The sequence below is a fragment of the Paenibacillus sp. SJS-P3 genome, assembly GCF_056711585.1.
Window position 1 is genome coordinate 685,001 of record NZ_CM160043.1, and the last position, 57,671, is coordinate 742,671.

A 57,671-nucleotide genomic window follows, 5' to 3' on the forward strand; every position below is an offset into this window, starting at 1 on the left:
GTTGATCCGGGGATTTCCGAATGGGGAAACCCAGCTGGAGTAATGTCCAGTTACTGCAGAGTGAATACATAGCTCTGCGTGAGGCATACCAGGGGAACTGAAACATCTAAGTACCCTGAGGAAGAGAAAACAATAGTGATTCCGTCAGTAGCGGCGAGCGAACGCGGATTAGCCCAAACCAGGAGGCTTGCCTCCTGGGGTTGTGGGACGTCTCACATGGAGTTACAAAGGAATGGGTTAGGCGAAGAGGTCTGGAAAGGCCCGCTACAAGAGGTAAAAGCCCTGTACCCAAAAGTTCATTCCCTCCGAGACGGATCCCGAGTACCGCGAGACACGTGAAACCTCGTGGGAATCCGGCAGGACCATCTGCCAAGGCTAAATACTCTCTGGCGACCGATAGTGAAGCAGTACCGTGAGGGAAAGGTGAAAAGCACCGCGGGAGCGGAGTGAAATAGAACCTGAAACCGTGCGCTTACAAGAAGTCAGAGCCCTCTATATGGGTGATGGCGTGCCTTTTGTAGAATGAACCGGCGAGTTACGTTCACGTGCAAGGTTAAGTCGGGAAGACGGAGCCGCAGCGAAAGCGAGTCTGAATAGGGCGCCATAGTACGTGGGTGTAGACCCGAAACCGTGTGATCTACCCCTGTCCAGGGTGAAGGTGCGGTAACACGCACTGGAGGCCCGAACCCACGAATGTTGAAAAATTCGGGGATGAGGTGGGGGTAGCGGAGAAATTCCAATCGAACTCGGAAATAGCTGGTTCTCCCCGAAATAGCTTTAGGGCTAGCCTCGGTGTTGAGCATGCTGGAGGTAGAGCACTGATTGGGTGCGGGGCCCGCCAAGGGTTACCAAGTCCAGTCAAACTCCGAATGCCAGTCATGTATAACCGGGAGTCAGACGGTGAGTGCTAAGATCCATCGTCAAGAGGGAAACAGCCCAGATCATCAGCTAAGGTCCCCAAGTGTGTGTTAAGTGGGAAAGGATGTGGAGTTGCCCAGACAACCAGGATGTTGGCTTAGAAGCAGCCACCATTTAAAGAGTGCGTAATAGCTCACTGGTCGAGTGACTCTGCGCCGAAAATGTAACGGGGCTAAACACACCACCGAAGCTATGGCATGTACCTTTTGGTACTTGGGTAGGGGAGCGTTGTGTATAGGTTGAAGTCAGACCGTAAGGACTGGTGGACAGTACACAAGTGAGAATGCCGGTATGAGTAACGAAAAGATCAGTGAGAATCTGATCCGCCGTAAGCCTAAGGGTTCCTGAGGAAGGTTCGTCCGCTCAGGGTAAGTCGGGACCTAAGGCGAGGCCGAAAGGCGTAGTCGAAGGACAACAGGTTGATATTCCTGTACCACCGCAAGCCGTTACGAGCAATGGAGTGACGCAGAAGGGTAGTGACGCGGACCGATGGATGTGTCCGTCCAAGCAGTGAGGCTGGTTTGTTGGCAAATCCGCAAACCGTAAGGCTGGGCTGTGATGGGGAGGGAAACTTTAGTACCGAAGGTCATGATCTCCAGCTGCCAAGAAAAGCTTCTAGCCAGGCGAAGGTGCCCGTACCGCAAACCGACACAGGTAGGCGAGCAGAGCATGCTAAGGCGCGCGGAGTAACTCTCGTTAAGGAACTCGGCAACATGACCCCGTAACTTCGGGAGAAGGGGTGCCTCGGTAGGGTGAATAGCCCGAGGGGGCCGCAGTGAAAAGGCCCAAGCGACTGTTTAGCAAAAACACAGGTCTGTGCGAAGCCGTAAGGCGAAGTATACGGGCTGACGCCTGCCCGGTGCTGGAAGGTTAAGGGGAGCGGTTAGGGGCAACCCGAAGCTGTGAACCGAAGCCCCAGTAAACGGCGGCCGTAACTATAACGGTCCTAAGGTAGCGAAATTCCTTGTCAGGTAAATTCTGACCCGCACGAATGGCGTAACGACTTGGGCGCTGTCTCAACGAGAGATCCGGTGAAATTTTAATACCTGTGAAGATGCAGGTTACCCGCGACAAGACGGAAAGACCCCATGGAGCTTTACTGCAGCTTGATATTGGACTTTGGTACGATCTGTACAGGATAGGTGGGAGCCTTAGAAGCCGGAGCGCCAGCTTCGGTGGAGGCACCGTTGGGATACCACCCTGATCGTATCGGAGTTCTAACCTGGTACCGTGAAGCCGGTACAGGGACCGTGTCAGGCGGGCAGTTTGACTGGGGCGGTCGCCTCCTAAAATGTAACGGAGGCGCCCAAAGGTTCCCTCAGAATGGTTGGAAATCATTCGCAGCGTGCAAAGGCATAAGGGAGCTTGACTGCGAGACCTACAAGTCGAGCAGGGACGAAAGTCGGGCTTAGTGATCCGGTGGTACCGAATGGAAGGGCCATCGCTCAACGGATAAAAGCTACCCTGGGGATAACAGGCTTATCTCCCCCAAGAGTCCACATCGACGGGGAGGTTTGGCACCTCGATGTCGGCTCATCGCATCCTGGGGCTGAAGTAGGTCCCAAGGGTTGGGCTGTTCGCCCATTAAAGCGGTACGCGAGCTGGGTTCAGAACGTCGTGAGACAGTTCGGTCCCTATCTGTCGTGGGCGCAGGAAATTTGAGAGGAGCTGTCCTTAGTACGAGAGGACCGGGATGGACGTACCGCTGGTGTACCAGTTGTTCCGCCAGGAGCACCGCTGGGTAGCTACGTACGGACGGGATAAGCGCTGAAAGCATCTAAGCGCGAAGCCCCCCTCAAGATGAGATTTCCCAGTATGTAAGACCCCTGGTAGACGACCAGGTTGATAGGTTCGGGGTGGAAGCGCAGCAATGCGTGCAGCTGACGAATACTAATCGGTCGAGGGCTTATCCTATGGATCAAGCATCACGGGAGATCGTCGCAAGACGATGACCGTGAGCGAGACATGGCGAGAATGAATCCGAATACGATTCGCTAGCCATGTAAGAAAAAGCAAATGGACTCAGCATCCATGATATTCGTTCGATCCAGTTTTCAAGGCGCAAGCTTTGAATGCAAACCGCATATTCCCTGATAGCTCAGTTGGTAGAGCACTCGACTGTTAATCGAGTTGTCACAGGTTCGAGTCCTGTTCGGGGAGCCATTTGCTCTCATAGCTCAGTAGGTAGAGTGCATCCATGGTAAGGATGAGGTCACCGGTTCGATCCCGGTTGAGAGCTCCACAATCGTGGCCCGTTGGTCAAGGGGTTAAGACACCTCCCTTTCACGGAGGTAACAGGGGTTCGAATCCCCTACGGGTCACCATTTTTTTGTTTTTACATAGTAAATGGTTCATTGGGCAAATTATTGAGGAAGCTTAGCTCAGCTGGGAGAGCATCTGCCTTACAAGCAGAGGGTCGGGGGTTCGATCCCCTCAGCTTCCACCATATGCCTGTTGGGGATTAGCCAAGCGGTAAGGCAACGGACTTTGACTCCGTCATTCTCAGGTTCGATCCCTGAATCCCCAGCCATTTGCGAGCCATTAGCTCAGTTGGTAGAGCACCTGACTTTTAATCAGGGTGTCGAAGGTTCGAGTCCTTCATGGCTCACTTTTTTTTATTTTGCGCGTATGGCGGAATTGGCAGACGCACCAGACTTAGGATCTGGCGCCTTCGGCGTGGGGGTTCAAGTCCCTCTACGCGCATCCACAAAACCTTGAGAAATCAAGGTTTTTTTGTTTTTCCCGAATATAACTCTGAACCGTCCCGGGCGGCTGAAATCGATAATTCTTTTGACAATTCAATTGAGAACCGTTATCATATATTGTATAATGATAATCGTTATCAAATAATCGGGTCGCAGCGATCCGTCCAAGCAGAGAGGAGCTTGCAGCCATGGTTCGATTGACGACCAGCCAGCTGGATATAGCCTATGAAAAGAGACAGATCGTCCGTGATCTCAACCTGAGCATACCTCAGGGGAAAATCACGGCCCTGGTAGGGTCCAACGGCTCCGGCAAGTCGACGATTCTGAAGACGATGGCTCGCCTGATGTCTCCTCAAAACGGACAGGTGCTGCTTGACGGAAAGTCCATTCATAAGCAGGCCACCAAGGAAGTCGCCAAGGAATTGGCGATTCTGCCTCAGAACCCGACGGCTCCCGACGGGCTGACGGTGCAGGAGCTTGTCTCCTACGGCCGCTTCCCTTATCAGAAGGGATTTGCCTCCATGCGCAAGGAAGACCGCGAGATCGTGGACTGGGCGCTTCAGGCGACGAGCATGACGGAGTTCGCGGATCGTCCTGTGGACCAGCTGTCGGGCGGACAGCGGCAGCGGGGATGGATTGCCATGGCGCTGGCGCAGGAGACGGACATTCTCTTCCTCGACGAGCCGACGACATTCCTTGATATGGCTCATCAGCTCGACGTTCTGCAGCTTCTTGAAGAGCTGAACGAGAAGGCGAAGCGGACGATTGTCATGGTCGTCCACGACTTGAACCATGCCTCGCGTTTCGCCCATCATATGATCGCGATCAAATCAGGCCGAGTTCTGGCTGAGGGCGCGCCGGCTGAAGTCATGACGCCTGCCGTGATGAGGGATGTATTCGGCATAGAAGCGGATATCGTATCGGATCCGCGTACAGGAGTGCCTCTGTGCCTACCCTATGCTTTGGCGCCAAAAGAAGAGCGCAGGGAATCGGCAGCAGCCTTGGTATCGTAGCCGCAGCAGATGCTGCAGGCGGCTGTTTCGAGCCGCTAGAACACCTAGGAAACGGAGTTTTAGGAATCGAGGGATAAGCCATGAACGCAGATATCAAGCAGAAGCTCTCAGACAAGCATGGACTGCTGTGGGAGCTTCCCGATGGAATTCATATGACGGCTACCGCAGAGGAGCTGGCGCGGCCAGACACGGCTTCCCGGTTCCTGGAGCTGTATGCGGGCCTGCTTCCGTCCACATCGATCCAGCCTTCGGCTACATACTTCTGTTCCTGGGCGAGAAGCCTCACAGGCGCGGTGCACTGGCTTCTGGCCAGCCGCAGCGGCTGCCTGTCGGTGGATCCGCAGGATTGGACCGTCGTGCTGTCCAAACCGGGAGCATACGCTTCCATCGGCTTCATGCCTTCTTCCGCCACGCTTGTCACCGTGGAAGGCGACGGCTCGGCTATAGACCCGGAGACCGTCATGGACCGTTTATACGGAGAGCTGATCGCACCGATTTTCCGAACCTTCGCTGATGTGTCCGGCGTTCGCCAGAACGACCTGTGGCGGCTCATGGCGACGAATTTGAACTATACCAAGGCGACATTGCTTGCAGACTCGCCCGAAGAAAATGAATTCATGTCCTTGGAATCGGACTTCCGTTACGTGCTGGCTGAAATGTCCGGCGAGAAGGTAGGCTTGGCCCGCAATCCGCTGGCCATTCCGATGAGATTCGTGGACAATCCGTATAAGCCCGGAGAGCAGAGCATGATGCGGGCTTCATGCTGCCTGGCGTACATGACGGACTTCGCCAAATACTGCTATACTTGTCCAAGGCTCAAAGCTTCCGAACGAGGCAAAATGTTACAGGAAATCCGGGAGATGCAGAAGGTTTAAAAGAGCGTAAAACAATTTCAAAAAAACACTTGCATTCCTTTGGGCAAGCTGATATATTATTACTTGTCGCGCTGAACAAAAGCGATGACAACAAGCGGAAGTGGCTCAGCGGTAGAGCATCGCCTTGCCAAGGCGAGGGTCGCGGGTTCGATTCCCGTCTTCCGCTCCATAGTGTGTGCCCGTAGCTCAGCTGGATAGAGCATTTGACTACGAATCAAAAGGTCGGGAGTTCGAATCTCTCCGGGCACGCCATTTAAATATCGGGATGTAGCTCAGCTTGGTAGAGCACCTGGTTTGGGACCAGGGGGTCGCATGTTCAAATCGTGTCATCCCGACCATTTAGTTTGCGGGTGTAGTTCAATGGTAGAACTTCAGCCTTCCAAGCTGATAGCGTGGGTTCGATTCCCATCACCCGCTCCATACTATACATAATCTATCGGATCCTTGCCCTCGGGCAGGGATTTTTTGTTTTGATTGTTGGTTTTGGGATGGATTGCGCCCCCCTTGGGAAACCTGAATCGGAATGACAATTGGGTTGCCTAGCCCAAGCAAGGGGGTTGCAAGATGCCTACGAAGAAATTTATCGGTGCGGCGAAGAAGCCGCGCTGGATGCTGCTCGGCATAGCAGCGGTTATCGGTACCGGGTACGCGGCGCCTTATGGGGAAAAGGGCAGAGACTATTTCGAGTCCACGGGCCAGGCGTTATGGGAAGTGAAATCGGATCAAAAAGTAATCGCGATGACTTTCGACGACGGACCTGACCCGGTAAAGACCGCACTCATCCTCGACGTACTGAAGGAATACGAAGCGAAGGCTACTTTTTTCGTCATCGGCAAAAATGCGGAGAAGTATCCGGATGTCGTAAGGAGGGAGGCGGAGGAAGGCCATGAAGTGGCTAACCACACCTATACCCATCTGATGAAGCAGCCGCCTCAAGTGGATAAGCTGATCCGCGAAGTGGAGCGCAGCCAGGCGGTGCTGACCGGCATTACCGGCATCAAGCCGGTGCTGTTCCGGCCGCCGGGAGGCATCTACAACGAACCGATGCTGCAAGCGATGAAAAAAGAAGGGATGATGACGATCCTCTGGTCATGGCATCAGGATACGCGCGATTGGGCTCGGCCGGGCACAAGCGCCATCGTGAATAAAGTCATGCGGAACGTGCGAAGCGGCGATATCATTCTTTTCCATGACCGGGTGGAGCACAGCATGCAGACAATCGAAGCGCTCAAACAGATTCTCCCCAGCCTGAAGAAGCAGGGTTACCGGTTCGTTACCGTCAGCGAGCTGATCCGGTACGACAGCCGGCCGATATGGAACAAAGCCGAAAAGCCTTGAGTCACTCAAGGCTTTTTTCTTTGATTCCGCCGCTGGATGCCGCTGCTTCACCGCTGTGACTCGCCAAAAAATACTGGCTTCGACAGTCTTCTATCCCAAAAGGTTTTGTAGTATGATGATTAAAGTGATTTTAGGCACCAGTTAGCGGGTAAGACGGGCCAGAGGGCCGGCCGTACATGACGTTTGAGCAGCAAGGGTTTGAGGTAATGGCATGAACCTGCCGTACGCCTCGATACGACGCCTTGTTATTCAGCGTACCGGTAACCGGAGCGGGGCTAGCAGGAGAGCAGCCGCGCTTACCGTGTTTGCAAAATCAGCCATTTCATGCACTCTACGCTAACGATGCGGTTCCGCCCGCCTTGGGCAAGGAACCTGGAGGAGGAACAGAATGTCGGAACAGGCTGTAACCGCCCAAACGGCGAATCGCCCGCAATCCAATAACCTGCTGCGCCGCGACGTCCGTTTCTTGGGAAATATTCTAGGGGATGTACTCGTTCACCAGGGCGGCGAGGAGCTGCTGGAAGTCGTGGAGAGAATCCGCGAGATGAGCAAGGCGCTGCGCGCCGAATTCGTCACGGAGCTGTATGATGAGTTCAAACAGACGATTACGACGCTGGACCCTGATATCCGCCATCAGGTTGTCCGCGCGTTCGCGATCTATTTCCAGCTGGTCAATATCGCGGAACAGAACCATCGGATCCGGCGCAAGCGGGACTATGAGCGCTCAGCCGGAGAATCGGTCCAGCCGGGCTCGATCGAAGCGGCTGTCCAAGGTCTGCAGGAGCGCCATATCTCCATCGACGACGTGAAATCCATGCTGAACGACATCTCCCTCGAGCTCGTCATGACGGCGCATCCGACGGAGGCGACCCGCCGCGTCGTGCAGGACATCCACAAGCGGATCGCTGTCGGCATGATGGAGCTGGACAATCCGAACCTGGCCTACCGGGAGCGGGAGAAGCTTCGCGAAGGGCTGCTCAATGAAGTGCTGATCCTTTGGCAAACCGATGAGCTGCGCGACCGCAAGCCGACGGTCATCGACGAGGTGCGCAACGGCCTTTACTATTTCGATGAAACGCTGTTCGAGGTTCTTCCCAACGTCTACGAGGAACTGGAGCGCTGCCTTCACAAGTATTATCCGGAAGAGCATTGGCATGTGCCGACTTACCTGAAATTCGGCTCCTGGATCGGCGGCGACCGGGACGGCAACCCTTCCGTCAAGGCCAAGGTGACCTGGGAGACGCTGACGCTGCACAAGCAGCTCGCGCTCCGCAAGTACGAGACCGTCCTGAAGCAATGGATGGAGATTCTCAGCTTCAGCACGAACATCGTGGAGGTGCCGGCGGAGCTGATGGATTCCATCGCGAAGGATCAGCAGAGCGTGGAGCTGCGCGGCGCCGACAGATGGCGCAACACCAAGGAGCCGTACAAGATCAAGCTCAGCTACATGCTCGAGAAGCTTGTCAATACAGGGGACGATTCCCTTCGCGGCTCGTCCAAGCGCTACGGCAGTCCGGATGAATTCAAGGAGGATCTGCTGCTCATCGACCGCAGCCTGCGTTCGCATTATGCGGATTATACGGCCGATACGCATGTCCGCAAGCTCATCCGCCAGGTGGAGCTGTTCGGCTTCCATATGGCCGCTCTGGACATCCGCCAGCACAGCCAGGAGCATGAGAACGCCATGGCGGAGGTTCTTGCGAAGATGCATATCGTCGAGGATTATGCGGCGCTGGGCGAAGAAGAGAAGATCGGGCTGCTCGCCAAGCTGCTGGAAGATCCTCGTCCGCTTACGTCGGGCCATCTGGAATATTCCGAAGGAACCCGCGAATGCCTCGACGTCTATCAGACCGTCTACCGCGCCCAGCAGGAGTTTGGGACAGATTGCATCTCCAGCTATCTGATCAGCATGACCCGAGGCGCCAGCGACATGCTTGAGGTCATGGTATTCGCCAAGGAAGTCGGCCTCTTCCGCAAGGAAGCGGACGGCTCGGTGCGATGCACGCTCCAGTCGGTGCCGCTCTTCGAGACGATCGACGATCTGCATGCCGCGCCTGACATCATGAAGAGGCTGTTCGAGCTGCCGCTCTACCGCAAAGCCGTCGAGGCAAGAGGCAACCAGCATGAGATCATGCTGGGCTACTCCGACAGCAACAAGGACGGCGGTGTCGTAACGGCCAACTGGGAGCTGCGCATGGCCCTCAACGACATCACGGAGACGGGCTCGCAATACGGCGTCAAGCTCAAGTTCTTCCACGGCCGGGGCGGCGCGCTGGGCCGGGGCGGCATGCCGCTCGGCCGCAGCATTCTCGCTCAGCCTCCGCATACGATCGGAGGCGGAATCAAGATCACGGAGCAGGGCGAGGTGCTCTCGTCGCGCTACTCCATGCAAGGGATCGCGTACCGCAGTCTGGAGCAGGCGACTTGGGCGCTGCTGACCGCGGCGCGGCTGGCGATGCATCCGGAGCAGATGGCTCCTGAAAATCCGGAATGGGATGAAATCGCCAAGGAGATCTCCGAGACGGCGCAGCGGAAATACCAGGATCTCATTTTCCGGGATCCGGACTTCATGGAGTTCTTCAAGGGAACGACTCCGCTGTCCGAAGTGGGCGAGCTCAACATCGGGTCGCGTCCGTCCAAGCGCAAGAACAGCGATCGCTTCGAGGATCTGCGCGCGATTCCTTGGGTATTCGCCTGGACGCAGAGCCGTTACCTGCTTCCGGCCTGGTACGCCGCCGGAACCGCGTTCCGGAGTTATGCCGGAGCGGATGAGAAGCGGCTCCAGACTCTTCAGGAGATGTACAAGGACTTCCCGTTCTTCCGCTCGCTTGTCGACAACCTGCAAATGGCTATGGCCAAAGCCGATCTGATCATCGCAAGAGAATATGCCGGCATGATTCAGAACGAACAGGTCCGTGACCGGATCTTCCGCCTCGTGGAGGAGGAATATGATCTGACGTTGAAGTTCATCCTCGACATTACGGGACAAAAAGACTTGCTGGACAACGTTCCGGTCATTCAGGAATCGATCCGCTTGCGCAATCCTTACGTCGATCCGCTCAGCTACCTTCAAGTCGAGCTGCTGACGGAGCTGCGCCGGGAAGAGGGCGACAACGCCCATCTACTGCGCGAAGTGCTGCTCACGATCAACGGAATTGCCGCAGGCCTCCGCAATACAGGCTGACAACCTGAACGGCAAGCAACTCGCATCTACACAAGGGTGACTTGTTCATCTGAAGGAAAGGCAGCAAGCGGCCGCACTGCTCAAGCTATGAGCATTGCGGCCTTCTTGCTGCCTTTCCCGGCTTGAAAGGGGCGTCTAGAGGCTATGGGGAGACTGGCAAGAGGGAGCTATTGGACATCCGTGCTGCTCGTGCTGCTCGGGGCATCCAGCTACGGATTGATGTCGCCGCTCATCAAGCATGTGTATGGATTCGGGTACACGTTCAGCCAGGTCGTCGTCCATCAGCTGGCTGCCGGGGCTGCGATGCTGTGGATCGCGGCTGGAGCTGCAAGGGGGCGCCGCGGCGCTTCCTTGCGCCCCCGCCTGTCATTGGGACAATGGACCGGGCTTGCGCTCATCGGCACGGCGGGACTGGCGATGACGACGGTGCTGTACAATCAAGCCCTGCAAGGGCTGAAAGCCTCCTTTGCCATCGTCTTGCTTTTTCAGTTCACCTGGATTACGATTGCGCTAGACAGTATCTGGAACCGCCGTCTTCCGGGATGGGGAAGGCTGGGATGCGTGGCGGTCATTGCTGCCGGCACGGCGCTCGCGCTTGGAATCGGCGGAGCTTCATGGCCGCACGCCGCAGTCATGCCGCTGTTATGCGGACTGGGCGCAGCGTTCACCTACAGCCTGTATTTGGCGGGAACCGGACGTTTCCGGAGAGATCTCAATCCCGCCGCGGCTTCAGCTATTATGGTCACATTCGGATTTATACTGGTCCTGGCGCTGTTCGGCAGAGGCGCATGGGCGGGAGCGGCCGAACCCCGGCTCATCTTGTGGGCGGTCGTGCTTGCGCTGCTCGGGCAAGTCATCCCCACTCTGCTGTTCACGATCGGGATTCCGCGCATAGGGAGCAGCCTCGCCGCGCTGCTGGGGGCCATGGAGCTGCCCGTAGCGGCAGCGGCAGCCTGGCTGATCGGAGGAGAGACGATCAGCGCTCTCCAGCTGGGAGGCATCGCGGCGATTCTGGCCGGCATCGTGCTGGCTCAGAAGGTTCCCGCCAAGGAAAGTCCGGCAAGTCTGGAGGAATGAATGCAGTGAAATCCATCGAAGCCAACCTGATCCGGCTCGCGCTCAAGGGAGACCAGCGAGCGTTCGCGGATCTGGTTGGCATGTATCAGGACAAGTTATACCATTTGGCTTACCGGATGCTGTACAACCGCCAGGAAGCGGAGGATGCCGTTCAGGAGACGTTCCTGAGGGTGTTCCGCAATATGGAGCGGTATGACGAGTCGATGAAGTTCTCGACCTGGATCTACCGGATTACGACCAATCTGGCCATCGACCGGCTGCGCCGCCGCAAGCCGGGCTTCTCGCTGGACGCGGAGGTGCCGGAGCATGACGGGCTGGACGGCTATTCCATGTTCGCCAGCGAGGATGCATCCCCCGAGGACGAGGTGCTGCTGTCGGAGACCCAGCGGATCATCCGCACGGCGATCGATACGCTGCCTCCAAAGTACAAATCCGTCATGGTGCTGCGTTACTTGGAGGACTTGTCGCTGCAGGAAATCAGCGATGTGCTCGATATGCCGGTCACGACGATCAAGACCCGCGTCCATAGGGGAAGGGAATTCCTCCGCAAGAAGCTTGAGCACAAATTATAAGCCGCAGGGCTCAGCATAACAGGCTCAAAAAAACGAAACACAACGTGATCTCGCAACGTAAGCTATGAAGTAGAGCGCCGATCAGCGCGTTTTTCAAAAGTCATCGGGAAACGATCCGTTCCCTGAAGAAAGGACTGGCTGCCATGAAATGCAATGTCGCCATCGTTTGGATGCATGACTATATAGACGGCGAGCTGCCCCGCGAGGACGCCGTCGTTCTGAAGGAGCATCTGCTTTCCTGTCCGGGATGCCGGGCACGCTTCGAACAGCTCGAGAAGACCGAGGCGCTTCTCTCCTCCGCCATGACGGAACCGAGGGAGCCGATGCTTGCGCCTGCGGCTTCGGCGGCGCTGGCCGAAAGAATTTTAAAACAAATTCCCCCTCCGGCTCGTCATAGAGATTGGACGGGATGGATTCGCAGACATCCTGCCTTGACGGCAGCGGCTGTATTCGTGCTGGTCATGCTGGCCAGCTTCGCGCCCGCCGTCAACAACGGTTCCGAGCTAATCGTGCGCGGCGACGATCTGAGACAGGTCGTCATCGACGGCCATACGGTCATCGTTCCCGAAGGCGCCCATCTGAAGGGCAGCCTGACGGTCGAGAACGGCATCGCCGACGTACGGGGAGACGTGCAGGGCAGCGTCACGGTTGTGGACGGCTCTCTGCTGACGGCCTCCACGGCTCACATCGCCGGTCAAACACGCAAGATCGACCAGCTGCTGGACCGGCTTTGGTACAAGGTGACCCAGACTTTCGGAAGCACTCCGTGAAGGCTACAGGCCACGCTCCCTGCGCAAGGGAGCTTTTTTTTTTGCTTGACAAGGATTTGTGGTAAGCTAACTAGAAAAGAATAGGGTTAGCACAACACTCAGGGTCAGCTTGCGGACAACAGAAAAAAAGACATCCGGCAGGCAGCGGGCGGGGGTATCGAACATGGGATTTTTCACGGAAATGACTTGGCAGGGCTGGATCCGCAACGTGATCGACATCGGCATCGTCAGTTATATCATATACAAGCTAATTCTGCTGGTACGGGGCACTCGGGCCGTGCAGCTGATCAAAGGGATCTTCATGCTTGTGGGGACTTGGGCCATCAGCACCTGGCTGGATCTGTACACCTTGAAGTGGCTCATGAACCAAATGTTCACCTTCGGGGTCGTGACGGTGCTCGTCATCTTCCAGCCGGAGCTGCGCCGGGCGCTGGAGCAGCTCGGGAGGGGCAAGCTGTTCGCACGGACTTCGTCGGCGGATCGGGATCAGCTCAACGAGCGGATTACCGAGCTGATCAAGGCGATACAGTTCATGTCCAAGCGTCGGATCGGAGCGCTCATCGTATTCGAGCGCATGACCGGCCTTACGGAGCTGATCGAATCCGGCATCAAGATGGAATCGCGCATCAGCTCGGAGCTGCTCATCAATATCTTCACTCCGAACACGCCGCTCCATGACGGAGCGGTCATCATCCGGGGGCCGCAAATCACGGCGGCAGCCTGCTATTTGCCTCTCTCCGAGAATCCCTTCATCAGCAAGGAGCTCGGAACCCGCCACCGCGCCGCGATCGGCGTCAGCGAAGTGACCGATGCGATATGCGTCGTCGTCTCCGAAGAGACGGGACAGGTTACTCTTGCCGTTGGCGGCATCATCGTGCGGGACATCAAGGAAGAGTCTCTCATCTCCAAGCTGTTCGAGGAGTTGACGCTGCAAAGCTCCATGAAAGCGAAGCAGAGGTCCAGATTCAGCCTGCGCAAAAAGAAAGAAGGCGATGCCAATGGATAAATGGCTCAGCCATCCAACGGCCATCAAGATCCTTTCGGTCGTCATCGGCATCCTGCTCTGGGCAGTGGTGCATTTCGATCCGGAATCGACGCCCAATACAGTCGCCTCGACAACCGAGACCCAAAGCGTCGATGTCGTGAAAATCCAGACGACCGGACTGGATGAATCGGCTTATTCACTCAAGCTGCTGGAGCCGAGCGTAGCCAAGATGATGGTCAAGGGCAGCCGGTCCGCGCTTGCCTTTACGACGAATGACGATTACTCCATCAGCGTCAACCTGGAAGGCAAGGGACCGGGCACATATACCATTCCGCTGACAGTAGGCAAGCTGCCGAGGGGAATCGAACTCGTGACGCTGTCGCCGAGCCAGGTGGAGGTCGTCATCGACCGCCTGGAAAAGGGGACGTTCGAGGCTGGCGTCGTCACGCAAGGCAAGCCAGCGGAAGGGTACGAGCTTGGAACGCCTGTCATCAAGCCGGGAAGCACGGTGGAGGTCACGCTGCCGGCTCAGGATCTTGCCCGCGTCGGCTCCGTCAAGGTTTTCGTCAATGTAGATGGAGAAGATGCGCCCGTGCATGAGAAGAAAGCCAAAATCTCCGTGTTCGACAAATCGGGCAACGAAATCAAAGGAGCGGCGCTGAACCCCGGCACTCTGGATGTAGAGGTTCCGCTGACGATGCCAAGCAAGGAAGTCCCTCTGCAGATCGGTTATAAGAGCAGCCTGCCCGGCGGCCTTACGCTGGAGGGAATCCAGTCCAAGTCGAGCATGGTCAAGCTGTACGGCCCGAGAGGGCTTCTCGAGGAAGTCAACCAGCTGGCGGCTGATGTGGACCTCAGCCAGATCCGCAGCTCTGGCGATGTCGAGCTGGAGCTGCTGCCGCCCGAAGGACTGAAGGCGGTCGAGCCGTCCAAAGTCACCGTAACCGTTACGTTGTCTTCTTCGGGGACGAAGACGCTCCAGGTACCCGTCACATTCGAGAATACGCCGAGGGGACTGGATGCAGCGCTGGAGGCGCCCCGGGATGGAACCGTGGATATCCAGGTAAGCGGCTCTCCGGAGGAACTGGACAGGCTGACCGCTGCGGATATCCGCGCTGTCGCCAGCCTGGCGAATCTCGCGGAAGGCGCCCATGAGGTGCGCCTTGCGTTGACGCTGCCGAACGGTGTCCAAGCTGTCGGCGAGCCGCCGCTTGTGACCGTCAAGCTTGTTGCCAGCGAGCCTGCCTCGGGATTGCCCGAGAGTAGTCCGTCTCCTTCGCCCAGCCCTTCGCCAAGCCCTTCGCCCGGCAATGATGGCGGCAAGGGGAACGATCCGGCAGGAGACGGTGCTGCCGGGGAGGGCAATGCATCCGACGGCGGAGTGAGCAATTCCCCGTGAAGTGCTAGTGATGCTTGCTTGCTCGCTGCTAAGCGGCAGACGCGGGTGAAGCGACCAACGCAAGCGAGTAACGCACAGCTTGGAATATAATGCAACAAATGAATAGCAACAAGTGTATAGCAACAAAGTACAGCAACAAATGTACAGCAACAAATCTATAGCAACTGCGTAAAGCAACAAATCTATAGCAACTGCGTAAAGCAACAAATCTATAGCAACAAATCTATAGCAACAAATCTATAGCAACAAATCTATAGCAACAAATCTATAGCAACAAATCTATAGCAACTACTTAAAGCAACAAATCATCAGCTAACCTTTAGAAGCTGCGTGCCAGAAGCTGACCGACCGCAACCAACATGCAGCAGCAAATGTGCCGTAACTAACGTACCAGCAGCAAATGTGCCGTAACTAACATACATACCCGCTTGCATGAGCAATGCTGGCATAGCGCCAGCGGCCGGAGCGGGGAAGCAGCCTTGATCCAAGCCTTCTTGGGTTTCCGGGTTTTTCCAGACATGCAATTCGGAACCCGACTGGGCTCGGTCTGCGTATGATGAATTCCGGGGCTATTTTCCATGGCATAAGGTTGCGATAGTTTTAATGGGATAAACCCTTTATAATGAATACCATTCTTCTCCTCAATCATTTCTATCATACAAGCTTGCTAAAAGGGAGCTTACAAAAAAGGGGCTTTTCATTCACTATGGGCAAATATTTCGGAACCGACGGGGTTCGCGGGGTAGCGAACAGCGAACTCACGCCGGAGCTTGCATATAAAATCGGCCGCTGCGGCGGCTACGTACTAACAGCTGGAGCACATAAGCCGACCGTCGTCATCGGCCTCGACACCCGCATTTCCGGCCCGATGCTGGAGTCGGCGCTCATCGCCGGCCTTCTCTCCATCGGAGCAAGCGTTGTAAGACTTGGCGTCGTATCGACTCCGGCTGTCGCATACCTCACCCGGATGCTGAAGGCCGATGCCGGCGTCATGATCTCGGCTTCCCATAACCCGGTGCAGGACAATGGCATCAAGTTTTTCGGCGGCGACGGCTTCAAGCTGTCGGACGAGACCGAAAACGAGATCGAGCGCCTGATGGATGCCGAGACGGACGAGCTGCCTCGTCCTACCGGCGGAGACATCGGCACGGCGAGTTATGACGGGAACGCGAAGCGTCTGTACATCGACTTCCTCAAGACGACCGTCTCTTCCCGCTTCGAGGGGCTCAAAATTGTCCTCGACTGCGCCAACGGAGCGGCTTACGAGCTTGCTCCGGCGGTGTTCCGCGAGCTTGGCGCCGAGGTCATCACGGTCGGAGCGGAGCCGGACGGCCGCAACATCAATGAAGGCGTAGGCTCCACCCATCCGGAATACCTGCGCGAGGAAGTGCTGCGTCACGGAGCGGATCTCGGCCTAAGCTTCGACGGCGACGCCGACCGCTTGATCGCCATCGACGAGAACGGCGAGGAAGTCGACGGCGACTTCATCCTCTGCATACTGGGGGATGCCATGAAGCGCGAAGGCAAGCTCATGAACGACACGGTCGTGACGACGGTCATGAGCAACATCGGCTTCTTCAAGGCGGCGGAATCCCTCGGCCTGAATACATCCAAGACAGCTGTAGGCGATCGCTACGTCATGGAAGAGATGCGCCGCGGGGGCTTCAATCTGGGCGGCGAGCAGTCCGGCCATGTCATTTTCCTGGACTACAATACGACCGGAGACGGCATCCTGACCGCTCTGCAGCTGACAGATGCGCTCGTGAAGTCGGGCGGCAAGCTGAGCGGACTGCGCAGCCTGATGCGCAAATACCCGCAGGTGCTCATCAACGTGCGGGTGGCCGACAAGTCGATGTACAACGACAATCAGGCGATTCTGGCTGCCGTAGCGCAGGTGGAAGGCGAGATGGGCGACAACGGGCGTGTACTCGTGCGTCCTTCGGGGACGGAGTCTCTGATCCGCGTCATGGCGGAAGGCCCGGACAAGGATCAGGTTGCGGCTTACGTCGACCAGATCGTTGCCGTTGTAAAAGCCGAGCTCGGCTAAGAACGGCCGCCTTTTCAAAAAATAGCAGATGACGGTTAACCCGGGTGCTTCCCGGGTTAATGTCTTCTATCTGCAAGGTTTGTCCGCCATTCAGTTGCAATTCAAGCCTGCATTGAATATGATATAGGGTATTGGTTTTGATTCCGGAAGGAAAGCGAGGATCGAGGTTGGATCAGGCAATATAAGCGCCAGAGCTTGCAAAAAAGGAAGCCGATTTTCGGCAGGACTCCCGGCCACGGAGCGGGAGCATAGGATAGCCCGGTCAATTCGGGCACGATCCACAGTCGTTGACGCCGGATAGAAGATCTAGGCGAGAAAGCGGCGGGACCGGGCGGCTTCGCGAGGAGCGGCGATCTTTGGATTCCTGAGGCATTCCCGAAGCAAGCTGACGAGGTGAAGGTGTTCGAAACATTCGGCGGGGACCTTCCGGTGGGCATGACATCGACAGCCGTTATCGCAAAAGGACGCGGGCAACCGGTCTTACAAACGAACGGCACCATGCAGGAATGGAACGTAGAGGGCATTGCCGGCAGCTTAGCCGGTTTGCTTTTGGACCTTATAGATTTTTTAGAAGCAACATACTATTACAGGACGGGTCTGCCGCTCTGAAGGTTTGCGATGCCCGTCAATAACATGCGCCGAGCGCATGATGGATCGGGCTGCTGCGGATACTAGGCCAAGGATGGCTACATCCAGGGTTCTGTTCTCTGCTGCTTAAGGTCATCGGCGTCTTATGGGACTGCCTCGCCACCACTGATTCGACAAAAACGGAATCGGCGCAGGGGAAGCCTGCGTCCATATGGCATCCAACCGGGCGGCCGGCGCCGCATACGGAGGTTTATTTCACTATGTGTGGAATCGTTGGTTATATCGGCAATCGTGACTCGAAGGAAGTTCTGATCGAAGGACTCAAGAAATTGGAATACCGCGGGTATGACTCCGCAGGCATCGCCGTATTCACGGACAGTGGTCTGGAAATCCGCAAATCCAAGGGACGCTTGGCGAACCTGGAGGAAAAGCTCGTCAGCGAGCCGATTCAAGGCTCCGTCGGCATCGGACATACGCGCTGGGCGACGCACGGAAAGCCATCCGATGTGAACTCCCATCCGCATACCGACAACTCGTCGAAGTTCTCGGTCGTGCATAACGGCATTGTCGAAAACTATATGGATCTCAAGGAAGAGCTTGGAGCGAAAGGTCATACCTTCGTGTCGGAAACCGACACCGAGGTCATCTCCCATCTGATCGCAGACGAGTACGACGGCGATATCGTCACAGCGGTGCAACGTGCCGTGAAACGCATGAGAGGCGCTTACGCCCTCGGCGTTCTGACCGAATACGAGCCGGAGAAGCTGGTTGCAGTGCGTTTCGCGAGCCCGCTCGTCATCGGCATCGGCGAGAACGAGAACTTTATCGGCTCCGATATTCCGGCCATTCTGGAATATACGCGCAACGTGTACATTCTGAATGATGGCGAAATGGCTGTTCTGACGCGCTCCGGTGTCGAACTGATGACGACTTCGGGCGACATTATTTCCAAGGAAATATTCCATGTCGACTGGGATCTTGTCACCGCGGAAAAAGCCGGTTTCGACCACTTCATGCTCAAGGAAATCCATGAGCAGCCGAAGGCTTACCGCGACACGATGATGAGCCGCATCAGCGAAGACGGCAAGTCGGTCGATCTCAAGAAGGAGATCAGCATGACGACGGAGCAGATCCGCGGCATCTCCCGCGTGCATATCGTCGCTTGCGGAACGGCTTACCACGCCGGTCTCGTCGGCAAAACCGTCATCGAGAGCCTGGCCCGCATTCCGGTGGAAACCGATGTCGCTTCCGAATACCGCTATCGTTCGCCGATCATCACGCCTGACACGCTCGTCATCGTCGTGAGCCAATCCGGGGAGACGGCCGATACGCTGGCCGCTCTTCGCGAAGCAAAGCGCAACGGTGCGCGCGTGCTTACGATCACGAACGTAGTCGGCAGCTCGATCGCCCGCGATGCGGATGATGTCATCACGACCTGGGCGGGACCGGAGATCGCGGTCGCTTCGACCAAAGCGTACTCCTCGCAGCTGATCGCCTTCTACCTGCTTGGCCTGTACCTGGGGCAAGAGCGCGGCACCGTCGAGGCGGAGCAAGCAGCGGAGATCATCGCCGCCATGCAGAAGTTGCCGGAGCAAGTCGAGCAAATTCTGGAGCAAGCGGACATCTTCAAGAATGTCGCCGAATCCGTGTCGAAACATGCTAACCTGTTCTTCATCGGACGCGGCCTCGACTTCGCCGTAGCCCAAGAGGGATCGCTGAAGCTGAAAGAAATCAGCTACATCCACTCCGAGGCTTATCCGGCAGGCGAGCTGAAGCACGGCACGCTGGCGCTGATCGAGGAAGGCATTCCGGTCATCGCTCTGGTGACGCAGGAAGAGCTTTATGAGAAGACGCTGAGCAACATCAAGGAAGTCAAAGCTCGCGGCGCGCATGTTCTCGGCGTAGCTAATGCAGGTTACGAGGAAGAAGTGATGAAGTCGGTCGACGAGGTGTTCTCGATCCCTCGCACGCTTCCGCTGCTGACGCCTGCGCTGTCGGTCGTTCCTCTCCAGCTGCTGAGCTACCATGCTTCCCTGGCCCTGGGCAACGACGTGGATAAGCCAAGGAATTTGGCGAAGAGCGTGACGGTGGAGTAGGAGTATTTCCCAAATTGTTCAATTGTCTGATGATAAAAAAGTATGGAACTAGTAAAAAAACTATGGAACCAGTAAAAAAACTGTGGAACCACTAATGGAAGATCTACAAAAATTACTTCTAAGGTTGTCCTTCATAAATATATGAGGGCAACCTTTTTTTTGAGGAGTGAAGAGATGGCATCTATTGGAGATAAGATTAAAAACATAAGAAAAGCACGAGAGTTGAGTCAGGTTGAATTTTCGGCAATCATAGGTATATCTCAGGGACGTTTAAGTGAAATAGAAAAGAACATTACTAAGCCCTCAGCGGAAACATTAATACAACTTAGAAAGAAGTTTAACAATGTTATTAGTTGGTTGTTGGATTCATTGACTTATGACTACAAGACAATAATTCGTTAATGCCAGTGCCGGGGAATCAAAACTCCGATATTACAAATCAAAGAATTCATCTGATTGTGACATTTCAATGCGTTCAGAGTCTATTTCACAGTCGTTTATCAAGTAACCTAACATTTCTTGCTTTTCACTTTCCCTGTAATAGTATACTTTCCACGTGGCTTTTCGCATTGTTACCGCATCGATATTTTTGAAATAAGGAATGTCAACACCAGCTATAGAGTGCCCGATAACAAAAATTTCATCGACTTCTTTTCCTTCCAAGCGACGCAGCTTAGGCATATATAAATTAATATTTTTGAAAGTATGGTTGTAATAATCGTGTACGGCTCTGTAAATACTAATTTCTTTTTCAGCAAAGAGTCCTTCTGCCTCCTGACGCTTTTCTTGGACCTTTTGAATTCTCTCTTCATTGCCGTGGCCCAATATAGGTTCATCATCGTGTTGTCGTAAAGACCCATGTATATGTAATATTTTATATGCGCTCACTTTATAGACCGTTTCCAGTACAGCCGTATAATTGAACGTGATATAAAATGCGTCATTTTCTTTTTTTATTAAGGTAGTCTTAGGTTGCACACCTTTGATTTTAATGGTTCGTACCCACTGACGTAGATACTTTGCTAACTTTTGAATGTATTTATATTCGTCTGTAAAATACTGATACAATGTATCTTCTATGCCGACGTCACCACTTTCCAACCCCATGTCAATACTAATGGCGTTTTCAATTATGATTTCTTCATCAATGTTCGCGAGGTTCTTTTCTAACTGATTCCACAGCAATTCACGCTTTTCCGCTTTATCCATTCCTGGATAAATGGAATAATGCTGCTCAAAAGAATGCAGAAATTCAGGATACATATTTTCTAAGAATGTTCTGAAATCCCAATATTGCGTCGCTAATCCATGCTTAATATCAAACCCATTTCCCACTATAAACAGCTTCATTTTTTTCACCCTCATTTTAGTCTACAATTTTATTTTAAGTCTAGTTTATTTGTAAAGCCAGATAAATCGTAACGTATAGGAAAGTCCTTATATTCTCGACCGGGCTTATTTTTAATTATCTCTCAGCTTGTTCATTCGGGACCTAGTTGTTCATAATTTGTTCGGGCTTTACTGGAAATTAATACCAGAAATTGAGGAGCAATACAAGTGGTAACCAATTGGAGACATTGAAATTTTGACTCTAGAAGAACCAAGCAATCTATGTGCTTGGTTCTTTTTACAAGACTTAACAATAGAATAATGGGATGATAAAATAGGTATAAAGTATTAGGGTTGATAGTAAAGCAAACGAAATGAACTCGGAGGGGATTTGAGTGAGCCAAGTGACTCTATCATTTACAATCCAGGGCGATAGTGATGGGTTTGTGACTTTTGAATGCCCGTTCTGCAGTTCGGAATTTAAGGTGAGAGCGGATGAATTACAACACGACGATAAGCCAGTTATGGAATTATTTTGCCCATATTGCGGGCTAACGAGTGACAAAGATAGCTTTTACACCAGAGAGACTGTTGAGAAAATTGAAGCATTAGCCATGAATTATGCTATTGAACAATTAAATAATGCTTTTGGTAAAATGGCTCGTAAGATTAATAGCACAAACAAAGGGATCATTAAAATGGATTTTAAGCCGCTTAAGACGGTTGACGTTAAAGAACTGAAAGATCGTGACACAACGGAAGAGGTTTTTGCCTGCAGCTGTTGCGAGCAACATGTGAAAGTTCTTTATTGTGCCGGTGTTTCGAAAGTCTACTGTCCTTATTGTGGGGTGGATATATAGTGAATACAACGGAGTACAAAGAGTACAAAGACTACAGGCTCTTGAGCTTAGAGTTTAGAAGAGTTTCAAGCAACATGCTGATGTGTGATGCGGATACTTCAACGGTTCAATTAAAACGCTTCAAAAACTATATCGATTCAACTCCGGTTATAAGCAGCATTATTCAGGATCGAATAAGAGGAGTGGAGTTCGACTATAAGCAGTGTTTTCTAATAGAAGGTTCCGGATGGAACTATATAGAACCTCCTGTTGATGAGGCTAGTCATTTGAAAGCCCAATATGATTATATGTCGTATTTGTGCTCAGAAAATAAGGATGTTAAAGGGGTTGCGCACAGCTTTATTCACAGCAAAGGAAGCTGGGATGACATAGTCAGGGGTTTTTTGGATAATGCGTTCAAGTCTTTGGTTGATTTTGTAGTTGATGCATTGGCTAAGAAAATGATGCTTCTGGAGGGGGATAAGGTTATGGGCAATATATATCAAAACATTGGCAATAACTACGGGAACGTAAATACAGCTGGAAGAGATATAACTTATACTGGAAATTTAACTAATAACGACGTAATGGAGATTAAGGCTCTGATTGAAAAGTTGTTGCCTAGTATTCAGGCAAGTGAGCTGCCAGTAGATGAAAAAGAAAGTTTGACTGACGATTTAGAGACTATTCAAGAGCAGGTGGAATCACCCAACCCCAAATTGCCCAGAATAAGAAAGGCAATGGAGAACATAAAAAGCTATATCGCTTCAGCTGCAAAGGGAGTTGCTGCAACAACTACACTACTTGGCGATTGGCAACAACTTGTTCAAAAAGTTGGGGAGATCGTTGGGAAATAAGGACTCATGTACATGCGAAAACTCTGTATTACCAAGTTCCTTCATGAATTACATAGACTTTGTCCAAATTTCGTACATGCATTGCCCCCGGTAGTATTAACGAACAAATATGGGGGTGAAAGAACTTGACTCTACTAGATGATACCGAGAAAGTGGCGTTTCAGATAAGTTCCTTGGATCGTCATATTAAAAATCTTCCTACTGAAAATGCCTTTGCTAATTATCTTGAATTAATCCGAATTTTCTTAAGCACAAACGATTCAATCAATCAAAAGGGGAAATTTCCCATAGTGAATTATTCATAGATAATCTTACCTGTCAACTATGTAACCAAATCACTGCAAAAAGGGCAGTAGGTACATTTATTCCACCTTTTTATTAAATCATGAGGGGTGCGCTAAGTGAGACTAGATGAACGCGCATTAAGGGAGTTAGTTCCGTTACATTAATGATGTAAACTAACAAAAGGGATGGCAATTGGTGGAGAGATTACACGTACGATAAGGGTAGAGATAAACGGAACCAAGAATTTGGAGTTGCTAATCAATGAAATTGTTCATAGCCGAACAAATTTGGAATTGGAAATGGATTTGGCATCACATTTAATTACGCCTATCAACAAGATAATTCAATACAACGGGTATGAATTGAATAAGAATGAACTGGGCGAATATATCATTACCGGAGAAGGACTTATTTGACTTCGAATCCAACTTTGAAACGTATCGCAAAGACCCGATTGGCAAAGGAAATAGGAATATGTTTCATGAAAAGTTTTGCGTCATTGACCTGAAGAAGGTTATCGCTGGCTCATACAGTTGAACAAACAGCGCAAGGTACAATCGCGAAAGTATCAATATCATTGAGCATCCTGCTACCGCAGAGTAATACGCTGGGCGATTTATCCAGCATAAATAAAAGACCCGCGATTGCCCGCGGGTCTTCTTGTGTTCCTTGTCGCGACCGAGAGTTAATTCAGTGATCATTGAAGTAACGGGAGTCCAATGAAACAGCAGTAGTCTAGGACTTTATTTTCTCTTCCATGACTACTGCTGTTTTGATGGCTTGAATAAGTCTAATAGTGTTACCTCTAAGAGATAAAGTCAAATTGCCTATGGGAACTTTACCTTTAGAATTGACATTTACCATAGCTTTTTGTATATTATGCTCATGAAATTGTGAATGTAATTCACAATTAAGTGAACAAAGTTCAATGGGAGGGCGTTGCCGTGATTATTGAAAAGGATTTGTTAGCATTAAGCGATGTAGCAAAATTGTGTGGGACTAGCAACAGCAACGTTTCAAATTGGAGAACTCGTGATTCGAATTTCCCTGATCCTTTTACCGAAACGTCTGCTGGCCCGATATGGAAAGCGGAGGATATCGTTACATATCTTCAGAAGAAATTCGATGATGGATATGACGTGATTTCAACAGGTAACATGTCCTCAAAGCGGATGGCAATAATAGGACGAGCACGCGGTGGAAAGTCGTTCTTTAATTCAAGATTTGTTTCTGATAGAACAGGCTTTGTTAATCTGTTTTGTGGAAATAGTGATGATAAAACTGCCTGCCCGATTTATATAAAAATCTCCGAGTATATTACATTGGAGTACTATGTATTCCATACAGATTTCAATAGTATTTATCAGGCAGATGATGACGATGACGAGCTTAAGAAATTAAAGGAGAGAGTATCGTCACTCGTTGATCAACCATATTGGCAGGATAATATCGAAAAGATGATTGAAATTGAGGGTGTCATTAGGGAAATTAGAACAGTAGAAGATCGATATCCGAATCGAAAAAACAGTAACACATATATTGACACTTTTCAGAGACCGAGTGCTTTTTGTAAAGAAATTCTTAGAGAGTGTGGTCTTGGGAGCGTTGAGATTGTGGATACACCAGGCGTTTCTGGTAATGTAGAGGCATCCAAAATTGCTAAATCTGATATTTATTTGTTTTTAGTAAAACCAGATAATGGTGTTGAATCACAGACGATACGGAGAATTGTGACAAAAATTAAAGCAGACGTTGCAACCAGCAAGGCTGTCTTTTTGTATAAGAAAGAAGGAGTCTTTTTTACAAAGAAGAAATATGAGGACGCACGATTAGCAATTCGTAAAGATATGGCTGCGTACAGCGAGTTGTTTAAAGATCTTAAAGGAAACATTATTTCTACAGAATTAGATGTTTTGGATCCACCAAGTCACTGTATCCTTTTTCCAACAATGGATCCCGACGAAATTATTCTTCCGGAAGAACTGTTTCTTGAAGATATAAAAGGAAAATTGCTGGAAGCATTCAAACCGGAGGATGAAAGCAGCAAAGATGAGGAGTTCAAAAAAATAGTCTCAGAACTGGGGGACCGGGCTGAAGAATTTGTGTTGAAAATCATGAGGAATATTCCTGTGCACGCACTTGGTGCAGGTGAAAAGGAATATTCTGTCGAGCAGGTAATTGCGGAACAGCATGATAGAGTTATGACAAAAGACAATTACAGACTCCACAACGATCTGGATTATGCATATTCTAGAGAAAGTAGTATATTGGATAATTACTTTTCATCTTTTACGGCTGCGGAATATCCAGAAGAATGGAAGCAGATCATCATCAAGTATGTGTATAAAAAACTGACAGCTAGCGTTAGAACAGATCGTGGGTTAGGTGTTGGAACGCATCATTGGGAGGAAAGACCTGCTAGAACGATGTTGATTGAAGAGTCAATTTTAGCTGACAGAATTCTTGCTAACATCCTAGTTAAAGACGAGAGGTACAGAAATAGACCATATAGAAAAGCATTGGAAGATAGTAATATCACCAGTGCAACATGGAATTATGTAGGCTGTATTAATGATGATGATGCAGTCACTAAGCTTAAAATCGTCAAAGAGTGCCTATTTAATATCAGTGTGTCATCTCGTCAGGAAATGGTATTGTGTAGATATGTGGGTGGACTTCGTAAAATCGCAGAGTACAAGATCCTTGAAACCATGGGATATAAAAAGGATAAGTGCATGGAAGAGCTAAAGACAATACCTTTCTAAATTGCATCCTTTAAATGGGCTAAACCTCACAATCAGTAACTTGACAATCAGCCTTGAGCAACTATCCCTTTCCAACAATAAGTCTGTTAAATTTATTAAGTGGGATTTCTATGCCCGTTTGAAAGTAGTCTAAAACTTATTTCTAAAAAGCTAACGATTTTCTAACTCAAAAACCCCGTCAAATCAACAACCCCAGTCTAATACTTTTGTTTTCTTCGAACACTGGTAAATGAAAATAAAGACTGAAATTGAAATGTTAGACTGAGGGAATAAGGATAAGACTCTCGCGGCGGGGGCAATATCTCTGCTACTCTATACAAAGCAACAGGCCCGACAGCAAAACGCTGTCGGGCCTTTCATTTTAAGTCACAAAATTAGTATTCAGCATTAATAATTTTCTCTCGGATCAGATCCGTTACAAGTCGATCAGGGGAACGCTTTCCCCGTCCAACCTTCATGCGATTGCACAGCACGGCCACGGCAAGGCGATTCGATGGATCGGCATAACCAATCATGCCTCCCAATCCGGCATAGCCGAAAGGGGTCTGTCAAGAATTTTGTGTAAACTCTCCAACAGTAAAACCTTAGCGTAAATGCTGACCGATGCGATCTGGGAAGAAGACGGAGAGCTGGAAGAGGATTTGTCCCCAGTTCTGAATACGCCCCGTCCACTTACGGAAAACGTCCATCGTCGCCAGATAGAGCATTTTGAGAAGGGCTTCATCGGTCGGGAAAATGCTCTTGCCCTTGGTGACTTTCCGAAGCTGCCGGTGGTAGCTCTCGATCATATTCGTTGTGTAGATGAGCTTGCGGATCTCCGGCGGATACTTGAAGAACGTGGCAATTTCAGCCCAGTTATTCCGCCACGAACGGATGATGAGCGGATACTTGGCACCCCACGCTTCCTCGAATCGGTCAAGCTCAAGCAGCGCCAACTCTTCTGTCACGGCCTTGTAGATCGGCTTTAAATCAGCAGTAACTTTCTTGAGATCCTTGTAGGATACATAGCGGGTTGAGTTTCGGATCTGGTGGATGATGCACTTTTGGATCTCGGTATTCGGGTAGCAGGCAGAAATGGCCTGCGAGAAGCCGGTGAGGTTATCCACGCAGGTGATAAGGATGTCGTGCACGCCGCGGTTCTTTAGTTCGTTTAGGACGCTGAGCCAGAACTTGGCCGACTCGTTCTCGCCGATCCACATGCCCAGCACATCCTTGCTGCCGTCCAGGTCGATGCCAATGGCCATGTACGCAGCCTTATTCACAATGGCGCCGGTGGATAGCAGTTGAAACGACCCTTTGGAGCAAGATTGCATGACGAATAAGGTATCTGAGGGACGGATCTTCGTCCCGCTGAATCAGCGCTGCCTGAAAATGAATTAAGAACCAGTTCTCCGTGCCAATAGGCTGCCATTTGGAATCCAGCGCCGATATCGTCTTCCGTGAGTTCATCCAACAGCTGTTGGACAAGAATCTGTAGATCCATGAGACCTTGACGTTTGAATGGATTAGGCAATGCACTCAACTCCCTTATTTTCAATTGAACAATAAGGTGCCAAAGCCCATCCTGTGAACGTCCCGCTGGCGAATAGAGTTACTTATCGTCCGTCCATACAAAGGTTCGCCCTAAGAATAGGCTTTGCATGAGCTGCGGCAATATGATTTGCCATTAAAACCGACCACCTTTCACTGGAAATTTTAGCGGAGAATAATTGATGCCTCAACATCAAAAAGACTTATAGTTAACCTTTTGTATCCCCGAGAACTGCGCAAATAAACGGATTGTCCGCGAACATAATGAGGACATATTCATGTTAAGTCCGTAGGATAAAAAAGAGTATCCGAGCCGTCGGATGCCACTTAATCTTTGCCTGAAGAGGTCTCGATGAGCCAATCATCGAGACCTCTTTTTCGTACGCCAACGGCGGGAAATCGCCAGAGCTTCAACGATAAAAAGTAAAAATATTTTCAAATCGGTCATTTTCCAATCTTATTGTCATCGGCGATCTTCGGTACGATGGAAGCAATCAAGTTCACGGGATCGGGGTGCAAGCGATGGACAATACGATCATAAAAACGGCCAAGGCCAAGCGGACGCCGCGCGTCCGTTCGGCCGCGCAGCGGAGGGAGACGCTCTCGGGCTACATCTTCATCGGACCGATGTTTCTGGGATTGTTGATTCTGACGATCATACCGACCCTTCTTACTTTTATTCTCGGCTTTTCGGATTGGAGCTTTATTTCCGGCGTCGACAAGCTCAGATTCACGGGCTTTACAAACTTCTCCAGGCTGTTCGACGACGACGTCTTCCTCACTTCGCTGAAGAACAACCTCTACCTGCTGCTCGTCGTCCCTATCCAGCTGATCATCTCCCTGGCCCTCGCGGTCATCATCGACAGGCTGGTCTATCTGAAGGGCCTCTTCAAAATCGTTTTTTTCATGCCGTATATCTCCAGCATCGTGGCCGTCTCGATCTGCTTCCAGCTGCTCTTCCAGCCTTCCTACGGCCCGATCAATCAATTTCTACGTTCCCTCGGCGTGCGCAACCCGCCCACCTGGCTCGCGGATATCCACTATGCGCTGCCTTCCGTCATGATCATCATGGTCTGGGTTGGAATCGGCTTCTGCCTGATCGTCTATATGGCGGCTCTGCAATCCATCCCCAAGGATTTGTACGAATCGGCAGACATCGACGGCGCCGGCGCATGGACCCGGTTCACCCGGATCACCTTCCCGATGGTGTCTCCGACGACGTTCTTTTTGCTCGTCACCGGCTTCATCAGCTCCTTCAAGGCGTTCGACATCATCAAGGTCCTGACCGAAGGGAAGCCGGCTTATTCCACCTCCGTCGTGACCTACTATCTCTATACGACAGCGTTCGAAAATCTCAAGACCGGTTATGCCTCCTCCATGGCGCTGATCTTGTTCGGCTTTGTCCTCTTGATTACGCTTTTCCAGCTGTACGGGCAAAAGAAATGGGTCAACTACTGATCGGGGTGAACTATGGATAAACAGAATAGAGGCGTCCGGATGGCCGCCACGATCGTGATGCTCTTCGCAGGCGCCGCCTTCATCACACCGTTCCTGTGGATGATCTCGGCTTCGTTCAAGCCCGAGATCGATGTGTTCAATTATCCGGTCGAATGGATTCCGAAGCATTGGAACATCTATGGCAATTACCGCGAGGTGTGGTTCGGAGAGCATCCCTTCGGCACCTATTATTGGAATACAATCAAGGTAAGCACGCTTACGACGGTCGTTTCCGTCCTGGTGTCGAGCATGGCCGCCTATGGATTCGCGCATGTGGATTTCAAGGGCAGGAACGTCATGTTCCTCGTCGTGCTCATGACGTTCATGGTGCCGAGCTATTCCATCATCGTGCCGCAGTTCCTCCTATTCAGATGGCTGCATCTGTTCGACAGCCACCTTGGCCTGATCCTGATCGGCTCCTTCAGCGCCTTGGGCACCTTCATGCTCCGCCAGTTCTTTCTCGGCATCCACAAGGATTACCTGGAGGCGGCCAAGCTGGACGGCGCCGGGCATGCCCGCATCTTCCTGCAGATCACGCTGCCGCTGGTGAAGCCCGCGCTGGCCACATACGGCATCCTGCGGTTCATCTGGACCTGGAACGACTATGCCAATCCGCTCATCTTCCTGCGCAGCGACCGTCTCTCGACGATCCAGCTCGGCATCCAGAAATTCGCTTCGGAGAGCGGAGTCTACTATTCTCTCATCATGGCAGGGACCGTATCGGCCATCCTGCCGCTCATCGTCATCTTCGTCATCGGGCAAAAGCAGGTCATCGAAGGCATCGCGATGGGCGGCGTAAAAGGGTAAAAATAATTCCGGATCAGTCAAAATAGAAGCTCTGATCACGCTCTGGACTATGGTAAGTTTTGATTGTCAAAAACGAGACGCACTTAAACCGGGAGGTTGGAAAATGAAAAAGAAATGGTTGTCGGCCGCTGCGGCCGCGCTGCTGGCGACAGGCCTGCTGTCCGGCTGCGGCAACGGATCCACGAACGACGCAGCCTCGCCCAAGGAGACTGGCGGCGCGAGTCCGAGCGCCAGCGCTCCTGCCGCCAAGGAGCCCGTCTCCATCAAGTTCCTCGGGTGGGAGAAGGCATCCGTCTATCAGCCCGCCATCGACGCCTTCCAGCAAGTCAATCCCGATATCAAAGTCGAATATGTTCCGCTCGTCGAGAACGATTCGAACGAAACGATCAAGAAGATCGATCTGATGTACGCTTCGGACGACGATTTCGACGTCTTCACGCTCAACTCCGCTCCAGCCTTCGCGCAGCGCGGCGCGAGCGGCATGCTTGAGCCGATGGACGGCTATCTGGCCAAGGAAGGCGTCAAGTATGAGGACGAGTACAAGGCGGAGCAGCAAAAGCTGGACGGCAAGCGTTATTCCCTTCCGGGAAAGTTCGGGCCGTGGATGATCCTTCTGAACAAGGAGCTGTTGGACGCGGCGAACCTCGAGGTGCCGAAGAGCTGGACCTGGGATGAATTCCGGGACTACGCCAAGAAGCTGACCAAGGGCGAAGGCGCGAACAAGACCTACGGCGCGCATTTCCATGAATGGAAGGACTATTTCCTGCTGAAGCTCTATAGCGCTTCAGGGGACCAAGGCATCATGAAGGACGACGGCCAGACGCTCAATGCCGACAACCCGCTGATGAAGCAGTCGCTCGAGCTGCGCTACGAGATGGAGAAGACGGATAAATCAGCGACACCTTATCAGGATGTCATCACGCAGAAGATTCCTTACCGCAATCAGTTTTTCCAGCAAAAAGCCGCCATGCTCCCGACCGGACCGTGGATGGTAGCCGAAGCCGGCGGCACCGACAAGATTCCGGCGACCTTCGTATCGGCATTCGCGCCTTGGCCGACCAACGCGGCCGGAGAAGACGTCTACTCGTTCGGCGGAGCCGATCCGCTCGTCATCTCCTCCCATTCCAAGCACAAGGAAGAATCCTACCGGTTCCTGCGCTACCTGTCGACCGAAGGAATGGCGCTGACCAACCAGTTCTCGGCTTGGAAGAAAGCCGACATCAATCAGGAGGTCGACCGGATCGTGAGCGCCACGCAGTCGCCGGACAAGATCGACAAGGCATCGCTGATCAACGTCCTGAGCGTGACGAAGCTGCCGATCCCGCCGATTACGGTGTCCTACGCAGGCGATCTGGAGAAGGCTTACATCGCGGAAGCGGACACGTACATGCTGAGCAACAATGACATCGACAAGACGATGGATTCCATCAAGGCGAACCTGCAAAAAATTATAGATGCAAACAAGTAGCTCCAAAATTATAATGGGGGGGAGGATGCTCTTGCGGCATCCCCTTTTCCATCTTATAAACATCCTGCCTGAATGGGCGGGACTATGAACCTTATTTCGGAACGCGGACGGGAGGCAGGGCGCCATGCGCATGCCGTTGATAAGCTGGAGGCAGAAGCTGATCGTAATGTCCCTGCTCTGTCTTGTCGTGCCATCCGTCATCACCCTCATCCTGCTTGGGCTGTATGCGAAAAACGAGCTGAAGGCCAAGGCGGTCGAGAAGGCGGAGCAGTCGCTGGAAGTGGCCGAGCTGTATACGTCCAATATCATGCAGGATATGGTAAACGCTTTCAATTCGATCCAATACGACAGCGAGACGATTACGGATATACGCATCGCCTGGAACAAATACAAGCAGGACGGGACGGGCAAGGTCGATTTCTTCTCGTTCCGGCATCTCTCGGAGAAGCTGGACCGGATCACCTTTTTCGGCGGAGAGACCTATGTGACCATTCTGCTGCCCAATGGCCTGTACTTCACGAATTATTCGACCTACGACAACAGCCTGAGCTTCATGTACAAGGAGAAGTGGCTGGAGGAGATGGCCGCCGAGCCGGGCAACACGACCGCCTGGCTGGGCACGCAGCACAACTACATCCGATCGGAAGCCGACAAATATCCAAATGTGGTCACGATCATCCGCAAGTTCCAGCTGTACAACAACGGCGTGAGCGCCTATATCATCCTGAGCAAGCCCGAAGGCCAGTTCCGGCAAATATTCGCTCGATACGAAGGCGACCCGGTGCTGATGCTGCTGGATAAAAACGGGACGATCGTCTCCCATACCGACCCTTCGCAAATCGGGTCCAAGGCTCCAGTGCCAGCCCCGCCGCAGGGACATAACGGCCGCTCCGAATGGAACGGAGCCGACTATTTGACGGTAAGCCACACGCTGCCCTTCGCCGGGTGGAGCCTGCTCAGCCTCACTCCGTACGAAAAAGTCACAAGCGGAATCGGCAGCATGTTCAACCGGACGTTCGTGCTGCAGCTTTCATTCTTCCTGCTGTTCGCCCTTTTGCTGCTCTATTTTCTCAACCAATGGACGAAGCCCGTCATCCGGCTCGCGCGGACGGCCTCCAAGGTCGAGAAAGGATTTCTGGACGAGCGCTCGGGCGTCAGAGGGCGGCATGAGGTCGGATTCCTGGGGCTTGCCTTCGACCGTATGCTGGATCGCATCTCGGACATGATCGTGCAGATCGAGGAGGAGCAGACCCGCAAGCGGATGGCCGAGCTCGAGCTTCTGCAGGCGCAGATCAATCCCCATTTTCTGTTCAATACGCTCAACTCCATCCGCATGCAGGTCATTCTGAAGGGCGAAGAGGAAATCGGAGGCATTATCGGCTCGCTGTCCACGCTGCTGCGCATGACGATCAACCGCAACAACGAGTATATTCCGCTGCACGAAGAGGTCGCTACCGTCGGGCATTACATGCAGCTGATGAACTTCCGGCATCATGAGCATGCGGAGCTCAACGTCAATCTGGCCTCGGACACGCTGCTGGCGTCGATTCCACGGTTCACGCTGCAGCCGCTTGTGGAGAACGCTTACATCCATGGCCTGCGCCAAAAGAGCGGAGAAATCGCCATTACTTCCTGGAAGCGGCAGGGGACGCTCTTCATTCAAATCCACGACGACGGCATCGGCATGGCCGAAGAGGTGCTGGAGCGGTTCCGCAGCGGCGCCCCGATGTCCGGCATCGGCCTCAGGAACGTGAAGGAGCGGCTGCAGATCATGTATGGAATCCGGTTTGAGATGGAAATGATGAGCGAGCCTGGTGCGGGCTTGAGGATCATCCTGAAAATTCCGCTGCAAAGCAGGGAGGAGCTCATCCATGCATAAAGCCATTCTGGTGGATGACGATGTGGCGGTGCTGGCCTTTCTCAAGCAGCTCGTGCCTTGGGAAGATTTCGGCTTCGAGCTGGCGGGGACATATACGAACGCGCTGGATGCTCTTGAAGCGTGCCGAGGGGGATACCCTGACCTGATCATGACCGATATCGGCATGCCGGAGCTGGACGGGCTCAGCTTTATTCGGAGGGCGCAGTCCGAGGGGGCCAAGAGCCGGTTCGTCATCCTGTCCTGCCACGATGAGTTCCATTATGCCCAGCAGGCCGTTCAGCTTGGCGTTCAGGATTACATGCTCAAGGAGTCGCTGACCCGTCAGGGCATCGCGGAAATGATCCGCAAGGTTCAGGTCAAGATCGAAGAGGATCAGAGCCTGAAAATCAAGGTGGACCGGCTCAGCATCCAGGCAAGCAAGAGCAAGGCGGCAGCCAAGGAGCAGTGGCTGAGAGAGGTTCTCTCATCGGCATATGCCGATCCTTCGACTTTGCTGGAACAGCTGCGGGAGCATGGACTGCCCGCCCGCCTGGGACATTTCCTTCCGCTGATGTTCCGATCCCACCGGCATCAGGAGGCGATCGACCGCTACCGGCAGGAGGATGCCGTCAGGTTCATCGTGGAGAACGCAGCCGAGGAGCTGCTGCGGGACGAGCCGGACATGCTGTTCATGGGGCATGCGGGAAGCTCATTTTTCCTGATCTACGGATACAGGAGAGACTTGGCGCGCAATCCCTACGAGCATGCCGCCTCCGCTGCGGGGAAGCTGCAGCGGGCGTTCGCCGGCGTGCTGAAGCTTAAGTATTCCGTTGCGATCGGAGAGGAAGCCTCGACGGGAGCAAGCCTCAGGCGGCAGCTGATCGAGCTGCAGGAAGCCGGAGAGCGGCTCTTCTATTCCGAAGGGCCGGTCGCGGTCAAGAAGGCTGAGCTGCAGCGGGAATGGAATCGGGAGGATCCCTTCGCCCATCATTTCCACTACGCGGAGCGCTTCGGCCGCCTGCTGCTGGAGACGGGCGACGACGTCGGCCCGGCCGTGGAGGCGTTCATCGGCTTGATGGCGGAACGCCGGTTCCAGCCTGCGGCTGTCAAGCAGCTGGTCTGGAAGCTTGCCCTCGACCTGCTGCTCAAGCTGCGGCTCGGCATGGCGTACGACAAGGAGAGGGTGCAGCAGGAGATTGGCCGCATGATGCATGTCAGCGAGCTCAGGGACTGGCTGGCCAAGTTTTTGGCGGAAGCCGTCTCCCAGGCCGGACGAATCGCGAGCAGCAGCAAAAAGACCGAGATCGTGGATGCTCAGAACTACATCCGGATGCACCTGAACCGGAAAATCTCGCTCGAAGAGGCGGCGGAATACCTGCATCTGAATCCAAGTTATTTCAGCCGCCTCTTCAAGAAAGAGACCGGAGAAAACTTCATCGAGTTCGTGAACCGGATGAAGATGGAGCGGGCGATGGCCCTCATCAGCGATTCCGGAAAGTCGGTCGAAGAGGCGGCATTTTCGCTCGGATACGACAATAAAAGCTACTTCATCAAGCTTTTCAAGCAGCATCACGGAATCGCGCCCAGCCGAATCGTCTGATGGTCATTTTGCCTATGGCGAAGCTGCCGGCCGATGCCGGAGTCGAGAAGGTCATAAGGTCATAAGGTCATAAGGAGCTGCTTTCTCTTTCCTCAGGGGTCTGCATCCGATTGTTCCTTACGATGCACTGCACGACACCGTGCATGCGCCAATCCAGCAAAGAACCGTACGGATACAAGGCCGGCTGGTTCAATGTCGCCAAAAAAGATGATGGCCGCTCGTAGCTGATTGTAGCACCGGCGGGACTGCCGTCATCATAAAGACAAACCCGGAACGGCACGAACAAGCTGGATCTGATATCGATCGTGAGGATCGGTTCGGCGACGACTCCATTCCCGACGAGATATAAAACACATTTTTTGATGCCGTCATGAAGCGAGACCAGCCGGCCTTGATCGATTTTGCAGAAGATCATCAGCCCGTGAGGGCCAGCCATTTGGGCGAATGCCTGCTGGACCTTTTCCCAGGAAGCCTGCTCGTTGACGAGCGAGGTTTTAGCGTTGCTGTCCCAATGCCCCATTTCTCGCTCGAACGCAGCCACAAGGGCCTCATAGCTGAGCCCCGATGGGATATCTTCGCGGACGGTCGTCAACCATGAAGCCGTTCTGTTAGGAATAAAAGGGCCGTTTGCCATTGCAGCGGAAGCCTCCCCTTGCGATTCTTTTTTCTCCTCATCCTATTCCTTAGAACGAAAGGTTAGAGCCTCCATCCACGGAGCTGGCTTGCCAGGCTTCGAGCTCAAGCCTGCTGCATGCGGCGGCTGGACGTCTGGGAGACGGGGAGGCCGCATAACAAAAACCCAGGAGCGAAAGGCCCTGGGTTATCATCTGATTCGAAATTTCAATCTCTAGGATAGTCCACGGACATGATGTCCATGAACGGAATTTTGACAACATCCTGTGCCTGCTGGACATGAACCTTGCCCGTGCGAGAATCCATGACCACGATCTGCCCTCTCACGAACTCCTCCCGACCCCAGACCGTCAGAACGATTTCCGAATTTTCCTGATACGCTTCGGTTATTTGGTTCCCTATTTCCTCCAGGACGAACTCATCTCTCGTGGGACGCTTAGGGACTTTTGCCTTTGCCATTGTTCAACCTCCTGTTGCCAATTGCCGTTCAAATCCCATGCGGCCAGCCTGCTTATAAGCCTCATAACCTCATGGACGGGTTCGAGGGACGGCGTATCCAAACCATTCGTTTTAAAGTGCAAACTCCATATGTCGTTCCTATGAATGATAGATGCGCCATATCTATGGACATGGATACCTTCACTATTTTCCCAATAAACAAGGCCGCCGATGTCGTTTTTTTCTATCGGGGGTTAGTATAGCATACTTCAATTCAACCTGAATGGTCATCATAAATTCATTCGAAATGGCCGCCAAATTGCAACCTTCATGACGCTCCGACTCGTTTCCTTGAGTAGAAAGGGGAGGCGGCCGTGAACATGTATATCCGGATGCACAGACGGGAGGAAGCGCGATGAAACGTACTTGCCTGCTGCTGGCGCTTTTATTTACTCTGTGCGGATGTGAGAGCAGCGACGAAAAAAACACTCCTGCTGCCGTGGAAGATATCAACGCGAAGGGTGACATAAGCACAGCAGCCTTGCCCGTCACGAAGGGCTCGACAGATACCCCCGGCTTTTCCGTCGAGAATGAAAACGATGTGGCTGATTCGGATTTTGAACCGGCTTTTGAAATGTGCGCGAAAGCTTTGTCCGACTATTACAAGGCGATCTGGAACGGCTCGGAGATCGATTTGGATGCTTATATCGATAACAGAAACCTTAACCAGTACATGCAAAAGAAGATCGCAGCCCAATATGAATTGTTCCTCAAGAACAACCTTGTGGATAATCGCGTGACAGATGTAGATATTGGCGCTGGTAAAGCAGAGTACGCTGGAGGAAATAAGAGCTACGTCTATTTGAAATTGGATGCGCGCGTTGAAAAGGATGTAGGCAGCTATGCTGAACCTACCGAGTTTCTTGTCCATCGTTCAAATGGAAAGGCAGTCATTGTGGATTGGTATGCGAGCGGTAAGGATAGCTTCGATTCCATCGTACGCGGGCATAGTCAGACGATCGACAATCCTGATATCTGGAATGACAGCGACTGGGTAGAGAAATTAGCTCTTCGAACGGATTGAGCCGCACATGCAAGCGACACGGAGACTCTTATCCGACGCGGTCGACCTGTTGAGGCCGAACCGGCACTTATCCACAGCTGGAGCCGAGTTATTATCCACAGTCTGTGGGTAATGACTCGGGCAGCAACCTATTTTCCAGGGTTCCGTCTGTAAGACTGTCTTATCCTAATTGACTGATAAAGGATGGATTGAAAAATGAAGATCATAATTCCCGGCCTCTTTCTTGCAGCAGCCGTGCTCGTCTCGTCGCCTGCCGCCCATGCGGCAAGCAGCCCAATCAAAGTTGATGGCGTAGCTGTCGCTTCGGATGTGAAGCCTGAAATGAAGAACAACCGCACCATGGTGCCTTTGCGTGTAATCAGCGAAAATTTGGGAGCTGCGGTCGATTGGTCCAATTCGGAAGTGACGCTGACGAAGAACGAGATGAAAGTGGTTCTAAAAGCCAACAGCGCGACTGCGGTAAAAAATGGCGAAAAGGTTCAGCTGGACGCCAAGCCGTACGTCAAAAACAATCGGGTTCTCGTTCCGCTTCGCTTTATAGCCGAAACCTTTGGCTGCACGGTCGGTTACAGCCATTCCACGGCAACGGTCGATTCTCCGCCGTTGGTCATTAATGATATCAAAGTAAAGACCCTTCAGACCGAATACCATATGACCATGGGCGGCGTCGTCGAGCAGATCAATGGGAATTCCTATATCGATTCCATCTACAAGCTCATTGATAGCAGCAAAGGCCAGAAGGTCGATGCGCCTGCCAGCTTCGCGTGGAGGGTCAACATCGATGTGCCTGGGTCCTATTATAAAAATAAACAATATGACTTCATGGACAGCAAAGGAAGCAGCGTGAAGCGTTATGATGTTTATTCTTTGGTCGAGGCTTTCCCGGCTGAGGATCTGAAAGGATTTGCAAAGGTGTTGGTTCATGACGCCAAGGGCAATCAATGGTATTCGTTCAGCGAGACAGCCAGAGATTCCCTGGCGAAGCTGACGGAATCAGCCTCCTCGAACGGTTATTCGAAGGTAATCAGCAACACGGTTGTTTAAGGCGCGGTCGCTGACAGTCCTTTTCACCTGACCAGGCAGGCGCCTGACAGGCTTTGCTCATCGGGGAGCCTGTCCTCCAGCTTGAACATGTATTCCCAAGCCGCATCTCTCCAAAAGTGGAGGGAGCGGCTTTGTTGGTTAGGACTAATGGCAATTGAAATGGCAGAAGGAGAAATGGTCAAATTGCTTTACGAGGAAGCCTTCTCTCGAAGCTTTATAGGCATCAGATGCGGATAGGTTCCCCTCAATCTTCCCGATCGGTCAATAGTGAAAGAATTCGTGCATTTCCCGGCTTCACCCCCTTATCCTCATCCTCTATACTAGGCTCATCAACAAGCGAGAGGTGAATTCATGGGCATGCCATCATCCATCCAACCTGCTGACAAAGCCGGAGTCCGTTCAAATGTGAAAGCGATTTCTACTAGAGCCGGACGGCGATGGAACGCGCCGGTCGTCGGTTATCTGTTCATCGCGCCGTGGCTTCTCGGCTTCCTGATCCTGCAGCTGTGGCCGATCATCCAATCCTTCTATCTGTCCATGACCGAGTTCTCCCTGCTGGAGCCGGCCCGCTGGATCGGTCTCGACAATTACCGGCATATTTCCCATGACCGATTGTTCTTCAATTCCCTGCGGGTCACCTTCGTGTACGTCGCTGCTTCAGTGCCGCTCAAGCTGATCGCCGCGCTGCTGGTGGCCATGCTGCTGAACCGGCAGATCCGGGGAATTTCGATCTACCGCACGATCATCTATCTGCCCTCTCTAATTGGAGGAAGCCTGGCCGTAGCCGTGCTGTGGCGCAATATATTCGGTCTCAACGGATTCGTCAACCAGCTGGCCATCCTCGTGGGCATCGCCCCCAAGAACTGGATCGGCACGCCGTCCACGGCCCTGGGCACGCTGGTGCTCTTGACCGCCTGGCAGTTCGGCTCCTCCATGATCATCTTCCTCGCCGGGCTCAAGCAGATTCCTCCCGAGCTGTACGAGGCGGCGTCGGTGGACGGAGCCTCGAGGCTGCGCAAGTTCTTCCGCATCACGCTGCCCATGCTGTCGCCCGTCATTCTGTTCAATCTCGTCATGGGCATCATCAATGCCTTCCAGATGTTCACCTCCGCCTACATCGTGACGAACGGAGGGCCCGTCAATTCGACGGAGATGTTCGCGCTGTTCCTGTACAACAAGGCGTTCGGATCGCTGCAGATGGGTTATGCCTCGGCGCTGGCGTGGATCCTGCTCGTCATCATCGGCTTCGTCACGGCGCTCAACTTCATCGTGTCGAAGTATTGGGTCTTCTATGAAACGGAAACGGAGGGACGAAAATGACCGGCGCGCTCCGAAAAAGCAATCTGCTCGTCCATCTGGTTATGATTGCGTCTTGTCTAATCATGTTCTATCCCCTGCTCTGGTGGATCGGGGCTTCCTTCAAATCGACGGCGGAGCTGGGACAGCCCGGCCTGTTCCCGAAGCAGTGGCTGTGGCAGAACTACACCGAAGGCTGGGTGGCCCTGCCGAAATATACGTTCACGAGGTTCTTTGAGAACAGTCTCATGCTGAACGCCTCGACTACGCTCCTGCATGTGGTCTCGGCCAGCCTGGTCGCCTTCGGCTTCGCGAGGCTCACCTTTCCGCTCAAGGGCATGTGGTTCTCGATCCTGCTCCTGACCCTGATGCTGCCCGGCCAAGTCACGCTGATCCCGCAGTATACGATGTTCCACTCCTTCAACTGGGTCAATACCTATCTGCCGCTGATCGTGCCGTCCGCGATGGGAGGAGCCTTCTTCATCTTCCTCATCGTGCAGTTCATCCGGGGCATTCCGCGCGAGCTCGACGAATCGGCGAAGATCGACGGCTGCTCCTGGTTCGGCATCTATGCGCGGATCATCATGCCCTTGACCGTTCCGGCGCTGATCACGGTGACGATTTTCTCGTTCATCTGGGGATGGGACGATTACTTCGGCCCGCTGATCTATCTCAACAGCGTCGACAAATACACGGTGCCGCTCGCCCTGCGCATGTTCATCGACACGCAGTCAGCCGTCGCCTGGGGCCAACTGCTGGCAATGTCGCTCTTGTCCGTGCTCCCGCCGGTGCTGATCTTCTTCCTGGCGCAAAAGCATTTCGTCGAGGGCATCGCCACCTCGGGCCTGAAGGGGTGATCGTCAGGACTCTGGCGCAGCCGGGCGGGCAGGGATACAATGGGGGCCCAAGGGAGCCGCAGCCGGCAGGGCGGCTTTCCCGCCAGTAGACGAGAAAAGGGCTGATCCTCATGAACCCGTTCCGCAAGCATCGCGTTGATTATGTGTTTTTTCTAAGCTTTGCCGCCTTCATCGGCATGCTGGTCACGGTCATCATGACTGTCAGCTACCAGCTGTCGGCCCGCGAGCAGGCGAGCAGCGCTTCGGTCTATCAGCAGGCTGTGCTCCAGCAGCTGAACAAGCAGCTGACGGATCAGATGGATGCGGTCGAGCAGACCGCTCTGCTCATTTCAATCCATTCCCAGATGGCGGGCTACCTGACGAGCAAGGGGGATTATTTCACCCTCAAGAAGGCAAGGGACGAGCTGAACAAGGATTACCTGGCGCCGATGCTGAACAGCTCGCGCTCCATGTTCTCGTTCCAGGTCTACATGAATGCCCCTCTGCAGGTCGATCCCAACGCTTCGATTCAGTACTTGCCACTGGCTAGTGCAAGAGCGGAGAACTGGTATAGCGCGGTCGAAAAGGCAGATTCCGTCTGGATCGGTCAGCGTGGCATCGGCTCCCCCCAGGGGAGGCAGCAGGTGGTCAGCTTCATCCGCAGGATCAATACTCCGGACGGCGTCAATCTGGGCATCTTCATCATCAATGTGCGCGTTCGATTCCTCCAGTCGATCCTGACAGAGGACAATTCCTCGGCCAGCCGGCTGCTGCTCGACTCCGGAGGCCGCATGATCATGCATACGCAGAGCGCTCCGCCGCCAGGCGAGATTCAGGCGGTGCTGGCACAGGTGCGGGGGGATGCGGGCCATGCGCGCCAGCAGCTGGCCGCTGCCGGTTCGCTGCCGGAGAAGGATATGCTGACCGTCTGGTCCCGTACGACGCCCAACAGCTGGATGCTGGTGGAGCTGACGCCCTGGAAGACCATCACGGGAGGGAGCGTGCGCCTCGCCTGGACGTTGGCGGGAGTAGGCGCCGCCGCGATTTTGCTGGCGCTGTTTTTCACTCTCTACTTGTCCCGCAGCTTCACCCGTCCGATCCGGCAGCTCGTACAGCTGATGCAGTCGTTCTCGCCGGGCCGGCGCTCCCAGGCTCTGCCGACCGAATACCGCAATGAATTCGGCAGCCTGTTCGGCGGCTACCGCAAGCTGACGGAGAGAATCGAGGGGCTGTACCAGTCGCTTGATCAGCAGCATCAAGCCCAGCGCCGGGCAGAGATCCGGGCGCTTCAGGCGGCGATCAATCCCCATTTTCTCTACAACACGCTGGATCAGCTCAACTGGATGGCGATTGAGGCGGGCCAGGAGAAAATCAGCCACGTCGTGGAGCTGATGGGGCGGATGTTCCGCATTGGCCTATCCGGCGGCGAGACGATGATTCCGCTGCAGGAGGAGCTGCAGCTCGTGGAGAGCTATCTGGGGATCCAGCAGGTGAAGTGGCGGGACGGGCTGGAGTACCGGATCGAGATCGCCAGCGAGCTGCGGGAGCTGCTCGTACCCAAGATGACGCTGCAGCCCTTTGTGGAAAATGCGATCGTGCACGGGTTCCATGGCCGCCGCAGGGGGCTCGTCACGATTACGGGCGAGCTGCGGGACAAAGGAATGCTGCTCACGGTCCGGGATGACGGCATCGGGCTGAGGGAGGACTGGAATACCCGCAAGCGGACAAGGACCGGCGGATACGGAGTCCGCAACGTGACGGAAAGAATCGAGGTGCTGTTCGGCCGGCCTTATGGGATCAAGCTCCGCGCCCTTCCGGAAGGGAAGGGGACGGAGGTGGACATTTATCTGCCGAATAGGGAGGATCACGGAGTCGAAAGGGGCGACCAGCATGTGGACGATCGCGATCGTGGATGACGACCGGCAGGTGCTGGACGGCATGTCCCGTCTCATCCCTTGGGAGCAGCTTGATGCCAGGCTGGTCGGGGAGGCGTCGGACGGCGAGGAAGGTCTGCGCCTGATCGGGGAGAGGAACCCGGACATCGTCATCACGGACATCTACATGCCGGTGATGAACGGGCTCGACATGATCGAGGAGCTGCGCAGGCAGGCATACGGAGGCAAGATCATCATTTTGAGCGGGTATTCCGATTTTGATTATGCGCGCAAGGCGCTGAGGCTCTCGGTGGACGATTATTTGCCCAAGCCGGCCTCTCTCCATACGATCCGCGAGGTGCTGGAGCGGGTGGCGGGGGAGCTGTCCAGGCAAAAGGCGGTGGAAAGCGAGGAGCGGAGAATCCGTGAAAAGCTGCTTCAGTTCGAGCCATATTGGGAACGGGAGTGGGCAAAGTCGGTGCTGACGGGCGGAGAGCCGTCGCCGGCGGGAGCGGCCGCCGGGTTGCCGGAGAAGCTTGGCTGGAGGAACGCGCAGGTCATCACGCTGGCTCTGGAGCTGCGGAGGCAGGGAAGGATGGAGGGCATGTCCGTCCGCGACTGGAGCTTGTTCCGCTTCGCCATCGGCAACATGGTGGAGGAGCTGGCCGGGCATGCCGGCATGCGAAGCTTCTTTTTGGAGCTGCACAGCCATCATATGGCGATTCTGCTCAGCAAGCCGCTGACCTGGCCGGAGCCGGTCTTCCGGCAGGAGGCGCTGGAGCTGGCGGGACGCATCATCGCTGCCGCCGACAGCTGCCTCCAGGTCAAGCTCCGGATCGGATCCGGCTCGCGTAAGGCCGATTGGAGACATGCGGCGCATTCCACGGAGGAAGCGTTCCAGGCGCTGGCCTCCCGGCGGGAGCCCCACCCGGTCCATCCATGCGTCTATGTGCATGCGGAGGGCGGCCGCCCTCCCGGCAGCGGTCGGGAGCATCGGCCCGTCTGGTTCTTCCAGGAGATGGCGGATGCCATCCGCAGCTTCGACGAGCAGCGGGCGCTGCTGGCGCTGGAGCAGTTTTGCCGCGAAGGGGGAGGAGCGGCAAGCCTCGATGGGACGGAGCTGGAGGCAATCGGGGCGCAGCTGTTCGCGATCCTGTCCTTCACGCTGTACGAATCCGGAATACGGCTGGACGACACGCTTGCGCCGTCGGAGCTTGCCCGCGAGCTCGCCCTTGTAGAAGGCGTGCCTCAGTGGAGGGAGTGGGCCGCGGAGAAGATTCGCTTCGTCTGCTCGCGGTTTGCACCTAACGAGAACCTGAAGCATAAGGAAACGGTCGACTTCATCATCCAGTACATCCACGAGCATTATGCCGAAAATATCCATCTGCAGGATCTGGCCGATCGAGTCTATATCTCGAAAAATTACCTCAGCACGCTCTTCCGCCAGGCGACGGGAGAGACGTTCGGCGACTACCTGACGCGGGTGCGCATGGAGCGGGCCAAAAGCATGGTGCTGGAGAAGCGGCTGCTCGTTGCGGAGATAGCCGAGAAGGTCGGCTACCGCAACGTGCCGTATTTCACCACGTTGTTCAAGCGTCACACAGGCAAAAGCCCGACGGAATTCTACAAGGCCTAAGACAGGACAGGCGCAGGTTCGTAAAATCAAGAAAGATTTTGGGCTTCCGCCGTCTGTAAGCGGAGCGCTCGGATTGGTACGCTGGGGAAGCAAGGGAATCGGGTTAGGATCATTCGAGGGAGGCTGACAAGGGATGGGAAATCGGAAACGCCGCCTGGCGGCAGGCTTCATGATTCCGCTCCTGATGGGATTGTCGCTGAGCGCATGCAGCGGCGTCAAACAGGAAGAGGCGGGAACGACTGACGGAGGAAGCGGCAAGGCCGTCAAGCTCCGGATCATGTGGTGGGGATCGCAGGCCCGCCATGACGCGACATTGAAGGCGCTCGACCAATATGCGAAGACCCATCCCGGCGTCACCTTCGAGCCGGAGTATCAATCATTCGACGGCTACCAGGACAAGCTGTCCACGATGTCGGCGGGCAAGAACACGCCGGATCTGTTCCAGATGGATGCGGCGTGGTTCAATGACTGGGCCTCGAGCGGGAGGCTCGAGGATCTTTCTTCCGTACCGGCTGCGGACATCGACAAGTCCCTGCTCGAGACCGGCACGTACGAGGGCAAGCTGTACGCGATGCCCCTCGGCAACAACGCCTGGGGCATGGTCTACAACAAGACGATGATGGACAGCCTCGGCATCCAGCCGCCGTCGACATGGGAGGAATTTTTCCGGATGGCCCGGGACATCAAGCCCAAGCTGGCGAAGGACCAGTATATGAGCAAGGATATGACGGCGGACGGAGCCTTCTATATGAGCTACCAACTGAGTATGGGCAAGGGCTACAGCCTCAGCAAGGATGGCAAGTTCCACTACGACGAGGCGACCTGGAAGGACTGGATGAACAAATGGGCGGCTCTGCGAAAAGACAAAATCGTGGCTCCGCCGGACGTAACCGTGTCCGACAAGGGCCAGGACGCGCAGATGGATCTGCTCGTGCAGAAGAAGATTCTGCTCAAGGGCTCCCACGCGGCGGAATTCGGCGGCTTCGATGCGCTGATGCCGGGCGATCTGGCGCTCACGGCGCTGCCGCGCGGCACCCAGGCCAGCGGCTGGCTGAAGGCTTCCATGTACTGGAGCGTCAGCCCGACCAGCAAGCACAAGGAAGAGGCGAAGAAGTTCATCGACTGGTTCGTGAACAGCGAGGAGGCGGCAGCGATTCTGGGCACCTCTCGCGGCATTCCGGTGTCCAAAACCGTGGTCGACGCCCTTCAGCAGAAGTTCACCGCCGTGGATAAGAGCGCTCTCGGCCTGATCGAAACCGTGTCCAAGGACGGAGCCGCCTTCGACCCCGGCCCCGGCAGCAAAGGCGGCTGGGCGAACTTCACCAAGGAATACGACAATATCGTCCAGTCCATTCTTTTCGGCAAGATCAGCATTGACGAAGGCTGGAATCAGGTCGTTGGACTGAGCAAGGATCTTGGGTGACGTTCTCGGAGATTCTTTGTCAAAATGGGCTGTCCTCCAAAGCGAGGGCGGCCTTTTTGCGATTGGGGAGGCATGGAAGAAGCATCCCCCCAGATTACCTCCTGTTTATTATTCAATTCGAGCACGAAGATGCCCATTGCGACTTAATAGCCGACCCCGCTCTTCACGAAAGCTACTTTTTAACCGATAAATACTATCTAGGTTTATTGATATTTAAGTAGGTGGATGGGGGCATTATTTTGATGCGGAAGGTTGTCGGCATCATCTTCCTCGTGGTGTCGCTGAGCATCTGGATTCCGCTCGGCATCAGCTCGGAGCGAGGTTCGGAGCCGAACCGGCTGCGGGCGGAAAAAGGCGTGCTCGATCTGGCGGGCTGGGACGGCTCCGGACGGGTCGCGCTGAATGGCGAATGGGAGTTTTATTGGAACGAACTGCTTCCCCCGGGAGCGGCTTCCGAGCAGGGTGCGCCGTCTTGGATGGAAGTGCCGGGCGTATGGAGCGGGGGACAGGCAAGCGGGGAAGAGTGGCCGGCTTACGGGGCGGCGACCTACCGGCTGAGGCTTCTCCATGTGCCGGAGCCTGGCGTCTACGCGCTCAAAAAGACGAATATCCGCTTCGCCAGCGAGATTTACGTCAATGGGAAAAAGGTGCTGACCGACGGCGTGCCCGCGCTGAGCGAGAATGCCTATGTACCTGGCAATTCCCCGGGCCTGGCCGCATTCGAGCTGAAGAGCGGGGAATCGGAGATCGTCGTGCACGCGGCCAACTACGACTATCTCGATTCCGGCATCCCGATGCCGATCTACTTCGGCAAGCAGGAGGCCGTCGGCGCCGCCAACGAGCGGAGCTTGATCGGCGAGTCGGCCATCGCGGTCGTGCTCGCCGTCATCGGCCTTATCCATCTCGTTCTGTTCGCCGCGGTGTGGCTGTACGGGCAGCGGGACTACCCGCTGCTGCTGTTCGGCCTCACATGCTTGTGCCTGACCTTGTTCAACGGCCTCCTCGGAGAGAGGCCGCTTGCCTTGCTGCTGGACGGGCTGCCCTTCCAGGCGATGTACACGATCAAGGACATGAGCTCGCTTGCCGGCTACATCGTCTCCGTCTATCTGCTCCGGCTTCTGCAGGGAAACCGCCCCAACCGGTGGCTGCGCCTGTTCGTGCTGTCGCTGCTGGCCGGCCTCCTGATCTTCCCCTTCCTCAGCATCCGGGCGTATTTGCCGGTCTACCGTGTCGTCATCTTCATCGAGCAATTGCTGATGGTCTGGCTGCTGTGGAGCGCGGCGGCGCATTACGTGCGGGCAGCCAGCGCCAAGAGGTACGAGGCGATGCTGCTGGTGTTGGCGGTGCTGCTGCTGAATCTATATGCTTTCAGCTGCTTCCTGTTCGGCATGTCGCTGCTAGGCTCCCTGCTGCTGGGCCGGATCTATCTCATTCTGTTCAGCCTGGTCGTCTTTCTGATCATCGTCTATCGCTTCTACTCGGCGATCCGCGAGATGAATCATATGCATCGCAAGCTGCTGCAGCTGGATCGCCAGAAGGACGAGTTCCTCTCGTCGACGACCTATCAGCTGAAGGCGCCGCTGCAGGATATCGTCCACCTGGCCGACAGCGCAGCCAAGAGCATGGCCATCCCGCCGGGCTCCGGTCCCGCGCGCAGCCTCGAGCTGATTGCCGGAACGGGGCGCAAGCTCGGGTATCTCGTCCAGGATATGCATGACTTCTCCCGGCTGAAGCATGAGGACATCCAGCCGGAGCTGCGCAACCTCGATTTGAGATCCGCAGTGGAATCGGTGCTTGGGCTGCACCGGTCGCTGCTGGGACGCCGGCCGGTCCTGCTGCTGAATCGGGTAAGGGAAGAGATGGCGGCAGTCTATGCGGACGAGGACCGGCTGGTGCAGATTCTTCATCGTCTGGTCGGACAAGCCGCGTTTCGGGCAGAGGAGGGCAAGATCGAGATCGATGCCGAGGAGCAGGGCGGCTTTGCCATCGTGACGATCGATTTTGTCGGGAAAAGAAAGCCGCAATCCTCCGATGAGCGCTTCGTCTCCGATCCTCCTCTGTCGGGCGAGGACTACGCCGATTTGGCGCTGCTGATCTCTCGCCGCTTGATCGAGCTCCAGGGAGGCCGGGTGCTGCAGCCGGCTGCGGGGGAAGCTGAGCTGCCGTTCCGATTTGCCCTGCAGCTTGAGGCGGAGCATGGCGGCAAGCCGGCCCGAAGGGGAACGGGAGCGAAGGAGCCGGCTGCCGCCGCCCATTTCCTCAAGGCCGCCCGCGATGGCAGGCAGGGTCCGGCCGTGCTCGTGGCCGATCCCGATGCTGCCAGCCTGCATGCGATCTCCCTGCTGCTGGAGCAGGACGGCTATCGGGTCGAGGCGGCCCATTCGCTGAAGCAGATGCGGGAGGCGCTCGGCCAGGACCGGGAGCTGTGCCTGGTGCTGCTCAGCGTATCGCTGACGGACAGCAGCGGCTACGAGGCGCTCGAGGGAATCCGGGAGCGCTTCTCGCCTTCCGAGCTTCCCGTTCTGATGCTGACCGGCCGGCGCCGGGAGGAGGACCGCAAGCTCGCCCTCGATCTCGGCGCGAACGATTATGTCGCCAAGCCCTTTCAGGCGGAGGAGCTGCTTGCCAGGGTTCGCAGCCTCATCAAGCTGCGGCAGTCGGTCAAGGAAGCGAGAGAGCGGGAGATCGCCTTCCTGCGCTCTCAGATCAATCCGCATTTCCTGTACAACGCGCTCGGCGCGATCGCGGAGCTATGCGTCGAAGATCCGGCGAAGGCGGAGGAGCTGACGCTGCATCTGTCCGGTTACTTGCGCGGAAGCTTTGACTTCCGGGAGCTGGACTCCTTGTCCACGCTCGGAGCGGAGATGAAGCTCATCGAGGCGTATGCCGCGATCGAGAAAGCCCGCTTCGGCTCCCGGCTGAAGGTGAGTCTCCGCTGCGACGCAGATCCGGGCTTGCGTTTCCCGCCTCTTCTGCTTCAGCCGCTCGTGGAGAACGCCATCCGCCACGGCCTTCTCTCCAGGGGGAGGGGCGGCGAGGTCAAGGTGACGATCTCCGAGCACGAAGGCTTCCTGCATGCGGCGGTGGAGGATGACGGCGCCGGATTCGACGCGGAGGCGATGTCGCTTCGGCTGCAGCAGCCGGAGCGCATCGGCGGAGTCGGGCTGTGGAATGTCAGCGAGCGGCTGCGGCTGCTGTACGGGGAGAAGCTGGACATAACAAGCCGGACGGGGCAAGGCTCGAGGCTGGCGTTCCGCGTTCCGGTCGCGGCCGGGCCCGCACGCGGCTATGACAAAGGAGGATGAGCGATGCTGCAAGCGATTATCGTGGATGACGAGGAGCTGTCGGTTCGCCGGCTGTCGAGGATTGCGGGCGAGCTCGGCGGCGTGGACATCACCCGCAGCTTCTTCAGTCCGGCGGAAGCCTGCGAGTTCATCCGCAGCCATCCCGTCGACGTCGCCTTTCTCGACATCAACATGCCCGAGATTGACGGGATGGAGCTTGGAGCCCGGCTGAAGCAGCTGCAGCAGTCGCTTGAGGTCGTCTTCGTAACCGGCTACGACCGGTACGCGGTCGATGCCTTCGAGCAGGACGCGGCGGACTATGTCCTCAAGCCGGTCAACGCGGAGCGGCTGGCCAAGACGCTCGAGCGTCTTCAGAAGCGCCTTAGGCCGTCTCGGGAACCGATTCCGCAGCCGAAGCTCGGCGTTCGGCTGTTCGGCGGCATCCGCTTTTTCCGTTGCGACGGTATGGGCACGGAAGCGCCGATCAAGCTGCGCAGCCCCAAGACCGAGGAGCTGTTCGTTTACCTGCTGTGCAAAGGGACCGTCAGCCGGGAGGAAGTCGCCGATACGATGTGGAAAGGGCTCGATCCGGACAAAGCCGCCAACAACATCAACTCCACGCTCTATGACATCCGCAGGTCGCTCGCAGACGCCGGCCTGGAACCGCTGCTGCAGGCCGGACGCTACGACATCAGAATCGATGCCTCGCAGGTGGACTGCGATCTGTACGAGTACGAACGCATCGTCCAGCTGATCCGTGCGGAGCCGTCGCCGGACCTAGGGCGCTTCGACAAGGCGGAGGCCGCGGCGCAAGGCTCGTTCCTGACGGGCAAGCTGTACGAATGGGCGGGCGGGCTGTCGCGGCGCCTGGAGCGGGAGCGGATGGAGCTGCTGGAAGGGAAGGCGAGAATGCTGCTGCGGGACAGCAAGCCTCAGGCCGCCTTTCCGCTGCTCGAGCGCATGATCGAGCTCGATCCGCTGCGGGAGGATATCCACTTGGAGCTGATCCGCCTCTACATCAGCCTCGGCCGCACCCATGACGCGGCCAGGCAATACCGGGAGCTGGAGGAAAGGCTCGCCCGCGATCTCGGCGCCGCTCCTTCCTGTTCGTTCGCTTCGCTCATGAACGCCGCTCATCTTTAATTCCATCGATAAGCCAGGACTTTAGAGCTAAAGTCCTGGCATTTTTGTGTTCTCTATCGCTTGTTTATTTTTCTTTTATTCCAGTTTACTAGAATGAACTCGGATTATGTCGCCGATCGTGACGCAAGGCATCTCAGCAGCCCGGACGCGTTCGTCAACGGCCGCAGCCGCGTGCTCATCGACGCCGCCATCGCCAGCGCATTGAAGGGCGGTCCGCTGATCGACGAGCAGGGGCGGCTGGCCGGCATCATTTCCGGATCGCTGCGCACGATGGAAGGCATCCATCTGGCGGCCGGCATGTCCGACCTGACGGCGCTGCTGCCGGACGGCTTCCGATCGGCAGACTGAATCGCCGTTTGCCGGTGCGGCCGCGGGGCCTAACGGGAGCCATTCCTCCTAATGTCATGAGGCCGGAAGCAAGGGCCGCAAGAAGCCTCGGCAACCTTATCGGCCTTCTTGGCCGTTTCTACTCATTCCGCGGGACCGCTCCACGCCATCAGCCCCTGACGTCCTCCAAGCCCGCCCGCATGAACGTGATCCACTCCCGCGCGGCGAAGGACAGGTAGCGCTCCTTCTTCCATATCATATACAGGCGCCATAGGATTGCCGGCTTCACGAGCGGAATGACGCGGAACCGGGCCATGTCCAAGGAACGCGTCACACCTTCGGGCAAGATCGCAATGCCGAAGCGGGCTGCGACCAATTCGACCATGAAGTCCCACTGCGTGCTTTCAAAGGCGACATCGGGCTCGAATCCGGCCTGCCTGCATTGATCCACGATCAGATGATGCAGCGTGAACTCATCCCTGAACAGGATGAAGGACTCTCGTCTTAGCTCCGCAAGCTCAATGCTGGCATGGGAAGCGGCCCAATGCCCGGGATGCACGACCAGATGAAGCTCTTCTTCGATGCAAGGGAGAAGATGAAACATCTCTTCATTCACGATCGGAAGGATGACAAGCCCGGCATCCAGCTCGCCGTTGTCCACGCCGGCCTCGATCAGCTTGCCCCCGCGCTCCGCCAGCTGCAGGCGGATCTGGGGGTATTTGCTGTGGAAGCCTTCCAGAATGGACGGGAACAAGCGCCCGCCGATCATCGGCGGGATGCCGAGGCGGAGCGTTCCCCTCTTGGCCTGGACGACATCGTCGAGCTCCGCCGTCATATGGTCGAGCGACTTCATGACCTGCTGCGAGGAGCGCAGGATGCTCTCGCCGGCATCGGTCAGCACGATCTGCTTCGAAGACCGGTCGAACAACGTGACGCCGAGCTCCTCCTCCAGCAGACGGACCATTTTGGACAAGGAGGGCTGGGTAATATGAAGCTGCCGAGCCGCTTTCGTAAAGCTGCCTTGCTTCGCGACTTCCATGAAATACGTTAATTGACGGATATCCATGGCTTGCTGGGACACCTGCCTTCCTGAATCATACCTATAGAGAAAACGAATGAAAACAATGCGATATATGTATTTTACCTATACGACAAGGACGTGTACACTATATATCTAGCCCGGACAGACGGGGTTATATACAGAAAGAAGGTACATGCATGATTGCCCAAAAAGAAACCTTGCCTGCAAAGCCGGCGAGCCTCTCATACACCATAAAAGCGTCCATCGTCCTGCCGCCCGACACGAACCATCACGGAACGATTTTCGGCGGCAAGCTGATGGCCTACATCGACGACGTCGCGACCATCGCCGCTACGCGCCATGCCCGCCGTCCCGTCGTGACGGCTTCCACCGACTCCGTCGACTTCCTGCACCCGGTCAAAAAAGGCGATGCCGTCTGCTTGTCAGCCTTCGTAACCTGGGCGCATAAGACGTCGATGGAAATCTTCGTCCGGGTCGTGACGGAAGACCTGCTGACCGGAGAGAGAAAAGTATGCGCCACCTCGTTTCTGACCTTCGTGGCGCTTGGCGACGACGGCAAGCCGACCGAGGTGTCCGCCGTCATACCGGAAACGGTGGAGGAGCAGCGGCTGCATGAAACGGCCTGGGAACGGAAAGAGGCGCGGAAGATCAGAAGGAAGGAAAGCAAGCTGTTCGCCGACGTATTGGGACCTGATTTCAGCTTGAGAAAAACGAAGGAAAAGCTGGAGGAGAACCGCAGCCGGCCGAAGCCGGTCTCGGAGAACAAACAAGCCGCTCCGGCGCAAACCGGCCTGCCGAGCGTAGACGAGCGAGAGGCCGCGGCGATATCCGGCGCGAGAAGCGACTCCGCCCCGCGGATGATGGAAGCCTACGCGAGCGCTTGGGGCAGCGACTGGTAAGCGGCAAGCGCAAAAGGCATCCGTTTTGGAGGCAGAACCGGCACACATGAATAGCGTGGCAAAAAAGCAGCCCAATATGCGGCTGTTTTTTTATTTTTATCACGAAGAGGCAGGATCGCGGGGGCGGGCGTTGAATTGAGGACATGAAGCTGGGGACCTTAAGCCCATCGGCAATGGCTGCGGAAGCCGAAGCCAATATGAGATTCGGGAGCGTGCAGACGATGATCAATAAAATCGGCCAAGTGATGCTGTATGTCCAAAACCAGGATCAAGCCAAAGCATTCTGGACGGAGAAACTCGGATTTACGGTCGTAGCCGAAGAGAATGGAGAAGGCATGAGATGGTTCGAGGTCGCTCCCAAGGAAGGCGGGACAAGCCTCGTTCTGCACGACAAGGAAGCTATCGCTCGAATGTCGCCTGAAATCAACGTCGGCACGCCGTCGCTGATGTTTTTCTCCGAGGATCTGGAGGGGCTGTACCGGGACTTGGGCGACAAGAAGGTGACGCTCGGAGAGCTCGTGACGCTTCCGTTCGGCAAGGTTTTCAATTTCGCCGATTCCGAAGGCAACTATTTTGCGGTCATGGAAAAGTAAACGCATCCCTTCTAAATCCTCTTCCGAGGTCGGATTGGCATGCCTGTTTGAGCTGCGAGAAAGGTATCTTTCTCGCAGCTCTTTTATTTTTCCGGGAGGTCGAAACTATTGCAGGGCCGAACGGTTCCGAAAGAGGACTTATCCACAATTGGAGCCGAGTTATTATCCACCATTTAGCGAGGCAGCGAGAGTTCCCTCGTGATCATTACTAATAAATGCTATTATTATTTTTGAATAAGGTATTTCAACCTTATTTTTGTGTATAATTAAACTAATAAACATTAATGAGGTGACTAGTTTGGCTAAACTATACTCGTCCGATTCTGTAGACAGCTTGATTAATCGTCTGGAAACTCTTAAAAACCATGAATCAAAGAGCCTTGAGTTCGAAAAGCAGCTGTCTGTCGAAGGGAATAGCTCCACGATTGTGCGTGAAGTGAATATTCACGCTTATGAAAGCATTATTGAGATGATTAAAGATCATTTTGAAAAGGCTGAATCGGTCAAGCAGACCCGTTCTCCCCGAAATCCGTCTCTCCCTCGCAACACGGGCGGCCGCAAGCCTGGAAGACCTCGCAAGAATGAGAATGCTGAGGTAGCCGCTGCGAGCGAACAGTGATCGTTTCCTGAGGCACGCTGCCCTGTCAGTGTGCTTTTTTCTTTGATGGATGACAAAATTTTTTATTTACCTTGGCAGGGATAATTTGATACGATAGGTGCGACAATTCAAATGCGATGAAGAGAGAAGTAGGTAAAGCGATTCTTTCCCAGAGAGCTCCGTCCGCTGAAAAGGAGCAAAGGACCCTTTATCGAAAAAAGACTCCGAGCAGCGTGCAGGAACCTGGCTTATCAGGGGATGGCGCGACGGGAGCTCCTGTTACAGAGCTAGAGTATACGCATCTTGTGCCGACCGGCATGGCGATGCCGTACTCGAAGAGGCCGATTGGGCGACCAATCCGGCGAACCTGGGTGGTACCACGAGGATTCCAATCTCGTCCCTGAGACTGAAGCGCAGTCTTGGGGGTGGGATTTTTTTGTTGGCAATAGATGGAGCTTGAAGGATGGGCATCCGGCTTCCGAATGCCTGTCGGTGACAACTCGAGTTTTCAGCCTATCTGGGCAGCAGGCGGTACATCGAGCCTGCGGGCTGAATAGGTAGTAGAAAGAGCGGCATTCATTCATCATACGCAGAGGGGAATGGAATTCGAATGGCAGAGAGAAAACTGAAAGCCGGCATCGTCGGCGGAACGGGCATGGTCGGGCAGCGCTTCGTGCAGCTGCTGGATGGACATCCTTGGTTTGAGGTGACGGCGATCGCGGCAAGCGCCGGGTCGGCGGGCAAGACGTATGAGCAGTCCGTGCAGGGCCGCTGGAAGCTGGAAACTCCGATTCCGGAAGCGGTGAAGGGGATCGTCGTGCAGGACGCATCCAAGGTGGAGGAGGTCGCCTCCGGCGTGGACTTCATCTTCTGCGCCGTGGACATGAAGAAGAATGAAATCCAGGCGCTGGAGGAAGCCTACGCCAAGGCGGGCGTGCCGGTCATCTCCAACAACTCGGCGCATCGCTGGACGCCGGACATCCCGATGGTGATTCCGGAAATCAATCCGGAGCATATCGAAGTCATCGCGGCCCAGCGCAAGCGTCTCGGCACGGAGACCGGCTTCATCGCGGTCAAGCCGAACTGCTCCATCCAGAGCTATGTGCCGGCTCTTCATGCCTTGCGCGAGTTCAAGCCGACAACGGTCGTCGCCTCGACGTACCAAGCCATCTCCGGCGCGGGCAAGAACTTCACCGATTGGCCGGAGATGCTGGACAACGTGATTCCGTACATCGGGGGCGAGGAAGAGAAGAGCGAGCAGGAGCCGCTCCGCATCTGGGGCCGCATCGAGAACGACGAGATCGTCAAGGCCAGTTCGCCGCTGATCACGACGCAGTGCATCCGCGTGCCGGTAGCCGACGGGCATATGGCGACGGTGTTCGCTTCCTTCGAGAAGAAGCCTTCCAAGGAACAAATCCTCGAGCTGTGGAAAACCTACAAAGGCCGTCCGCAGGAGCTTGGCCTCCCGAGCGCGCCGAAGCAGTTCATCACCTACTTCGAGGAAGAGAACCGTCCGCAGACGAAGCTGGACCGCGGCATCGAGGGCGGCATGGGCGTCTCGGCCGGACGTCTGCGCGAGGACTCCGTCTACGACTTCAAGTTCGTCGGCCTCTCGCATAACACGCTGCGCGGAGCGGCAGGCGGCGCGGTTCTGATCGCCGAGCTGCTGAAGGCGGAAGGATATATTCAAGCGAGATAGCTGGTCCCTCCCGAAAGACGGAACATCCGCGATTGCTGACAAGGAGCAAGGCAGCGGCATGAAGAACTTATTTCCTCGGAGATAAGTTCTTTTTTTTGAACAGGGGTCAGGGTATAAGCCTGGTTCCCTATCGGGTAACTATGTTAGGATGTGAATAATTCATGCCCGATACCGTTGACGGGGCATCTTATCTTTCATTAGTTCGCAGGAAAGGCGGCTGAGAATATGACACCATCGATGGATCCCTATATCCGCAATGAACGCGAGGCGGCGATCGCGGAGAGGGCGGACCGGCTTGCCGCCCGGTTTGCTCCCAGAGCGGCGGAGCATGACCGGGAAGGCTCGTTTCCTTTTGAAAACTTCGAGGATTTGAAGAGATCCGGCTACCTGAAGCTGACCGTTCCGGAGGCGTACGGAGGCGAGGAGGCATCCGCCTACGAGCTTGTGCTGTCTCAGGAGCGTCTCGCCCGCGGCGACGGCTCGACGGCGCTGGCCGTCGGCTGGCATGTCCACACGCTGATGAAGCTGAGGCTGTCCCGCTCGTGGCCGGAGCCGCTGTTCGCCAGGCTGTGTCAGGATATCGTCCGGGACGGCATCGTCATCAACGAGCTCGCCAGCGAGCCGGCGACGGGCAGCCCCACCCGGGGAGGCCGGCCGGAGACGACGGCGAGACGGACCGACGGGGGCTGGCTCATCACGGGACGCAAAACCTTCAGCACGCTGAGCCCGATCCTCGAGCGGTTCACCGTGACGGCCGGCTTCGAGGGCAGCGGGAAGGTCGGCTCGTTTCTTGTGCGCAGCGGCCCAGGCGTGCGGGTGGAGGAAACATGGAACACGCTCGGGATGAGGTCGACGGGAAGCCATGACGTTGTGCTGAGCGATGTATTCGTTCCGGACGAGGAGACGATCATCGGCCTGGAATCGGCGTCCCCGGCTGCCCCGTTCGCGCCGACGGAGGCGTCGATGCTCCATATTCCGGCTTGTTATATCGGCATCGCCTGGGCGGCGCGCGACTTCGCGCTGGAATTTGCCCGCAGCCACAAGCCGAATTCCCTGACCGTGCCGATCGCCGAGCTGCCTAACATCAAGCGCCAGCTCGGTCTCATCGAAGCCGACTGGCTCGCCGCCCGCTCGTACCTGTACGGGGTTGCGGACCGCTGGGACCGGGAGGAGGAAGGCCGCGCAGAGCTGAAGACGGAGCTGGGACTCGCCAAATACATCGCCACCAATGCTGCGATCTCCATCGTGGATCAGGCGATGCGGATCGTCGGCGGCTTGAGCCTCTCCCGCAGCTACCCGCTGGAGCGAATGTACCGGGATGTCCGTGCGGGCCTGCATAACCCGCCTATGGACGATGTCGTGCTGACCAATCTGGCGAACCGCGCCCTAGCGGAGTCTTGATGTCCGTTATAGGAACAGGCATGGCAAGGCAGACGGGAACGATAGACAGAAGAGGAGGCGACCAGGATGAAGCTTGAGATCATCGCGACCCGCGTATCGGATGCGGTGCTGGCGGCCAGCGGCGGAGCGGACCGGATCGAGCTCGTGACCGGCATGCTGGAAGGCGGCTTGACGCCGGGACCGGGGCTGATCGAAGAGACCGTCAAAGCGGTGCCGATTCCGGTCAACGTCATGGTGCGGCCGCACAGCTTGTCGTTCGTCTACGACAAGCTCGACCTTCTGGCGATGCGGGCGGACATCCGGATGATCCGCAGGTCGGGAGCGGCGGGAGTCGTCCTTGGCGCCCTGACTCCGGAGGGAACGGTCGACGAGGAAGCGCTGAAGCTTCTGCTTGGCGAAGCCGAAGGGCTGGATGTCACCTTCCACCGTGCATTCGACGCCGTCCGCGATCAGCTTGCGGCTTTGGAGATCCTGACCATGCATCCTGCCGTCAACCGCATTCTGACCTCCGGCGGGCAGCCTTCCGCGCTCCAGGGAATGCCCCGGCTGAGGCAGCTCGTCCAAGCCTCGGCAGGGAGCGGGATCTCGATTTTGGCGGGAAGCGGCTTGACTGTGGACGCGCTGGAAGGCTTCCTGCGGGAAACGGGCGTGAACGAGGTTCATTTCGGCTCCGACGTCCGAGAAGGAGGGCATGCCCTCAGGCCGCCTGTGCCGGAGCGGATCTCGGCGATCAAGAAGGTGCTGGCTGCAGCGGGACGGTAGAGGGATTCTGCAGCTTCGGTTCATGCGCGGATAGGCAGCCGACAACGAAAAAAAGCTGCCGGGAACCGGCAGCAGTCCAATCTCTAGGCATGCGAAGCCACATATTCCTCCAGCCGATCCCATGTCTCCGTGATGCCTTTCTCCATGCCCATTTCGATCACGCTCTTGAGAGCTTGGGCGCTCTCGTAAGCGGAATAGTTCGTCACCTTGGTGCCTCCTTCGACATCCTCGAAGAGCAGCGTTATGCGGCTGGGCGGCATGTCTTTGTTCTCGATTCCGTCTTCGTCGGAGAAGTAATCGATGCCCGTGAATTTCTCGCCGTCCACCACTTCTTCATAGACCGTCTTGCCCCATGATTCCATGCCGAAGAAGTCGCCTTGATTTTTGTCCATGCACTTCATGCAATAATGCCAGCTTCCCCCCGGGCGGAAATCCATCCGGCTTGCGGTCAGCTCCCATCCGCGCGGTCCCCACCAGTGCTTGAGCATTTCGCCGTCGGTGAAAGCTTGGAAGACCAGCTTGCGCGGAGCCGGGAAAACCCGCTCCAGAATAAGGGTATTGCCTTCGGCCTTGAGAGTCATTGTGCTCATTCGTATTTCCTCCTCTTATCGATTGTCCCTATATGTTCATGCGGCCATTGCCTTCGCCTGCCATGACCTTGAGCGCGCGAGGGCAAGGTTTTATTTCAGCTTCCGATCGGATTCCTCATCCGAGTTCATGTCCGCTGCCTGCAGCTTCAGCAAATAGTCTTCCAATGCGTCGTATCGCTCTTCCCAAATGCGCCGGTAGCGCTCCAGCCAAGCATCCATCTCCCGAAGAGGCTGCATGCGAAGGCTGTAGCTGCGGCGGTTCGCCTCCGCCGCTACATCTACGAGGCCTGCCTCAAGCAGCACCTTTAAGTGCTTGGAGGCTTGAGGCTGCCGGATCTGAAGCCGCTCGGCGATTTCTCCGACCGTGAACGGCCCTGTCGACAGCAGCTCGACAATCCGTAGACGGCTTGGCTCGCTTAAAGCTCCGAATGTCGTTATGTCCATAGCTGTCTGTTGTCGCCTGGATGCAAGGAAAAGCTCCACTCCGGCACGGCTCTTGCCGATCCAATCATCCGCTCACCCCCTTCCCTTCATCATTGCCGTCCCATGATTTCAATATACCATATAAGGAATATTCCTGTAAAGGAATATTAAAAACATAAAGCCGGACTTCCCTTTAGGAAGCCCGGCTGGATGCCGATACCCGGCTCGCGCCGAACGATCGAAG

General features: G+C 55.1%; 41 protein-coding genes, 11 tRNA genes, 1 rRNA gene and 2 pseudogenes (1 of these 55 cut by a window edge). 48 read left to right on the forward strand and 7 right to left on the reverse strand.

The window, feature by feature from the left end; genetic code table 11:
• The 24 genes from AC06G8_RS03165 to AC06G8_RS03280 all read left to right on the forward strand — a co-directional run.
• Positions 1-2,832: ribosomal RNA gene (locus AC06G8_RS03165) — 23S ribosomal RNA — on the forward strand; it begins 97 nt to the left of the window's first position.
• 173 nt (positions 2,833-3,005) lie between these two features.
• A tRNA-Asn gene (locus tag AC06G8_RS03170) sits at positions 3,006-3,081 on the forward strand.
• Positions 3,082-3,084: 3 nt separating this feature from the next.
• Positions 3,085-3,160: transfer RNA gene (locus tag AC06G8_RS03175), tRNA-Thr, on the forward strand.
• A gap of 7 nt (positions 3,161-3,167) precedes the next feature.
• Positions 3,168-3,242: transfer RNA gene (locus AC06G8_RS03180), tRNA-Glu, on the forward strand.
• 46 nt (positions 3,243-3,288) lie between these two features.
• A tRNA-Val gene (locus tag AC06G8_RS03185) sits at positions 3,289-3,364 on the forward strand.
• A gap of 9 nt (positions 3,365-3,373) precedes the next feature.
• Positions 3,374-3,448: transfer RNA gene (locus AC06G8_RS03190), tRNA-Gln, on the forward strand.
• Positions 3,449-3,453: 5 nt separating this feature from the next.
• Positions 3,454-3,526, forward strand: a tRNA-Lys gene (locus AC06G8_RS03195).
• 14 nt (positions 3,527-3,540) lie between these two features.
• A tRNA-Leu gene (locus tag AC06G8_RS03200) sits at positions 3,541-3,621 on the forward strand.
• A 190-nt stretch (positions 3,622-3,811) separates the two neighbouring features.
• On the forward strand, positions 3,812-4,636 hold the full coding sequence (locus tag AC06G8_RS03205) for an ABC transporter ATP-binding protein (protein WP_447662270.1): 825 nt from the start codon (positions 3,812-3,814) through the stop codon (positions 4,634-4,636).
• An 80-nt stretch (positions 4,637-4,716) separates the two neighbouring features.
• On the forward strand, positions 4,717-5,511 hold the full coding sequence (locus AC06G8_RS03210; protein WP_480284343.1) for a (2Fe-2S)-binding protein: 795 nt from the start codon (positions 4,717-4,719) through the stop codon (positions 5,509-5,511).
• A 94-nt stretch (positions 5,512-5,605) separates the two neighbouring features.
• Positions 5,606-5,680, forward strand: a tRNA-Gly gene (locus AC06G8_RS03215).
• A gap of 6 nt (positions 5,681-5,686) precedes the next feature.
• Positions 5,687-5,763: transfer RNA gene (locus AC06G8_RS03220), tRNA-Arg, on the forward strand.
• A gap of 9 nt (positions 5,764-5,772) precedes the next feature.
• Positions 5,773-5,849: transfer RNA gene (locus tag AC06G8_RS03225), tRNA-Pro, on the forward strand.
• Between the two features lie 8 nt (positions 5,850-5,857).
• Positions 5,858-5,931 (forward strand) — tRNA-Gly (locus AC06G8_RS03230).
• A 144-nt stretch (positions 5,932-6,075) separates the two neighbouring features.
• Complete coding sequence (locus tag AC06G8_RS03235) at positions 6,076-6,849, forward strand: polysaccharide deacetylase family protein (RefSeq protein WP_480284344.1); 774 nt, start codon at positions 6,076-6,078, stop codon at positions 6,847-6,849.
• Positions 6,850-7,237: 388 nt separating this feature from the next.
• The gene (gene ppc, locus AC06G8_RS03240) at positions 7,238-10,033 is read left to right on the forward strand and encodes a phosphoenolpyruvate carboxylase (RefSeq protein ID WP_480284345.1); all 2,796 of its coding nucleotides are present in this window, start codon (positions 7,238-7,240) and stop codon (positions 10,031-10,033) included.
• Positions 10,034-10,177: 144 nt separating this feature from the next.
• On the forward strand, positions 10,178-11,110 hold the full coding sequence (locus AC06G8_RS03245) for an EamA family transporter (protein ID WP_480284346.1): 933 nt from the start codon (positions 10,178-10,180) through the stop codon (positions 11,108-11,110).
• On the forward strand, positions 11,107-11,682 hold the full coding sequence (gene sigW / locus AC06G8_RS03250; protein ID WP_447662275.1) for an RNA polymerase sigma factor SigW: 576 nt from the start codon (positions 11,107-11,109) through the stop codon (positions 11,680-11,682). The genes AC06G8_RS03245 and sigW overlap by 4 nt, the downstream gene beginning before the upstream one ends.
• 143 nt (positions 11,683-11,825) lie before the next feature.
• The gene (locus tag AC06G8_RS03255) at positions 11,826-12,452 is read left to right on the forward strand and encodes a zf-HC2 domain-containing protein (protein ID WP_480284347.1); all 627 of its coding nucleotides are present in this window, start codon (positions 11,826-11,828) and stop codon (positions 12,450-12,452) included.
• A 163-nt stretch (positions 12,453-12,615) separates the two neighbouring features.
• Positions 12,616-13,458 (forward strand): diadenylate cyclase CdaA, encoded by an 843-nt coding sequence (cdaA, locus tag AC06G8_RS03260; RefSeq protein WP_447662277.1) that lies wholly within the window; start codon positions 12,616-12,618, stop codon positions 13,456-13,458.
• Positions 13,451-14,836 (forward strand): CdaR family protein, encoded by a 1,386-nt coding sequence (locus AC06G8_RS03265; protein ID WP_480284348.1) that lies wholly within the window; start codon positions 13,451-13,453, stop codon positions 14,834-14,836. Before cdaA ends, AC06G8_RS03265 begins: the two co-directional genes overlap by 8 nt.
• 706 nt (positions 14,837-15,542) lie before the next feature.
• Positions 15,543-16,883, forward strand: coding sequence for a phosphoglucosamine mutase (gene glmM, locus AC06G8_RS03270; protein WP_480284349.1), 1,341 nt, complete (start codon positions 15,543-15,545; stop codon positions 16,881-16,883).
• 848 nt (positions 16,884-17,731) lie between these two features.
• Positions 17,732-19,567, forward strand: coding sequence for a glutamine--fructose-6-phosphate transaminase (isomerizing) (gene glmS, locus AC06G8_RS03275; RefSeq protein ID WP_480284350.1), 1,836 nt, complete (start codon positions 17,732-17,734; stop codon positions 19,565-19,567).
• A 174-nt stretch (positions 19,568-19,741) separates the two neighbouring features.
• Positions 19,742-19,969, forward strand: coding sequence for a helix-turn-helix domain-containing protein (locus AC06G8_RS03280; RefSeq protein ID WP_480284351.1), 228 nt, complete (start codon positions 19,742-19,744; stop codon positions 19,967-19,969).
• Between the two features lie 30 nt (positions 19,970-19,999).
• On the opposite strand, the gene AC06G8_RS03285 is transcribed toward AC06G8_RS03280, so the two are convergent.
• Positions 20,000-20,917 (reverse strand): bacteriophage abortive infection AbiH family protein, encoded by a 918-nt coding sequence (locus AC06G8_RS03285; protein WP_480284352.1) that lies wholly within the window; start codon positions 20,915-20,917, stop codon positions 20,000-20,002.
• 374 nt (positions 20,918-21,291) lie between these two features.
• On the opposite strand from AC06G8_RS03285, the gene AC06G8_RS03290 reads away from it, so the two are divergent.
• The 3 genes from AC06G8_RS03290 to AC06G8_RS03300 all read left to right on the forward strand — a co-directional run bounded on the left by AC06G8_RS03290 (position 21,292) and on the right by AC06G8_RS03300 (position 25,642).
• Entirely contained in the window at positions 21,292-21,756 is a 465-nt protein-coding gene (locus tag AC06G8_RS03290) for a hypothetical protein (RefSeq protein ID WP_480284353.1), read from the forward strand.
• Positions 21,756-22,592: a hypothetical protein gene (locus tag AC06G8_RS03295; RefSeq protein WP_480284354.1), complete on the forward strand. Its 837-nt coding sequence runs from the start codon at positions 21,756-21,758 to the stop codon at positions 22,590-22,592. The genes AC06G8_RS03290 and AC06G8_RS03295 overlap by 1 nt, the downstream gene beginning before the upstream one ends.
• A gap of 1,229 nt (positions 22,593-23,821) precedes the next feature.
• Entirely contained in the window at positions 23,822-25,642 is a 1,821-nt protein-coding gene (locus AC06G8_RS03300) for a hypothetical protein (RefSeq protein WP_480284355.1), read from the forward strand.
• A 584-nt stretch (positions 25,643-26,226) separates the two neighbouring features.
• Here the strand turns inward: AC06G8_RS03300 and AC06G8_RS03305 are convergent.
• Positions 26,227-26,916 (reverse strand): annotated as a pseudogene (locus AC06G8_RS03305) (IS256 family transposase); the annotation flags it as partial.
• Positions 26,917-27,694: 778 nt separating this feature from the next.
• Between AC06G8_RS03305 and AC06G8_RS03310 the strand changes: the two are divergent.
• The 5 genes from AC06G8_RS03310 to AC06G8_RS03330 all read left to right on the forward strand — a co-directional run bounded on the left by AC06G8_RS03310 (position 27,695) and on the right by AC06G8_RS03330 (position 34,402).
• The gene (locus AC06G8_RS03310; RefSeq protein ID WP_480284356.1) at positions 27,695-28,630 is read left to right on the forward strand and encodes a carbohydrate ABC transporter permease; all 936 of its coding nucleotides are present in this window, start codon (positions 27,695-27,697) and stop codon (positions 28,628-28,630) included.
• Positions 28,631-28,642: 12 nt separating this feature from the next.
• Positions 28,643-29,476 carry a carbohydrate ABC transporter permease gene (locus AC06G8_RS03315; protein WP_480284357.1) on the forward strand — a complete coding sequence of 278 codons (834 nt, stop codon included), beginning with the start codon at positions 28,643-28,645 and terminating at the stop codon, positions 29,474-29,476.
• A gap of 103 nt (positions 29,477-29,579) precedes the next feature.
• On the forward strand, positions 29,580-30,944 hold the full coding sequence (locus AC06G8_RS03320) for an ABC transporter substrate-binding protein (protein WP_480284358.1): 1,365 nt from the start codon (positions 29,580-29,582) through the stop codon (positions 30,942-30,944).
• 124 nt (positions 30,945-31,068) lie between these two features.
• Positions 31,069-32,823 (forward strand): cache domain-containing sensor histidine kinase, encoded by a 1,755-nt coding sequence (locus AC06G8_RS03325; protein ID WP_447662290.1) that lies wholly within the window; start codon positions 31,069-31,071, stop codon positions 32,821-32,823.
• Positions 32,816-34,402 (forward strand): helix-turn-helix domain-containing protein, encoded by a 1,587-nt coding sequence (locus AC06G8_RS03330; protein ID WP_480284359.1) that lies wholly within the window; start codon positions 32,816-32,818, stop codon positions 34,400-34,402. Before AC06G8_RS03325 ends, AC06G8_RS03330 begins: the two co-directional genes overlap by 8 nt.
• A gap of 67 nt (positions 34,403-34,469) precedes the next feature.
• On the opposite strand, the gene AC06G8_RS03335 is transcribed toward AC06G8_RS03330, so the two are convergent.
• Positions 34,470-35,036 carry a DUF302 domain-containing protein gene (locus AC06G8_RS03335; protein WP_480284360.1) on the reverse strand — a complete coding sequence of 189 codons (567 nt, stop codon included), beginning with the start codon at positions 35,034-35,036 and terminating at the stop codon, positions 34,470-34,472.
• Positions 35,037-35,242: 206 nt separating this feature from the next.
• Complete coding sequence (locus AC06G8_RS03340; protein ID WP_076358590.1) at positions 35,243-35,494, reverse strand: YolD-like family protein; 252 nt, start codon at positions 35,492-35,494, stop codon at positions 35,243-35,245.
• Between the two features lie 394 nt (positions 35,495-35,888).
• Here AC06G8_RS03340 and AC06G8_RS03345 point away from each other — a divergent pair, with 394 nt between their 5' ends.
• From AC06G8_RS03345 to AC06G8_RS03390, 10 genes are all read left to right on the forward strand, one after another.
• Positions 35,889-36,557, forward strand: coding sequence for a hypothetical protein (locus AC06G8_RS03345; RefSeq protein WP_480284361.1), 669 nt, complete (start codon positions 35,889-35,891; stop codon positions 36,555-36,557).
• Positions 36,558-36,752: 195 nt separating this feature from the next.
• Positions 36,753-37,601 (forward strand): copper amine oxidase N-terminal domain-containing protein, encoded by an 849-nt coding sequence (locus tag AC06G8_RS03350; RefSeq protein WP_480284362.1) that lies wholly within the window; start codon positions 36,753-36,755, stop codon positions 37,599-37,601.
• 357 nt (positions 37,602-37,958) lie between these two features.
• Positions 37,959-38,921 carry a carbohydrate ABC transporter permease gene (locus AC06G8_RS03355; RefSeq protein ID WP_480285374.1) on the forward strand — a complete coding sequence of 321 codons (963 nt, stop codon included), beginning with the start codon at positions 37,959-37,961 and terminating at the stop codon, positions 38,919-38,921.
• The gene (locus tag AC06G8_RS03360) at positions 38,918-39,754 is read left to right on the forward strand and encodes a carbohydrate ABC transporter permease (protein WP_447662296.1); all 837 of its coding nucleotides are present in this window, start codon (positions 38,918-38,920) and stop codon (positions 39,752-39,754) included. The genes AC06G8_RS03355 and AC06G8_RS03360 overlap by 4 nt, the downstream gene beginning before the upstream one ends.
• A gap of 110 nt (positions 39,755-39,864) precedes the next feature.
• Positions 39,865-41,649, forward strand: a complete 1,785-nt coding sequence (locus AC06G8_RS03365; protein ID WP_480284363.1) for a cache domain-containing sensor histidine kinase — start codon at positions 39,865-39,867, stop codon at positions 41,647-41,649.
• A complete protein-coding gene (locus AC06G8_RS03370; protein WP_447662298.1) occupies positions 41,624-43,243 on the forward strand; it encodes a response regulator in 1,620 nt (539 codons plus the stop codon). Before AC06G8_RS03365 ends, AC06G8_RS03370 begins: the two co-directional genes overlap by 26 nt.
• 133 nt (positions 43,244-43,376) lie before the next feature.
• On the forward strand, positions 43,377-44,666 hold the full coding sequence (locus tag AC06G8_RS03375) for an ABC transporter substrate-binding protein (protein ID WP_480284364.1): 1,290 nt from the start codon (positions 43,377-43,379) through the stop codon (positions 44,664-44,666).
• Positions 44,667-44,908: 242 nt separating this feature from the next.
• A complete protein-coding gene (locus tag AC06G8_RS03380; protein WP_480285375.1) occupies positions 44,909-47,971 on the forward strand; it encodes a hybrid sensor histidine kinase/response regulator in 3,063 nt (1,020 codons plus the stop codon).
• Positions 47,972-47,974: 3 nt separating this feature from the next.
• Positions 47,975-49,093 carry a response regulator gene (locus tag AC06G8_RS03385; protein ID WP_480284365.1) on the forward strand — a complete coding sequence of 373 codons (1,119 nt, stop codon included), beginning with the start codon at positions 47,975-47,977 and terminating at the stop codon, positions 49,091-49,093.
• A 93-nt stretch (positions 49,094-49,186) separates the two neighbouring features.
• On the forward strand, positions 49,187-49,441 hold the full coding sequence (locus AC06G8_RS03390) for a hypothetical protein (protein WP_480284366.1): 255 nt from the start codon (positions 49,187-49,189) through the stop codon (positions 49,439-49,441).
• A 148-nt stretch (positions 49,442-49,589) separates the two neighbouring features.
• Here AC06G8_RS03390 and AC06G8_RS03395 read toward each other — a convergent pair whose 3' ends face one another.
• Complete coding sequence (locus AC06G8_RS03395) at positions 49,590-50,486, reverse strand: LysR family transcriptional regulator (RefSeq protein ID WP_480284367.1); 897 nt, start codon at positions 50,484-50,486, stop codon at positions 49,590-49,592.
• A 152-nt stretch (positions 50,487-50,638) separates the two neighbouring features.
• Between AC06G8_RS03395 and AC06G8_RS03400 the strand changes: the two are divergent.
• The 6 genes and pseudogenes from AC06G8_RS03400 to AC06G8_RS03425 all read left to right on the forward strand — a co-directional run.
• Positions 50,639-51,172 (forward strand): annotated as a pseudogene (locus AC06G8_RS03400) (acyl-CoA thioesterase); the annotation flags it as partial.
• A gap of 410 nt (positions 51,173-51,582) precedes the next feature.
• The gene (locus AC06G8_RS03405; RefSeq protein WP_447662303.1) at positions 51,583-51,954 is read left to right on the forward strand and encodes a VOC family protein; all 372 of its coding nucleotides are present in this window, start codon (positions 51,583-51,585) and stop codon (positions 51,952-51,954) included.
• A gap of 298 nt (positions 51,955-52,252) precedes the next feature.
• Positions 52,253-52,573: a hypothetical protein gene (locus tag AC06G8_RS03410; protein WP_447662304.1), complete on the forward strand. Its 321-nt coding sequence runs from the start codon at positions 52,253-52,255 to the stop codon at positions 52,571-52,573.
• A gap of 589 nt (positions 52,574-53,162) precedes the next feature.
• Positions 53,163-54,251 (forward strand): aspartate-semialdehyde dehydrogenase, encoded by a 1,089-nt coding sequence (gene asd, locus AC06G8_RS03415; protein WP_447662305.1) that lies wholly within the window; start codon positions 53,163-53,165, stop codon positions 54,249-54,251.
• Positions 54,252-54,476: 225 nt separating this feature from the next.
• Entirely contained in the window at positions 54,477-55,652 is a 1,176-nt protein-coding gene (locus tag AC06G8_RS03420; protein ID WP_480284368.1) for an acyl-CoA dehydrogenase family protein, read from the forward strand.
• A gap of 66 nt (positions 55,653-55,718) precedes the next feature.
• Positions 55,719-56,414: a copper homeostasis protein CutC gene (locus AC06G8_RS03425; RefSeq protein WP_480284369.1), complete on the forward strand. Its 696-nt coding sequence runs from the start codon at positions 55,719-55,721 to the stop codon at positions 56,412-56,414.
• A gap of 83 nt (positions 56,415-56,497) precedes the next feature.
• On the opposite strand, the gene AC06G8_RS03430 is transcribed toward AC06G8_RS03425, so the two are convergent.
• Complete coding sequence (locus AC06G8_RS03430; protein WP_480284370.1) at positions 56,498-57,004, reverse strand: SRPBCC domain-containing protein; 507 nt, start codon at positions 57,002-57,004, stop codon at positions 56,498-56,500.
• 90 nt (positions 57,005-57,094) lie between these two features.
• Complete coding sequence (locus AC06G8_RS03435) at positions 57,095-57,448, reverse strand: ArsR/SmtB family transcription factor (RefSeq protein ID WP_447662309.1); 354 nt, start codon at positions 57,446-57,448, stop codon at positions 57,095-57,097.
• Positions 57,449-57,671 lie beyond the last annotated feature (223 nt).

Coding starts and splice junctions, on each gene's coding strand:
- AC06G8_RS03205 (WP_447662270.1), top strand. CDS start 3,812: ATGGTTCGATTGACGACCAGCCAGCTGGATATAGCCTATGAAAAGAGA.
- AC06G8_RS03210 (WP_480284343.1), top strand. CDS start 4,717: ATGAACGCAGATATCAAGCAGAAGCTCTCAGACAAGCATGGACTGCTG.
- AC06G8_RS03235 (WP_480284344.1), top strand. CDS start 6,076: ATGCCTACGAAGAAATTTATCGGTGCGGCGAAGAAGCCGCGCTGGATG.
- ppc (WP_480284345.1), top strand. CDS start 7,238: ATGTCGGAACAGGCTGTAACCGCCCAAACGGCGAATCGCCCGCAATCC.
- AC06G8_RS03245 (WP_480284346.1), top strand. CDS start 10,178: ATGGGGAGACTGGCAAGAGGGAGCTATTGGACATCCGTGCTGCTCGTG.
- sigW (WP_447662275.1), top strand. CDS start 11,107: ATGAATGCAGTGAAATCCATCGAAGCCAACCTGATCCGGCTCGCGCTC.
- AC06G8_RS03255 (WP_480284347.1), top strand. CDS start 11,826: ATGAAATGCAATGTCGCCATCGTTTGGATGCATGACTATATAGACGGC.
- cdaA (WP_447662277.1), top strand. CDS start 12,616: ATGGGATTTTTCACGGAAATGACTTGGCAGGGCTGGATCCGCAACGTG.
- AC06G8_RS03265 (WP_480284348.1), top strand. CDS start 13,451: ATGGATAAATGGCTCAGCCATCCAACGGCCATCAAGATCCTTTCGGTC.
- glmM (WP_480284349.1), top strand. CDS start 15,543: ATGGGCAAATATTTCGGAACCGACGGGGTTCGCGGGGTAGCGAACAGC.
- glmS (WP_480284350.1), top strand. CDS start 17,732: ATGTGTGGAATCGTTGGTTATATCGGCAATCGTGACTCGAAGGAAGTT.
- AC06G8_RS03280 (WP_480284351.1), top strand. CDS start 19,742: ATGGCATCTATTGGAGATAAGATTAAAAACATAAGAAAAGCACGAGAG.
- AC06G8_RS03285 (WP_480284352.1), bottom strand. CDS start 20,917: ATGAAGCTGTTTATAGTGGGAAATGGGTTTGATATTAAGCATGGATTA.
- AC06G8_RS03310 (WP_480284356.1), top strand. CDS start 27,695: ATGGACAATACGATCATAAAAACGGCCAAGGCCAAGCGGACGCCGCGC.
- AC06G8_RS03315 (WP_480284357.1), top strand. CDS start 28,643: ATGGATAAACAGAATAGAGGCGTCCGGATGGCCGCCACGATCGTGATG.
- AC06G8_RS03320 (WP_480284358.1), top strand. CDS start 29,580: ATGAAAAAGAAATGGTTGTCGGCCGCTGCGGCCGCGCTGCTGGCGACA.
- AC06G8_RS03325 (WP_447662290.1), top strand. CDS start 31,069: ATGCGCATGCCGTTGATAAGCTGGAGGCAGAAGCTGATCGTAATGTCC.
- AC06G8_RS03330 (WP_480284359.1), top strand. CDS start 32,816: ATGCATAAAGCCATTCTGGTGGATGACGATGTGGCGGTGCTGGCCTTT.
- AC06G8_RS03335 (WP_480284360.1), bottom strand. CDS start 35,036: ATGGCAAACGGCCCTTTTATTCCTAACAGAACGGCTTCATGGTTGACG.
- AC06G8_RS03340 (WP_076358590.1), bottom strand. CDS start 35,494: ATGGCAAAGGCAAAAGTCCCTAAGCGTCCCACGAGAGATGAGTTCGTC.
- AC06G8_RS03345 (WP_480284361.1), top strand. CDS start 35,889: ATGAAACGTACTTGCCTGCTGCTGGCGCTTTTATTTACTCTGTGCGGA.
- AC06G8_RS03350 (WP_480284362.1), top strand. CDS start 36,753: ATGAAGATCATAATTCCCGGCCTCTTTCTTGCAGCAGCCGTGCTCGTC.
- AC06G8_RS03355 (WP_480285374.1), top strand. CDS start 37,959: ATGCCATCATCCATCCAACCTGCTGACAAAGCCGGAGTCCGTTCAAAT.
- AC06G8_RS03360 (WP_447662296.1), top strand. CDS start 38,918: ATGACCGGCGCGCTCCGAAAAAGCAATCTGCTCGTCCATCTGGTTATG.
- AC06G8_RS03365 (WP_480284363.1), top strand. CDS start 39,865: ATGAACCCGTTCCGCAAGCATCGCGTTGATTATGTGTTTTTTCTAAGC.
- AC06G8_RS03370 (WP_447662298.1), top strand. CDS start 41,624: ATGTGGACGATCGCGATCGTGGATGACGACCGGCAGGTGCTGGACGGC.
- AC06G8_RS03375 (WP_480284364.1), top strand. CDS start 43,377: ATGGGAAATCGGAAACGCCGCCTGGCGGCAGGCTTCATGATTCCGCTC.
- AC06G8_RS03380 (WP_480285375.1), top strand. CDS start 44,909: ATGCGGAAGGTTGTCGGCATCATCTTCCTCGTGGTGTCGCTGAGCATC.
- AC06G8_RS03385 (WP_480284365.1), top strand. CDS start 47,975: ATGCTGCAAGCGATTATCGTGGATGACGAGGAGCTGTCGGTTCGCCGG.
- AC06G8_RS03390 (WP_480284366.1), top strand. CDS start 49,187: ATGAACTCGGATTATGTCGCCGATCGTGACGCAAGGCATCTCAGCAGC.
- AC06G8_RS03395 (WP_480284367.1), bottom strand. CDS start 50,486: ATGGATATCCGTCAATTAACGTATTTCATGGAAGTCGCGAAGCAAGGC.
- AC06G8_RS03405 (WP_447662303.1), top strand. CDS start 51,583: ATGATCAATAAAATCGGCCAAGTGATGCTGTATGTCCAAAACCAGGAT.
- asd (WP_447662305.1), top strand. CDS start 53,163: ATGGCAGAGAGAAAACTGAAAGCCGGCATCGTCGGCGGAACGGGCATG.
- AC06G8_RS03420 (WP_480284368.1), top strand. CDS start 54,477: ATGACACCATCGATGGATCCCTATATCCGCAATGAACGCGAGGCGGCG.
- AC06G8_RS03425 (WP_480284369.1), top strand. CDS start 55,719: ATGAAGCTTGAGATCATCGCGACCCGCGTATCGGATGCGGTGCTGGCG.
- AC06G8_RS03430 (WP_480284370.1), bottom strand. CDS start 57,004: ATGAGCACAATGACTCTCAAGGCCGAAGGCAATACCCTTATTCTGGAG.
- AC06G8_RS03435 (WP_447662309.1), bottom strand. CDS start 57,448: ATGGACATAACGACATTCGGAGCTTTAAGCGAGCCAAGCCGTCTACGG.